The following is a 55,913-nucleotide window of genomic DNA, read 5'->3' as shown; positions in this document are numbered from 1 at the left end:
CGACGTATCATCGCAGAAACCTTCGTGGTTTGCCTTTTCAGCGTATTTGAAGAGACAAGAATTTACGTCTTCAAGAAGGAAGAAGGGAAGACCTATGAAGGCCTATATTTGGGCAATTCTGAGTGCCGCTTTGATCGCTGTGACTGCGGCTCCGTCGTGGGCGCAGCACCTACAACAGACTGTCACCACCTGGGAAAACCGTCTTGATGCGCGCATCGGGGTTGTGCTGCGCGACGCCTCTTCAGATTGGGAAATTTCCATGCGTGCAAAAGAGCGGTTTCCGATGTCGAGCACGTTCAAGTCCCTCCTGTGCGGCGCGGTTCTGGCGCGTGTGGATGCGGGGCAGGAAGATCTGAGCCGTCGCGTGACCTATTCGGCAGATGATCTGGTGACCTATTCCCCGGTGACCGAAAACCACCTGCAAAATGGGCTGACAGTTGGCGAACTCTGTGAGGCAACAGTGGCGCTGAGCGACAACACGGCAGGCAACTTATTGCTTGATACCGTGGGCGGTCCGGAGGGGCTGACCGCCTTCCTTCGCTATATCGGCGATCAGACCACACGTTTGGACCGCTGGGAAACAACTTTGAATGAGGCGGTCCCCGGAGATCCTCGGGACACCTCTACTCCTTCGGCGATCCTAACCACATTGGAAGCGTTGCTTTTGGGCGATGTTCTGGAACCTTCGTCTGCGGCGCAGCTACGCCAGTGGATGATTGAAGATCAGGTAGCCGATGCGTTGATCCGAGCTCATCTTCCCGAAGGCTGGGTGATTGGCGATAAGACCGGGGCAGGTGGCAACGGCTCCCGCGCGATCATTGCATTCATCGAGCCGGAGGAGGATGTTCACTACTTTGCAGCGATCTATCTCACCGAAAGTGATGCTGATTTCGCGCTTCGCAATCAGGTGGTTTCGGCGATTGGTCAGGCTATGATTGCCGAGATAAACGCCCGATAAATACATGCATTGCGCTCTTGCGGCAAATAGTGCGAAGCCAAACGTCCCATGGCAGCAAGTCCGCCATCTCCCAGAAAATTGCGGGGGCAGCATTTATCGGCGGGGGCCACTGGATCGCTTTCCGCGAAAGCTGACATTCATCCGCCGAGCATTTTTAGAACTGGGCTGGTAATCGACGGTCGCTGCGGCAAACATAGACAGGTAGGCTCACGCCAAGAACAGAGCAGGACAACTGTTCGATAAGACAAGTGCTGCAACAAACGCCACAATCGGATTTAGATCATGTTTTGCAGAACCCAAACGCCACGGTGGAAACGTTCAAATGCAAAAGCTTACTATGCAACTTCGAACTGAATTGAAACCGTGAATCCAGGTGAATTGTTTGAAGCCGATAAGAGCGCTGAATGATGATCTGCAATAGCTTTCACCAGCGCCAAACCCAAACCGTTCCCAATACTGTTCCGTTCAGTGTCAAGCTTATAGAAAGGAACAAAAAGCTTACTCAGTGAGTTTTCGGGAACGCCAGGGCCATTGTCAATTACCGAGAGCGTAATGGTACTTTCTTCTTGCTCAACAGTCAGTAGAATCCTGGAATGCTCCGGGCAATGATCAATTGAGTTCTGCAAGAGGTTTGCACAGAGCTGTTTCAACATACCCTCATCGCCTTCGATTAGTGTACGCCCCGATTGGTTATCCACAAAAGCGAGACTTTGGCTCTTCACTTCCGCAAGCGGGACCATATTCTCAACAGCTTCTCGACCCAATCTACTCAAATCCAGATAGCTGAACGCCTTGGAATTGTTTCCTTCTTCAATGCGGTTGATCCGCAAAACTGTTTCGAATGTCCATTTTAGACGATCAAGTTCAGATTGAATTTGGTTGATCGGTTCTATGGATTGACCATCCGAACGCAATGAATCCTTCGCTTCCTGAAGCGCGATATAAGCGTGGGTGAGCGGGTTTTTCAGATCATGTGCGATGGCGGCAGCGGCCGATCGCGTCGTGGACATCAAAACTGTCAGGTTGTCCAGGTGGCCGTTCATTAGCCGAGCAATCCGGTCTATCTGATCATTGTTCTTCCCGACTGGGAGTCTCGCTTTGACTTCCCCTCTTGACACCTTATTGAGCGTTTTCGCCATTTGATCGAGTTTACGATATGTTCTTATGCTGGAGATATAGCCGACCAACAGCGTGCACAAAGTCGCTCCCAACCCGATCGCTACCAAAGACCAGGCCAACGATCGAAGTGTGCTTTTTACAAATGCAAGATCGCGACCAACCACAATCACAAAGCCGCGGTAGGTTTGCACATTTACCCTATGGATACGTTTTTTACCTCCCAGAATAATCCCATCATCTTCGATTTCACCCCAACCCCGAAAGGACGGGTATTCATCGATGTTTCCAGCCAAACGCTTCCCTTGACTGTCGAAAAGGCCAATCAAACTGGTGTCAAACGGCAACCAGAGAGTCGCGTCATCAATCGCTTGCACGACATCGGAATCGTTGTCGTTATCGTCCAGAATCTCCTGAATGAAGCGCATTTCATCAATCAACAACGAGTCCATTTCCCGCTGCAAATCGCCACGAATTCTCTCAAATGTTAAAAATGCCAGTGCAGTTACTGATAGGAGGATTACCACCGCTGCATACAAAGCCGTAGTAAAGGCAGATCCAGATACAATATTTGAGCGTATCATTAGTCTTTCATCCGGTTTATGTGGCGACCCCATATGGTTTGGCTAACGGTAAACCTGTTCTGGCCGGTCAAGTGTGTGATCCGAAGGTTTTAGCCGCTATTTTTGTGGAAAAATGGGGAATTTGGCTGGATGTGTTGCAACACTGGTGATGCAGTCCGGGCCAAGTTTGAAAAGTTCAACGCCCTAGCATTCGCGTAAGATGCACTTGTTGGCGCACATCGGTCCACTTTTGACAACCAACATACAAGATGTTCTTCGCCCATTTCATGAAGCAAAGGAAAGTGGGTTTCGATGAGTTTGCAACGCGCCCCTCCGAGGGGGAGGAAGGGCGCGCTGTTTTGACTGAGGGAAGCTTGTTTACGAGTGAGTGGCCGTGCCCACACGGCACCGGTAACACCCTTCAGGAGGGTTACGAGTGCTTCCTCAGTCGAGTATTCGGTTTCGAACCTGATGGCATCTTCTGTAACTTGAACTTGCCAACGAGTTTTCATCAACCTTACTATTTTGAAAGGCTTTTGCGGTATGCACTGATGAACATCGAGCGATTTAACTTGATCATCCACCCTTTGTGCAATGCCCGTGATCTTCGAACGATTTGGCACCATGCGTGGACAACTCATAAGTCATAGTTGGAAAGTGCAGCACCAACGTCCAGACTTCGTCAGGCTTTATGTGGATGAATGTAACACCGTCCAGGCCGTGCGCGACGGAAGCCATACCTTCTATATTCTGTACTATCAGTCGCGCCTCTGAGAGATCGGTATCTTGAAAGACCTGAATTACTTCTCCGTTTGTTTCTGACTTGCATTGGAATTCCGTCTCGTCCGCCAACGCCGCGCTCGCAGGTAAAAGTGCAATTAGGAATATTGTATTTTTCATCATTGTGTTTCCGATCAAAAGGTTAAGCTTTCAGGTTTGAGTGGTCCGGGTGATGGTTAGAATTCTAGGCTGTACAATTTTTCGGCCTGTTTCATGCTGCAATCGGAGACCTCCCAAAGCTCACACAAATTCGCAGTCCTGGCCTTTTGTTTTCTGCGGTGATTGTTGCCCCGTGTCGCATTGCGACGGCCTTCACAAGCGATAGGCCAAGCCCATTTCCGGCGTCGTTTCTTGGATGGTCAGATCGAAAAAACGCGTCAAAAATCTTGTCGATTTGTGGTTCCGGGACCCCAGGTCCGTTGTCTTCAACGACCAGCTGTATCGCCTCAGACGTGGCCACTAGGGAAATCCTGATCCAAGATCCAGCAGGGCAATATCGGAGGGAATTGTTTACAAGATTGACGAGCAGCTGTTTCAGCAGGTTTTCGTCGCCTCGTACCAAAATCGTATCGGCGTTGTAGTCAGCCGTAATGTGTTTTCCAACGTCGACCGCAACGGGATAGAGCGCCTCTGCAACACTCTCAACGAGCGCACTCAGATTGACTGTTTTGAAGTTATTCTCATGCGTACCTGCCTCAATTTGAGATACTTTGAGCACTGTATCGAAGACAGTTCCAATGCGTTTAAGGTGGAACTCTAAATCGTTGAGGCTTGGTCTCGGATCGCCACCATACTCAATTTCGCTATGTACCTGCTGCAAAGCAATGAACCCGTTCGTCAAAGGCACCTTCAAATCACGGGCAATTTTGACCGCGTTGGATTGAGTGCTGTTGAGCAAACTCAAAACCCAGTCGAGACGTCTGTTAACAAGTTGGAAAATACGATCGAAATGGTCGCCCTTATCTGTGACGGGAAGACGAACAACGGCGCTTTCCTCAATAGTCTGGTTGAGAGTTTTCTCAATCCAAGCGAGTCTCTGGAAACTCTGAAAACTGAAGTAATAACCGAGGCCCAGAACAGAGGCGGTTGTCGCAAGCGTCAGCAAGAGCAACCCTTCCCACAGCGTTGTCAATGCCTGATTGAGTGATGTTAGACTTCGGGCAACCACCGTGCGATAGCCAAGAAATTCAGACGTGTGGAGCATATAAACAGGGGGTGCTCCGCCGATTTTGACGAAATCCGGATCAACTTCGTGCCAACCAATCTCGTCGGGCGGTTTCGCGATTGATCCTGCTAAAGCGGAACCGCTCTGGTCGAACAGCGCGATCATGTGAAGCCCAGTTCGATTGGGATTATTTAAGTGTTCAATTGCTCGCTGAACTGCTTCAGAGCCTCCATCCAGCAAAATCTCATGAAACAGGAGTTCTTCGTCGAGGATTTGTTGCTGGAGATCAACGCGGAGCCTGTCTGCAAGGGCTAAGTAGGCAGCGTATCCAAAGACAGCAGTTATAATCCAGACTATTAATGCCGCGAAACAAGCCGTCCGGAACGGGGCGCCAGAGAGAATGCTAGAGCGGCCCATGAATGCTGTACCCAACGTTTCGAGACGTGTGCAAAAGTGGCATCCCGAAAGGTTTGTCGATCTTCGATCGTAAGCGACTGATATACGTTTCGATTACTGTAGAGCTTGGATCAAAATTGTAATCCCATACTTGTTCCAACAGCATGTTACGTGTCACAATCCGCCCTGCATTTCTCATCAAAACTTCCAAAAGTGCAAATTCACGGGGCAGCAAGTCAATTGTAACATCTTGCCTTTTCACCACTCTGCTGAGCAGATCCATCGAAAGATCGTGGACTTGAAGCTTAGTTGTAGCAATGCTGGACGGTTGTCGTCGGATAATGCTGTTTAAGCGCGCCAGGAGTTCCGAAAAATGAAAAGGCTTAACCAGGTAGTCATCTGCACCTTCGGTCAAGCCCTCAACTCTGTCCTGAACGTCTCCTATTGATGTGAGGAACAGAACCGGGGTCTGTTTTTTCGCGGCCCTCAGGGCCTTGAGAACAGAAAGGCCGTCCATTCCCGGCAACATGCGATCTAAGACTATGGCGTCACATTCATTGTACAAACAATATGAGAGCGCATCCCGACCATCATCGTACCACTCCACACTGAAACCGTTCGACCTCAACCCCGAATTTACAAAGTCGGCGGTCTTTTTGTCGTCTTCTGCAACGAGTATTTTCATTAGAAGACCTCTGATTGAGCCGCTGGATCCGCTTGTCCCATTAACAAATACGAAGTTAAGTAAACTCAGCCATAACGGGATGGCTAAGTCCATTTGGCAAATCGTTGCAGACTAGAGGCTCAAGGTTTCTTCAACAGCTTTCACTTGTAACCGGGCCAGACCCAGATTGGCGGTCTTCTTGTCTAACGCGACATACACAAAAATGTTTGGGTTTTTGTCCAGTGGGCGGACCAGATGAAACTGCTTGCCAAGCGTGATCAGAATGTCCTCGATGGTATCGTTAAGCTTTAAAGCTTCGATCGCATGAAGTTTGGCGCGGACGACTTCAACATTCGCTGCGCCCGCAGTATCAAGGTCAAACTTGGAACCACCTTCTGCGCCTAGAGTAAGGCCTGTATCACAGTCGACGAGACAGGCCCCCAAAAGTCCCTTGATTTCACTTAGTTTAGAAATGTCCAATGACATGTTTGGCTCCTTTTTGGCCTTGAGATCGTTGGTTTGAACCACACCGGACGCGTGATTGGCGGGACGAGCTCTGTTGTTTGCAGGTGGAATAGTAATGACGAGCCTCTGAACTAAGCCAAATCTCTCGTTAAATCTGGCCAGCACAGAGGTGGGCTCACCTTTGGGTTTCGACATTTGCTATCCAATTCTCGCTGAGTTCGCGGAATTCGAATGTCGAATTAGGGGCCTGTCACTTCGCACCAATTGGGCATGAAGAAACAGTTCATCAACCAATCTGTCATCCAAACGAGGGAGGTCAGCTGTCCTCCGAAGGGCGGAACATTTGAGATCTGAAGTCACTTTCACAGCTTTTGCGCTTGTGTCAGGAGAATGATTGTCGCCTCTATGCAAGAAATTCAGTGCGGCAACACAGGCGAGGGCCAAGTATTGGGCAGTGTTCGTTGAAATGGCCCATACACTCTCCGAACCCAGAAAGAATGCGGGCCACAAGTGTCCTAGTTCGAAAAGAACGCCAGCCAAAACGGGTAAAACAGAACTTAGCATAGAACTCTCGCCTCGTTACCAAACGACTAAGTGGCCCGTAAAATGCTAAGAGTTTTAACCGTCCTTTCAGACAGCTTAAAAATATGAAAGGTTTTGGTTGTTTATGTTGATGTTAGATGGAAGCCTGGGCGCAAACGGCTCATTTAATGTAACTACCAATGTTGAATGCATCACTAGGCGCGTGCGGGATGCGGCCTTCCCTTCATCTTAGGCGTACTAGGTGGTGTGCATGGACTGGCGGTAAGAGCCCCAAGCTGCCGTTGATCCCCTTTCCGCCTTTCGCACATGCAGCGGATCGCAAACGCGCGAAAGCGGACGTTCAAAACCAGATTGCTAATAGCGCGTGAGCGGACAAAGCCGTCGTTCGGTCTGACTTCTTCAAGGTCTGGGATTGCGCGATTGCTGCCATTCGGTGAGCGACGTTGCTGAGCAGCCTCATCTGACTGGTCCAAGTTGATTGTTAGTGCGTGATTTGCCTCTGGTCCATCCGGACGATGGTTTCCGGGGCTGGTGTCGCTCACCAAAGGTCAGCAGAGCGATCACAAAGGCGCGGCAACCCTCCTGCCTGATCTGCCAGACGCCTCAGAACTGATCGGTGACAAAGGATTCGACAGTGATGCCTATCGCTCGGCCCTGAAAGAGTGAGGGATCATCCCGTACATTCCTCCAAGAGCAAAGCGGAAGCATCCCGCAAGCTACTGTAAAACACTATACAAACAACGTCACAAGGTAGAGAACCTGTTCGCCAAGATCAAAGATTGGCGCAGGGTCGCAACCCGCTATGACCGCTGCGCCCGCACCTCCTTCTCAGCTATCTGCATTGCCGCAATAATCATATTCTGGATCAATCAATGAGTCCTGAGCCTAGAAACCAGTCCCGCACGGAACGCTAGGGCCGGACGGTTCGACAAGGCGAATAACACCCGCATTTTTGCACTTGAAGTCTACAGTTGTTGCCAATGTTCCGCCGAGGCCAGCGGGACCATCTTCGCGGGTTGAGCCGAGTTCCGATTGAGAGCCGGATGCGGAGGTTCCCACGCTCTGCGGCGCACCACGCGGCGAGAAGTCTGCAATTCGGTCGGAGTGGCTGATTGCTTGCGAAATCGTTGAGCGAGCATCATGTACAGTCCCGCGTTGGCCGTGGTCACGCAATGGGCCGGCCATGGACATTCCAGCACTCAGAACAATGGCGAAAGCGGTGGCGGATGTGATCAGTGTCTTTTTCATAACTTGGTCCCTTTCGGTTGAGCGTGTTGTTACGCTGTGTGTGAGACCAAGTTGGCAATCTGCGGTTCAGATTTATTGCGCTGGCACGTCAAGGTTTTGAGAAATGCCATCAGATTGGTGCCCGTTCGCGGCACCTGCCGTAGTACGGCGGCCCAAGTTAGGTAAACATTGGTTTTGCTACATCAGTCCGCGAAACTGAATAGGTGGAAATCAACACTGAGCAGATAGCTGCCATTTGAGCAAAGTGCAGCGTCGGTCCAAATGGGCTCTTAGTCGACATTCGCCGCGGCAAGCTTAGACAGGCAGGATGAGCCCTAAGACTCACAGTTAGATGTAACATCAACGGTGGTCGATGCATGTCATGAGAAAATGAGAACAAACCTCTACAGTTCAATCAGAACCGAACGCTAAGGTTTGCACCCAAGCCATGCTCTTGGCCGTTGGAACGTACCGAGTAGCCGTACCCTGCTGTTAGTCTTGCTTGCTCGGAAATTTGATACCCTAGCCCCAGACCAAGAACGAACCCGTTAGCGCCTCGGTTCTGCCCGACTTGCGTGAATGTCCCAAATATCGGGCTGGTAACATTGATTTCATGCTCACTATCCTTGTTGGCAAAGAAGTCGTATTCGTAACGGGCAAAAGCTATAGGGGTGAGTAGTCCATTGTCAGTCAAAAAGTCCTGTTGATAATCGAAGCCAATGGAAGCGACTAGGGACTCTGCATCCGCCTTATCAATTGAATAGTTGAAGTCGCCACCTCCGGTCTCTGTTCCAGACCCTTGTTGAATGCGTCCGTAGTTCAATCCAAAAACTGCAGAAACTCTTGCGCCGCTGTCCAGGTTAAACAACCTGCGTGCTTGGAGGCCGGCGTGAATACCTTCTTGGTCCAAATCTGACTTTGCCTCGCCTCCAGTAAAGCCATCAACGGAAGGGTTGTTCCGCTTGGCGTCGGTGTCACCGAACATGTAACCGATCAGCCCGGAAAACTCCCAGGTTCCGGTTGTTGTACGCCCATAGACGCCCACGTGATAGCTGTCGGTCGAAAAGTCCTGATCGACTTGATCGTGCTCATCCATGGAGGATGTCCCGAAGCCTGCGTACAAGCCGACCACACCTCTATCGGTACTTGCGACATCCGCTCCGACCAAAATGGTCCCGAGCGAATAGTCAAATGTCCCAAGACCGTTATTTCCATCAACGTCACCGCTCACATAGGCTGTGTCGATCCACCAGCGTCGATCAGAGCAGTCTATCGCGCCACTAGGACTCTGGACCGGGTCGATGCCACCTGAGGCAACGGGTCTGTCCTGATTGTTGAAACCTACCGATTGATACTTGCGGCAGTCAGCGTGGCTCAGCACAGTGTTGGTTATAAGGTCTAGTTGCTCGAGCCCAATGGTCAGGTTGGAGGAGTAAGGTTCAGCGTGCACACGATTAAACCCAGCTAAGCCTGAATTGGTGAGAGTATTGACAGCGGTACCTATTGTTGAGCCATTAGTAAGCCCCGTACCAGGCGACGTGTTTGTGGTGTTGGCAACCGCACCAGCAAGGTTGCTGGCATTTGGCGAACTGGTAACTACCGGGTTCTGCGGTAAGCTTGAGACTGGCAACGCGGTAAAAGCAATATCAATCTGACCATCTGCAGAGGGCGTATTCGCTATCGTCAGATGGGACAAAGCCGGAAGAGAGCCACCTGCAACAAGTGTTGGCGAATCTCCATCAAAACTCGAGGCTTGAAAAACCGTGTAGTTGTTGCCAGCAGCATAGTCCTGCGCAGTCAGACCGGGACGAGCGGCTTCGACTTGTATGGTAGCGCGGTTAATTCCTGTCACCGGCCCACTGGATGACACCAAGTCAGCTTTCTGACCGGCCGTCGGATCGACTTCACTTAAAAGCCTTGACCCAGTTTCAAAAGCGATTCCGCCACTATTGTTGAGCGTACCAATTGAAAAGCCCGGCGAAAGCACCCCTCCGTTCTTAACTGTGAAGTTGAATGCATTCACGGTTCCAGTTCCGGCCAGCGTGCCAAAATTCTCAAAATTTACGGTGTTCAAACTGCTTGACGCATCAAGCCGAACAGTCGTGCCTGCCGCTATCGCAATATCGCTGGTTGAAGAAATCGAACTATTCGTAAGTGTGAAATCGGAGGCCTCAGCGACCCGAGTTTGGATATAGTACGCCCCGAAAACTACTTCGGTAGCTCCAATAACGGTCAGGTTGTCATAGGTTAACGGTCGGTCTGACTGGAAGTAGACTTCAGTGGGGTCGATATTCGCGCCATTGAACGGAGCGAACGTCATTGATCTGCCGGAACCAATCGAAGTTCCAATGAGGTTCACTCTGAGCTTCCCGTTGATGTTTGTTGCCAGGGCTTCCCGGGAAATAAAGTCTCCGCTTCCCGCCGCGACATCAATATTCAGAAGGGTTAAAACCGAAGCATTACTCGGAACGGTATTTTGGCCAGGAACATACAACTCTATTTCACCAGAGGACGTGATGGTGGAGTTTCCAATTGTTAATCCTGTTATGGGTCCATTTGGGATTGGAAGGCAGGTTCGCTCGGTCGTCGAGATTGTTTGGTTAACTAGAGTGCTTTCAGAACCTGATGAATACTCAATCCGGGGAGAACCTAACTCCACGCACGCCTGTGAGCTTTGAGCGTGTGCGCTGACTGGCACAAAAAAACAAACCAAGTTGCCCAATATGAACTTAATGAAAAAACCGTTCTGTTTGCTTCGTATTACACTTGCCTGGCCGCTGGCCTCCATCAGTCATCTCCTCTAGTGCTACAACGAGGCTATACCTTTGATAGTATACAGAGGTTTTGCGGGGATAGTTCATAAAAATCGAAGGTTTGAATGTTTATTCACCCACGACCTTTGTCGATATATGCAAGAATTTCCACCTAGGGTGCTCGCTAAGAACGGGAAAGCATAATTTTTCGCATTTCTGCCATTCATGATGCTCGATACTGCCAACGCAGCGAACTGCACATTCCAGACATTCAATTCTAGGCGGCAAATGGCGGGAGAAAGGCCTCTCGCTGCATCTACTTAAAAAGTCGCTACTGCTTAGTCAGACAAGACCAAGTGCCATTGACCCAAATCAAGAAACCAACCGGTTGAATGGTGTAGTGCTAAGCAATGCCCGCAGCAACGAACAAGACCGATTTGCTTGCCGCCTTCGACAAGGAGTTGGCAAATCTACGCAAGACGCTCGATGGCGTCGATGAAGCGCATTCCTGTTTGTCGACCCCCGAAGACGAAACCACGATCAAAGGTGTCATCGCTCACCGAACCCATTGGATGAGCATGTTCCACGGTTGGTACGAAGATGGCGTTGCGGGGCGCGAGGTTCATGTGCCAGCCAGGGGCTACAAATGGAACCAACTCAAAGAATACAACGCGTCACTGTATGCGAGAGGCAACGAGACACCTTGGGCTGGTCTGCTCTCGGAATTCGAGTCCGCCTGCACTAAATTGCGTCGTTTTATCGAAGCTCAAGACGATGTCACGCTTTACTCAAGTGGTGTGCACGCATGGACCGGTAAATGGTCCTTAGGTCGGTTTGCCGAGGCATCTGGTCCATCACATTTTCGGTCCGCCAACACCTACATCCGTAAGGCGCTGCGTAGCGCCAGCACAGGCTAGTTCAGCTGTTCGCAAAGCTGACTATCAAGATTTCAAGACAAACGTGTGCTCACTCCAGTCATTGTCTAAGACATGGCCCAACTGCTCGTTTGAGCCCGTTCCTGTCGTTTAGCAAGGATCGATCTTTCGCATGTGAAGCACGTCGAAAAACGCATATTTCGGACGTTCAGAGTCCGGTGTCGGATGGCAGATAAGCGGACTTTGCCGACTTTGACAAAGTTGTAATTTTATCGTTAGCAGAACCGAAACAACGCTCAGCAAAAGAGGGCTTGGCCTATTCTATGGCGCAATTCGAAGTTCGACTAATGTTTGAGTGGGGAGGGCCGTGTTTGTGGGGCATGAATGAAGCGACTCAATCCGCATTTGGGGGTTATTCAGACTTGGAGAGTTCCTTGCCTTTATCAAACGGGACAAAGGCGAAGCTAATTGAACTCAAAACTGCTCACGATACAGCTCTAGATTGGGCAGATCCGGGTGGGCCTAGTCCTTGGTCAAAGAATGACTTTGACAAGTTCGAGGTCGAAGCGCACGCTATTCTCAAAACAATTCAAACCGAACTCGGTGACCAGTTCTTAGTTTGGTACGATCCGGTTGGAACAGCAGACCAAGGGTAACTTTGGGCTCACTGCCGCCTTTCTATGCGGTGGGCATCGATGGGAGATAAGAACCCCAACCTGCCGTTGATCCCTTTTCCGTGTTTCGCACATGCAGCAGACCGCAAACCGGACGTTCCGGACGTTCAAAACCAAATTTCTGATGGCCGCTATGCGGACGAAACTTCCTTTCGCTGCGGCTGGTTCAAAGTCTGCTTTTGGAAATCCTTCCTAGAAGTACTGGTCAACTCCGCATGCGTTCGAAATTGGGATCATAAGGTGAGTTATCGATCACATGCGCTGCAATGTCTTCTCCGCATAGGTCAAGCAGTAGTGTTGATCCGGAGGTGGCGCAATCGGGTTTTACGAACGCGTATGCGAGGTTCATTCCGACACGGTGGCCGTATTCGCCGGACGTGATGGTGCCAACCACCGCGTTGTCTTGCATCAGTGATGAGCCCGGATGTGCTGGGGCTTGAGTGGTGTCGATCTTCAGCGTGACTAGCTTTCTTTTCGGTCCAGCGGACTGCCGTTCCAGCAGGGCTTCTTTGCCGACAAAGTCATGTTTTTCCAGCTTCACGAACCGTGAAAGACCCGTCTCGAACGGGTCAAATTCGGTAATCAGGTCGGCTTTCCAATGTAGGAACCCCTTCTCCATGCGCATGGATTCAATGGCGCGCGCGCCGAAGAGTTCCAAACCATGCGCCCGCCCGGCCTCGCGCAAAGCGAGGTAGGCTGCATAAAGCGATGCATTCGGCACATGGATTTCATATGCCAGTTCCCCTGAAAAGCTCACCCCCATCACCACTGCAGGTGCGAACCCGATGCAGCATTCACGGACCGACAACCACGGGAATGCGTCCGAAGACCAGTTCCCGCGCGCGCAGTCAGACAGGACCGCCCGTGCCTTTGGCCCGGCGAGGACCAGTATTGTATGATCGTTGGTCAGGCTGCGCAGCTGCACGTCCTCGTCTTGCCTTAAATGCAAAGTGAGCCAATCCATGTCGTGGTATTCAGACGCGGCAGCTGAGCCATACCAGACCCTGTCTGGTCCGCGCTCTGAGGCAGGTAGATTGGCAACCGTAGCCTCGCCCTTGATGCACCCGTGTTCGTTCAACAGATACCCTAGCCCAACGCGGCCATCTCGTTTAGTGACGTTCCCGCAGATCATGCGGTCAAGGAAAGCGTGACGATCCTTTCCGGTGATCTCGATACGGTTGAAACCATTCACTTCTGCCAAGCCTACATTCGTTGCAACATTGGCGACCTCGGCAGCAATGACATCGAACGTCTCGTCAAAATTGAAGCTTAGCGATGGGTGAAACGCAGGCGAAGGCTTGATGTAGTCCACACGCTCCCAGCCATTCACAACCGTGAATTCCGCGCCTTCGGCTGCTAGCACAGGCGTCAGGGGTGTTGTTTTCGCATTACGTCCTGCGGGGCGATGCTCGTGCGGGAGATGGAAACGAAACTCGTTCTGGTAATCCTCTATCGCTTTGAGCGCAGTCAATTCGACGGTTGCATGGCCGGTGAAGCGACGCGGATCGATAACCCACGTGTCATAGCACGCCTCGCCGTGCACAATCTGCTGCGCTAGAAGCCAGCCGTGGCCGCCCCCTTCGCCCAGCCCAGCACGCAGTCCGATGATACAGTAGGCGTTGCGCTTTCCAGGGATCGGCCCAACCAAGGGCGCACCATCGATTGTGTAGGTGATCGGGCCATTCACGATCCGCTTGATCCCGACTTCAGCCAAGGCAGGCATGCGTTTGAACGCGCCTTCCAGCACATCCATCACACGATCCAGATCATCGGGACATAGATCGTTCGAAAAGCTTGGGCTGATCCCGTCCATCCCCCAGGTTTTGCAATCCTGTTCGTAGAACCCGACCAGCAAACCGTCCTTTTCCTGGCGGGAATAATAGTCTGAGATCGGGCAGCGTAGGAGCGGCATACGGTGCCCGGCCTCTGCAATCGCTGGGATATCCTCGGTTATGAAATACTGATGTTCCATCGACGCTACGGGATGCTCCACCCCCATCATCCGGCCAATCTCGTTCACGCGGTATCCGCCTGCATTGACCACGATGTCGCAATCGATGTCACCATGCTCGGTGTGGACGGTCCACGTATCATCCCTTTGCTGGGTCAGCGCGGTGACCGGTGTATTGCGATAGACTTCTGCACCGGCTTTGCGCGCATGAAACGCGAGCGCTTGGCATAGCTGGGCAGGGTCAATGTCACCGTCCTCGCCATCCCAAAGGCCGCCCAAAAGGTTTTCAGTCGAAATGAGCGGGTGGCGGCGGGCGCATTCCTCGGCATCGATAACTTCATACTCAATACCCATCCCGCGCGCCATTGACGCAAAGTGGCGATACCCCTGCATCTGTTCTTCTGTATTAGCCAGGCGAATGCCGCCATCACCGTGGTGATAACCAACCGGATAGTCGGGATCGTCCCGTAGTTTCTTGTAAAGGGCAATGGAGTGGGACTTGAGACCAACCATCGTCTGGGTCAAGCCGAAATTCGTGACCTGAGCCGCCGAATGCCAGGTGGTGCCCGACGTCAGCTCATCACGTTCAACCAGGACCACATCAGACCATCCCTCTTGCGTGAGATGATACAAGGTCGAGCAGCCCGCAATGCCGCCACCAATGACGACAACTTTGGTCCGGGTTTTCATGTCAGACTCCTTTGTGTTTCTGGCTGGCACTCTGCCAAATGTTCTAATCTCCGAAAAATAGTTTTATGCTAGGAATATCCTCAAAAAGCGTGAGGTATTGGTATGACACTCTCAATCCGTGCGATGCGCTACGTGCAGGCCGCATTGAAGCATTGCAGCATCACGGGAGCGGCCCAGGCCACCAACGTGACACCCTCGGCAATCGCCGCTGCGTTGGATCAGGCCGAAGCCGTTTTCGGCATGGCCCTTGTCACGCGAGCGCGGGCCAAGGGCGTCTTTCCGACCGCCGCGGGCCGCGATGTCGGACGGCATATTGATGATTTACTGGAACGGTACGATACTTTGCTCACAAGCATTTCCGATCTCCAATCAAACCTTTCTGGAAATCTCAGCATCGGATACAACGCACCGATTGCTCCAGCATTTTTACCCATGCTTGCAGCACAAATGCAGCAGTCCAATCCTGGCGTGACATTCACGCTGACTGAGGGCGACAACAACTTTGTCCAGACCGGTTTGGCGGACGGACAGTTCGATGTGATCCTGTTCGTTGAAGAACTGCCCAATCCGCAAATCGCAACGCAACCGATTTTCCATGCCCCTACGTATTGCCTGTGCCCAACGGACCATGCGCTCGCTCAGCAAAACACAGTGAGCGTGCCCCAAATCGTGGCCGAGCCCTTGATCCTTTTGGACCGACCCGCTGCACGTGGGTATTATCTGGATCTTCTTGAACAAGGCGGAGGAGCCCCTCGCGTCGTGGCAACCGCCAATTCGACTGAAATGGTCCGATCGCTTGTCGCCTCAAAGATTGGGATTTCCTTGTTGAACATGAAACCACGTGACGTGCCGACCTATGCAGGGAACGACGTACGCTGCCTGCCAATCCGGGACAGCAACAGCGGTGTCACCCTCTCGCTCGGGTTTGCACCAGGACCGAAACGAAAACTGGTTCAGACCTTCGTTGAAAGCTGCGTCGTATTTTGTGGCGGACCGTCGGGCGCGAATTTGACAGTATCCATAGCCTAGAGCGCCGGAAAAGAGCAGGACCGCACTTGCAAAAAGATGTCATCGCAGACATTCGTTCATCGCTCGGCACGAGGTAGATTGAGCTCGAACCAGACCTTCGATGCGGCTGGCGCAAATGGCCGCTTTGGGCCATGTGCTGAGGCAGGGTATTCTGCCGATCAACCAAGTCCCAGCAAGACACACAGCGCCTGTTTCCAGATCGTGAAGAGGCTCATTAGTTTTCTGTTTAACGTCGATTTGAAGCGCTTGAACCGTCGAAACACTCAAAAAGCGCAAAAATCTCTAGGTGTTGAATTCGTTGGGAAGCGAGTCTCAATAATTCGGTCCCATTATTTACGTACTCCGACAATGGTTGTCGGATCACCTTAATGGTGAGACTGCGGTTAGAATAAAATTGATTGCTTAGAGGTTTGAATTTTTGAGACTCTAGAATCCTCGATTTTCTAACCGAACAATTAGGAAGCAGCCTTTCACTTAACGCCCAGAGAATGGCTGGAAACAGCCCTTACCTGGTCAACTCCGAAAACTAGAGCAGGCAAGTTGATCACAAACCTAGCCTTTCGGCTGGATCGGCTTGTGGTCAACTTGGCAAGTTTTTTTGCGCTCTCGTTCAGATGATCTCAAGCCGCACTTATTAGTAATTATTGTAGTCATGACTCCATTGATAGCTGCCGCTAGGTGGCGTTGACGAAAGAGAAATTGACTGTTCTCTGGTGGCTGCATCAGTAGACATTTTTGTGGTTTGGTTGTTGTCAGAATTTACGTCGGTGTGGTCGCGTGTTTGCGATGCGGCTGAGTTGAGATCCTGAGCATGCTCGTGGTGGCCGTGACCACCCGACGGGTGCGCCATCGCCATCCCAGCACTCAAAACAATTGCGAAGGCGGTGACGGATGAGATCAGTGTCTTTTTCATTTCTTGGTCCCTTTCAGTTGAGCGTGTTTGATACGCTGTGTGTGAAACCAACTTGGCAATCTGCGCCTCAGAATTATTGCGCTAGCACGTCAACGTTTTGCGGAAAGCCATCAAGTTAATGGCTGCTTGCGATGCCGGTCGCGACCCTCCCTAATCCCTGCGACGAGGTTTGACGTCTTTTATGCGAGTCAAAGAGGAAGGTCGGCCAGGGCAAACGCCACTTAAGCTAAATTCCATGAAGCGTTTCTTAACGGTTTAACCAGCACCGGTATGAGTGGCAGCGTCACAATGGTTGCTATGGTCGATACGAACGCTTCTACCTAAGCACATGCAGCAGACCGCAAACAGCACATTCCGGACATTCGGTGCCAGCTGACGAATAGTGGATGAGCGGACATAGCAGTCCGTAGTAGGTTGGTCTCAATATTTGAAGCCTTGTGCTAGACGGTTTTTTAACGTTTTGTTTGGACTGATGATGTCAACGGTGCAGCTTGGCGTTGAAAGGCCTTCACACCTCCAAATCGATTGGACACGAATTGTCAGCTATGGGCGTGAATTAAGCGATGAGGGTATTTCGATTTCTCGTGATCCTTTTTGCATTCATCGGAGTGTGGAATCTGGGAGCTGCGGTCGTTGCCTATCGGAGCTACGAGCCTCCATCGAACAAAGCGTATTTGAGAAACGATTCCGAACCAGTACCATTGGAAAATTTGTTCTGCGGTTCAGGTCAACGTAAAGGTCAAGCGCTAGTAGATCGTGCAATCATGGCAGCCCTGGCCTATGCGAGCGAAGGACTAACGCTCAGGGCGTATTTGTCGCCGCAATGGCAGAAAGTTGAACTATCCGAAGCCGTTCACAAGAATATCCTCGGTGTCCATAGCTCTCGCGGGTTAGCTTTTGACATCTGGTATCATGGTGATGACCAGATTGCGGTAATCTCTTTTCGCGGAACTGATACCGGCAATCTCCAGGAAAGCCTGAAAGACTGGACGTCGAATTTGCACTGGCTGGTGGGCCGTACCCCGATTGTTACCCAATATGACGTTTTGTACGATGCGTTGCCGCGAATAATGGAGTTCATGGATCAGGCGATAGGTAACGTTTCCGAAGTCCACACAGTTGGTCATTCGCTTGGAGGTGGCCTGGCGCAGTATTCCTTGTACAGGGATGCAGACCTTAACAATCGAAGAGTGAAACATGCTTTCGTTTTTAACTCTTCTCCTGTGACAGGATGGTCAGATTTCGAATTGCAGCAAGGCGACCTGCCCGGAACAACCGTGACACGCATCAACGAATACAAGGAAATTCTTGAATTCCCGCGCCTGCTAATGAAGCCGGGCTATACTTTGAACCCGCGTTTAAACATAGACCCACGTTTCGACGAATACCGACTGGACCTCAATTCGGAAACGGGCACGGCCGCACATGAAATGACGGGGCTTGCTAAGAAGATCGTTTCTCTCACCGAGAGTTTGTGTGCTGAGCGCTCAGAATAACCGCATCGTCACGGTTTTTCCCAATCGGAGTTGATCCACTTTGGTATCCAATTTTTGCATCGAAAGGGTACCAAACCGGCCGTCCTATAGCCGGAAATTCGCCACACCACATCTTAGGGTGAGAATGGGCTCGACGCTGTCTTTTTCTGCTGGGGGTGTCGATAGAAGGTTTAGCCCCAACCTGCCATTGACCCCTTTTCCGCCTTTTGCGTATGCAGTGGACCGCCAACGGTACGTTCCGGACGTTCAAAACCAGATTGCTAGTAGCGCGAGAGCGGACAGAGTCAGCACACAGACCGACAATCCCAATGTCCGGTCTCAATTCAGCGCTGCTGTCAGGCCCGTGTTATGAAACGGCTCGCATAGGGGCCCTTCCCAGTTTTTCTACCAGAAAGTCGGCCGCGAAGGACACGTGCGCTTCACAGGAGTTCGATTGGTGAACGGATATCACCACCTCGTGCAGCGAGGGCAAACCGGCCTGTCCGTCAATGATCCTGAGACCAGGTGGTATGACAGAGGCCTCCATCACGGACACCGACGATCCGTCAAGAAGGGCTTTCTCGATCAACCCTATGCTGCGCGTGGAATATGCAACGCGCCATCGGCGGTCGATGTGCTTTAATACATCCAAGGCAATTTCCCTGCACACACAACCAGATGGGAACAGAGCGAGCGAAAGAGGTTGATCGTGGTCGTCGATGAAATCGGGCGAGGCAACCCAATGAAGCGGCTCATGCCTCGCGACCTGTCCCGCGACAGAATCTGGACGGTGCGTTGCAACGACCACATCCAGTTGGCCCTGCTTCAACATGGGCAGCAGATCGCTGGCGTTGTCGCATGTCACTTCGAACTGCAATCTGGGATGCGCTTTCACCAGGGCGGACAGAATTGGAGGCAGCAGGAAAGTCGCGTAGTCATCAGGCGCTCCGACCCGGATCAATCCTTCCGCCTCTGGGCGTTGCAGATGTGACAGCGCAGCATCGTTTGCAGCCAGAATGCGGTTTGCATAGACCAACAACGCTTCGCCGGCCTGTGTGATCGACACGGACTGACGGCTCCGCTCAAAGAGGCGTTTCTCCACGATCGTTTCAAGCCGTTTGATCTGAAGACTGACAGCTGATTGCGTGCGCCCAATGGCCTGTGCAGCATGCGTGAAGTTTCGATGCGCCGCGACGGCGACGAAGGACCGCAGCAGGTCGATTTCGAGATCACGTTTCATAAAGTAAGATTTCCATATCTCATCACAGTTAGCAATATTATTCGTTTCAGAAATAACCTGCTCAAGCCTAGTGTCGCCGAAGGAGGCCCGTTCAATGCTTGGTTTGATCGCACAATCGATCTTCGTGGCGACACGCATATCATCACCGCGCAGGTCGGCTTCAGGTTGTGACTGGAGCTCAGCAACAGGCCCAAGGGGCCATGGCACAAAGAAGGGAACGGACAAGGAAAATGCAAAGCATCGACATCAGCAAACTCAAGACACGAACTGGCACAGTGGAACGCGTCTGGCAAATCGAGATTCAGGCGACACCTGAAGACGCGGACAAGATCATAGACAATGTGATGGAGGTCGATCCACTGATCTATGGCCGGTACAGGCGCAACGCATTTGTCAGTGCTGTAGGCAGCGAGACTTACTTGCCGGAAGACAACTCAACCAGTGCTGTGCATCTGGGGGCCGCCAACAAGGTTCAGACCTTCCCAAGCGTCCTTATAGTCATTTCGGTCTCGCAAGACTCTGAAACGCTGGGGCGCGTTCTGGATGCGATACGCGATGTACATCATTACGAAGAACCTTTGATCTTCATCAAGGATTGTTGGGCCAGCCGCGCCGACTACGACCCGCACAATTCCAATCCCAATCGTTGGTGGAACCGCGACAAGGCAAACGCGGAAAACTGATCTCGCAACGATTGCGGTGGGTTGTCACAACCGATGACTATCCGTCCTTGGCAGCCGGTGCGCAGCCATTCGTGCCCATGCATCATTCGGCGGAGTGAGCTCGGAGCAGCCATTCTCTGCAGTGGATTCAAATAGTGGTTTAGGCCCTTAGCGGTCATTGCCTCGCAACTGAGCTGCTGCAGTTGCATTGGGCAGTTCGCAGCTCAAACCAGACATTGACGATCTTGCTTTGCAAATCCGGAAAGTGGACAAAGCACCATTTCGCTGCGGCCGCACTTGGGTCAGGTTTTGCAACGTTTTGTCCCCAGATTTCGTCGCACACACAATCAGATAATCATTTCAAGAGAACTTACGCGTGCCAGTTTTCAAGTCCTGGCTTGTCCAGCTCCCACAAGTATTTGTCCAAGTGTCAAAAGAAACCCGCCCCCTGTCCGCCCAATTCCTAAGGACAGTCGACCCGCTGGGTCGTCTCTTCGTTAACAACAATCGGGGGCTCTTGTGCTTTCTCGTCCAAACAACCTGTCAGTGCACTGGATTCAGATTGTTCCTGAAACGCTCTCGGCGCTCAATGAACAAAACCAGAGACACAACCGTTCGCCAGGCCGATTACTAAGGTTATCTGCCGGGCTCCTGTCCGCCGGACTTGTGACCTTGGTTCTGTTGCCCTTCACGTCGGCCTTGCCTGGTGCCTTTACGAATGACCTCACGCCACTTTTGGATGTGTGTTTAGTGTTTTTCACGGCGCTTGTCGTATTCTCCGCCGCAGCGGCAATTATACTGAGAGGATCGACTTGGAGGGCCGTTATTGGGCGAGGATTGGCCTGTCTTAGCACCGCGCTCATTGTGTCACCCGTAGGCCTGTCTGTCCTGTTCGCATTGTATCTTCAAGACTGGGTATCACTCGCTGACGGAATGGTCATTGAACAGGTCGGAAGCACAGCTGCGACTTTAGTTGGCGGTATCTTTTTCGCCAATGCTGTCGCTTTGGGGTTGGCCCTTGGCTGCGTGTTCTTGCTGGTTCGATGGCGGCTTTTGCAAGCCCGTCCGAAACCTTCAATCTCGCCCTATGCAATTCAAACAGCAGTCCAGTTTCGGGAAGGACCGACACTTGGAGTGTCTTGGGAGCAACTAAAATGAACATGCCCGTCACCGACATCTCGCACAGCGTTGAAAGAAAACTCGAACCCATGACCCCAATTCGTGCCGTAATTGTTGCACCGGATGAGGCGCGAACAACCATTCAAGAACTTGCGTCGCAGCTCAAAGGAATTGAAATCGTTGGCGTCGCGTACAATTTGAGAACAGCCAAGCAGATCCTTGACCGCACACAGCCCGACTTACTTCTGGTGGATGTCATGCTTCAAGGACTTCGGAGTATCGACGCGATTTCTTACGCCTCCACAACGCTGCCAGATCTCAAGATACTCGCGCTTAGTCCGGCTGATCCACCTCATGATCGTGTCATATTAGCCATTCAAGCAGGTGCTCTTGGGTATGTGTGTAGGAATGCTGAAGCCGATGAAATTCAAAAGGCCGTGGCTGAAGTGCTCAAAGGCGAGCCTTATCTTCCCACCGATACCACAATAGATGTTTTTAAGGACGTTGCTCCCGAGCTCGCGGCTTCCGCCAAAGAGCGATTGAACTTCATGTTCCAGGCGTTGCTCGGGTTCATTCCCGCCGCAGGGCTTATCGCGGCAGTTACCGGTTTCCTGTGGCGCGAGTATTGGGGGCAGATCGGTGTTCGTGTGGTGGACATCGGTGTGGATGCCAGCACCCGCGTAACCGAGTTTGTACTCACATTTCTCGTACTACTGGGAATCCTCGGGCCGCTCCATTTTGTCAACAACTGGAAAGATGCATTAAGTTCATGGGCAAACCGTCGCGCTCGACTTCGTAAGTTGGGCAAAGATCTGAAGCCCATAAAGATTGGTCGAACGACGATCGGAAGCATCGCTGCGAACGAAAGAGTCCAGTGGTTGGCGATTGCTGCCGTGGTTGTTGCAATCACAATTCCACTGGATTTTTCTGGCGGTAGAATCCTGACCATCATCATTGGTGCAGTCGTTGCGCTGGTGTTGCTCGCAAATCTATTCTCGCTGGACGACTATCTACCTGATTGGCTGCGCCCATCCAAACAACATATCGGTAAGGCACTGTTTATCGACGGTATGTTATTCCTAGTTTTGTTGCTCATATTGAGCGCCGAAGTCTTTCTTTTGGGCCCAGATCTGCGGCAGGATGGATTGCACGGGTTTCTTGCTCCGAAAGTGCTTGATCTTTCCGCACGACCGGTCGTTTTGACGGACTTGAATGGGACATTTGACCCGATGGAGGCGCTATATCTTGACGGCAACGCGGATTTGTATGTTTTGTATGACCCCTGTGACGAGGTCGTGCGAATGGTTCCCGTTGGCTCTTCACGGGTGGAACATATTCCGCAAGTTCAGTGCAGCCCCAAATGAAACTGAGCATTAGGTCTGAATACCGTTCGCAAGTGACTCATTGTAGGTTGTCTACGGTGCTGAGAAAGACGAAAAGTTCTCGAAAAATCTTGGTGAACAAGGGGCTGCTAGGGGCTCTATCCTTCTATCGACACCTCCAATGGCAGCGCCGAGCCCTTACCTGACCTTTGACAGCACCCAAAGTCTCGCTCGTGCAGCAAGTCGCCAACCGCTCATTCCGGATGTTCAAACCAAGTTTCAGATGGCTGGTGAGCGGACGAAGTGCCAATTGGCTGGGGATGCGCCGAGGTCTACTATTCCCGCTTAGTCGTCCATACCGAGGGTAAAATCGCAGAATTGCGTATATTGCAGGGTCACATTGCCGTTCGATATTTCAAGCACTCCGTATTGTGGTGCTTCTTTGGGAGGCTTGAAGCTATCCCAATCCCAAGGAGGACGCGGTGCTGGCGCTTGAAACGACAACGCACCCAACGTCGCAAAAGGAATACCACGAACTGTCCCACAGGTAGGCCTATGAACATGCCCCATGAATAAGTGCTTCACGTTTGTATGGCGGCAAACGACGTTCAAAAAAGCTTCTTCGTCCTCAAGTCTGATTTCATCTTGTTTAGGCAATCCAAGCGCGAACGGCGGGTGATGCATGAAGATGTAAGCGGGGCGATCGTCATTCCTGCTCAACAGGCTATCCAACCAGTCTCGCCGCACTTCGCAAAATTGGCCTGCGTGGGAGCCAACTTTATGGGTGTCCAAACAAACCACTGTACCGTCAGTGGTCTTTAGGGCGAATTGGATAAAATCCGGCATCGTGTCTTCGGGCAAAGGAAGACGGGATCGAAGTCCGCCCCTGTCATCGTTGTTTCCCATCATCGGATAGATATGCAACACAGACTTGGCGAGGTATCCCGCCAATGCAGTATAGTCACCCTCGATATCATCCCCAACCAAATCTCCGGACAGTATCGCGAAATCAGCGTCAGCGTGATGGGTGTTTGCATGATTGATGGCAGTAGCGAGCCGCACTCGTGGGTCTAGCCCGTCGATTGTACCTTCATTCTGGAAATGAGGATCGGACATCCAAATGATTTTGGTCATTCTAATCCCTTCAAATTGGGTCAAATAATTGTCGCCAGCTTCGGGTACGCTAACCGCAATAGCGAAGAGCTGCCAGTCTTGTATGGAGATTCCAGCCAGTCCGCCGCGACGGCAGCTTAGCGCGGAATTGGTGCTGTTTGCTCAGTATGCAGCATCGGTGACTTTAGGCTCACGGCGGGCATTAGCTGCGACGTGCATCAATTGGAGATAAGAGCCCCGATCTGCCGTTTTTTTCGGGCATTGGCCGTCGTGGCCCAAGCTTCGCCCTTTACGTCAAGTACGACGGCCGGACCCTGCCAGGCGAGAAGAGCTGGTATGAGGTGACTAGCCCCCTTGCCGGATCCGGTTGGAGCCACTGAGATGATATGGCCTTCACAGTCAGGCGTGACCCATTCTGGGGGATCCGGCGCATCCTTGTCTCCGGGGTAAAGAAATCCAGCGGGTTTGCCGGGTGTTTTGAGTACCATCCGACCCATGGGAAGCTCTGGTAGGCCCGGCGGAGAGTTTCCTTCATGTAGTGATTTGGAGACACGCATCACAGTTGTTTTCCCTTCATTGAAGAAGCTTTTATGTATTCATGCGTGGCAGGGAATGCTTTCAAATTTGGAGGCAGGATTTTGAAGGTTGCCCATATTGGCCGTGATTAATTCAAGCAGCGTCTAAGCGGGCCTGGGTTTTCGTTTGAATGTGGCAAGAGTGCTTTACCGGGGTCACAAAGTCAAAAGCCGATCCCGTTCAACTATTTAAGGCTGAACGAGTTTTTGAGGGCTGAAAAAATCTCTTTCTGTAATGACTTCTGCTGACTACAGTATCTGACAAAGGCCTTTTCTTCGCCTGATGACCTGTGTGATTTTGTGTGGTGTGATTGTGAGTTATTCCCAGCTGTTTGCGTTAATCTTTAGTTCTTTTCTTTTAGCAAAACCGGCATCTGCAAACCTCTTCAAGTGGCACCAACCTGAAACGGATCCCGGCGGCCTTGCTGCTGAAATTTGCACGAATGGTGCAGAGAAACGGATCTGCCTGCGGGTTGAATGCGTTTCTTTCGAAAGTGTCGAAGTAGTACTGAGCAGTGCTGATTTAAGCCCGGTGGATATGAGCGGAAGCCACCTTGAAGTGGATGTGACTGGCAACAGCCCATATGCGGCTCGGGTGGATGACGAAACGGGTCGCCTCAGTTATGCCACCAAAACGTCCGGACCCCTGTTGGATGGTTTGAAATCTGGTCGATACGCATGGGTCACGTTTCAAAAGCCGTCCGTTCAAGACGCGCCACTCGTCTTTACGCTGAATGGGTCACGACAGGAAATCGACCGTGTCCAACAGATCTGTTCGGTTCCTGAAAACTGGACTGGCGAGGGGAATAACATCTGGGTTGGAGACCAGGCGCAAGCTTCTGGCAAAACGGGGCCAAGTTTAAATCCTCGCTATGATAACGAGGTCGATCTGGCGCTTGAGCCAGCGTTGCATCAGGTGGAACGCTTAGAAAACACTGACTACTGGGGAGGTGATATTCGCGACGGCTTATCCGACCCGGAACTTCAGGACCTATCATTAAATCAGTGCGAAGCCCTATGCATCGCGACCCTGGGTTGCTCTCACTTCACCCATAACGGACGAACTGACACGTGCTTTCTGAAAGGAATTCCGGACGAGTCCAAGCCCTTTCAGGGAGCAACGAGCGGCGTCATCAACGGTAAGGCGGGGCGGTTTTTACCCGCGCCTACGAGCGGCGCGGACATCGCTGTCCAAAGTGATCTTTCGGCGAATATCGAAGACTCTTTGGAGTGGATTGCCGGTTTGAAGAATACTTCGAGACCACTCGCAGATACATGCGAAGCAGAACGGGCCGCATTCGACGCGTTGGCAAGAGATTTTCGTGTCGGTTTAACAGGCAGCCGCGATATCTCGTTCGGTCAACATCTCAATATCGAATGGGAAGGCAACACACTTCAAAAACGCGCCCCGATCTGGTTGATGGTAAGTTCTTGGAGACCGGTTAGATTTGAAGGGAAAGGGTTTGTCGCCCTTGGGCCAATGGCGCCGAACCCATTTGGCCTGGCACAAGGCGTAGGAAGAACAAGAGCCCTTGTTGCATTGCACGCCCGGGGGGCAGGGCCGCAAGGTGATTTGTCTGTTATTCCTTTGCATCTTGAATCTGATGATCTGGAATATCACCTGGTGGGCTATAACCGGGCTTGCGAAGAAGAAATGGTTGCCAAAGTCGCTGCAGGGCTTTTGTCCCTATTCGGCGGCGCAGGAACAGCATCTGCAGGACATTCGCTATATAATGTCAGGCCTGGACCAGCGCAGCTTGTTCTGAATTCAGAACTTGGGCGTCGTGCTTTCACACACCGGATTGATCTGAAATCCGATCACTATGTCTTGCTCAATGACCGCCGCATTCTCCTTATGAAGAAAACGCCGGTTATGGGGCTGAACGGTGCGAAAGGCCCAAGAGAAACCGAAATCGTCCAAAAAGCAGGCACCAATCTGCAGATATCTCCTACGCATCGATTTCTGGCCCTTGATCACGATGGCAGAACCGAGATTGTCGACGTTACAGACGGACGTACTGTGACGACAATAGACAGCGGGCATACCTATTGGATGTTGGGCGACAGCTACGTGATGACAACCAAAGCCCCATGGGCCGAGGTCAATTTGCATTCACTGTTCTCGGACGGACTTCGGATTAACCAGCAAGTGACTGGCCCGGCCTGTTGCACAGCCACGGTCGATCAAACCCATATCGGCGTCAGTCTGGAAAACAGTTTGGTTACAATATGGGGCATGTTCGGACACTTCGTGGGTTCATTGCAAAACCCGGCCTACGCCAGCACTGAATCCCCTCGCAGTGGCTACTCGTCCGATAAGCGGGGCAGCGCCGCTTTGTTCAAGCTGATGATGTCTTCGATTGGTCCGGTTGCGCCGGCTACACTGGATAATGGGTTTCATGTGGTCGGGGGAATGGACGCGACCCGTACGGAGGCTGATGAATTTAAGGTCACTGACGGGGTCTGGCAAAAACTGGACAGCGTTTCGGCTTTGTCGCGGCGACTGGCTCATGTTGGGATTTCTCTGACCCCATTGGATCAGCCGCAGTACAAATCTGAATTCACCGTAAGAACCGCAGAAAACCAGCTGGAACGTTTGGGAGTTCGTCTTGCGGATATGCAGGAAGGAGAAGTTGTCCTCAAGCCAATGAGCGAGGATGAAAGGGAGGCCGCCTCATATTCAAAAACGGGTGCCTATGTCAAACCATACCGGGTTCGCATGAATTGGTCCGAAGACGCTGCTAAGCGCTTGGAGGCTGATGCGCGGGCCAGCGGTTTGCAACTGGAATGGAAGATACCAGCAGATGAAGCAATGGAATCCGAGTGCGACCACACCGTTTTGGATATGGACCGTGGTTTTGACCCGTCAAACGGCTTGCCTACAGTAAGAGACTTTGTTTCGGCGTCGCGTCTTGAAACCGAGACCGGACCCGTCTGGATTACACGTGCATCATGCGTTGCGGGTGCGACTTTAGGCTCGCTCCGCAGCTTTTCGTCAGCCTATATTCTGGACTTGGCAACAGCCAAGCCAGAGAATCCAGGCACCACAATTCTGGGTGAAGTGTTCTTTTTTGAGAATGATCCAGCACCGCTGTGGTTTGACCATGATCTCCATCTACGGAATGCTGGTCAGAAGCTGGTTTTGTTTTCACCGGGAAATGGCGTGGCGGCAGTCTACGATCGAACGCAACAAAAAATGGTGTTTTTGGAAGAGGGCCTGCCGGACGGAGACCTTCTGATTGACGCTGGATTAACCGAAGACCACAAGCATCTTGTGCAAGTCAACTCTGATGGCGGGCTACACATCTACCAGATCCAAAATGGCAAGAAAGTAATCTCTGGCCGTATCGTCGAAGATGAAATTGTCACATGGCTGGACGATTTTCGGTTTGATGCGACTGCAGAAGCTGCCGCCCAGATCGACTTGCGCTTTGACGGTCTGGATGGCCAGTACAGTCTGGATCGCTTTGGTGAGGCGCAACGCGTTCAGGGCCTGACGAAACTGGTATTGGAGCAAGAGCCGATCCCAACGGCGACAATTGCAGGAATTCCTCCGCAATTCATGGCTGGCGAGGTTCGCTTGACGAACAATGGCGATGTTGGTTTGTTCCTTATGCCAGATGACACTGATGCAATTGAATATCTGGTTTTTCAGGATGGCGTGATCACGGAACGTGTGGAAGCAAACCCGCGGATGACTGCAAACTCGATCCCACCTGAAATGAAAGAACAGTTGGGTGCCGGGTCCACCATGGCCTTGAAAATGCTTATGGCGATGGACAGAGGTGGCGATGGGTACGGTATGGATATACTTGTGCCGCAACAGTTTAGTGTGTCTCGATTGAAAGGCGCGCGGTGGGCCAGCGTTGTTGCTGTCAACAAAGCAGGTTTGGCCAGTCTTCCGATTAGCGGGGATCTTGGGCCGCAGCCGCAGGCAGAGGTTAAAAACCGTGCTCTCATCATAGGTATCAACACATATGACGACCCGTCGATCCCATCGTTGAACTACGCGCTAAGAGACGGCGGTAGATTTTCGGAAACTCTTGCAGGCGGGCTGGAGGACGCTCCTGACTTTGATGAGATCAATTATCTGAAGGATACTCGGGCAACGCCGGAGGCTATTCTGGCGGGTGTCGAAACATTGCTGATGGATATGGAAAAAGGAGATCACGCGGTTCTCTATTTCGCGGGACATGGGCTGCGTTCTGAAAGCGGCGATTTCTATTTTGGTACGTCGGGAACTCGACTGGAGGATGTGAGCGCGACCGCCCTGGCATTTGGGCGCTTGTCAAAATTGCTGGAGGGCACAGAGGCTAGAATTACGATCATCTTGGATGCATGCCATTCTGGTGCAACTGGAACGGGTCCTTTTGCGACGAATGATGATGCGGTTGCCGACTTGTTCCAGCTAAACACAAACATCACTATCCTCGCGGCATCCAAAGGACGAGAATATAGTGAGGAAACGCCTGAGCTAGGCGGAGGCGTGTTCACGTGGGCGCTTCAACAGGTCTTGCAGACCGACCGGAAGTCGTATGATCTGGATGCTAACGGACGAATTGAAGCATCAGAATTGTATCTAGGCGTAAAGTCCCTTGTTGTTCAAAAACAGCAGGGTCGTCAGACACCCTGGATGGTAAGACATCGAATGGTGGGTGACTATGCACTGTTTTAAAGAATTTTTGGCTCGCCGTGCTTTGTTCGCTACGTTGTTGTTTTTTCCGCTAAGCGCACAGGCTTGTTTCGTTTGTGATGAGATTGTCGAATTGGACAACGTCAGGGCGGCCTGTTTTCTGGAACAATACCCAGAATTCGAAAAACGGATTTCCGAAACAGGCGATGGGCGCGGAGAAGTTGATCTCACGGAATGTGCCAATGATGTTGCTGATGGAACGCGCGGTATTGATTGGTTCACAAAGCTTCCTAATCCAACCGGGTCCACCGATCCAAACCTCGAACCTATTCAAGAGTTAAGGTCGGTTTTCATTTTGGATGCGACCGATGCAAGGTGTTTGAAAGCGTTTCTTGAGGGGCTTGATCGCCCTATTGATCCGACCGTCCGCGTGGATCTTACCGAAATGTGTGACAGCAAATGAAGAATAACCCCAGTAGCACATTTTTGTGGAAAACCTCAGAGTGGTGGGACAGTTTCGGCCAATTCATGATGGCAATTGGGGCCCTGATCGCCTCTATCGGTGTGCTTATCGGGGTGATTCAGTACACACAGCAAGTTGAGGCAGCTCGGGCTAAAGAAACGCTTGCATTGATCGAAAAATGGGAATCCGGAGGATACAGAGACAGCTTCGCCGTTTTGCGAGACGCGACAGACAGATTTCAGGAAACGGTGCCCAGAAATGAACTGGAACTTGTACGATCAAGCACAACTGCGCGTGAGAACTTCCAGAGGAAACTTTACGATAGCGTTTTTGCGGACGGAGACCATTTCGAAGATTTTGACCACATCGTTTCCTTCTTTGATCGCTTAGGCCTTTGTATTCAGGCCAAACTTTGTTCCGAAAAAACTGCTGAAGTATATTTCAGAACAACACTTGGTGCATTTTTGTTTTATTATGACGGCTTAGTTCTCGAGCGCGGATTACAATATGCGGGCTATGTTGAAGGCCTTCAATTTTTGAAGAATGAGTTCTCCATAAACGCAAACTGATGTTTGTGGCGGGTCTGTTGGTTCAATCATCTCTGGATCTTGCCCCTATAGTTAATGTCCGGAATGCAGGCCGCAACTGCAGCAAGCAACGGCAATGCAATGGGTCGGTTTTGGGCCCTCTTCAACCCAACCGTTTCTTGAATCTTAGAGTGGCCGCCAACAATCCGAATACCGCAAACCCGGTCATCCATAGAATCCCCCAGCGTACCTCGTAGAGAGAAGCATCGCGCAAAACCACGCCGCGGATCATGTCCATAAAATGGGTTGCCGGCAGGACCTGAGCAATCACCTGGACGGGTTTTGGCATACCGTCAAAAGGGAACATGAATCCCGACATCAGGATCGAGGGGAGTAGGACGAAGATGGTCATCTGCATCGACTGCAATTGATTTTGCGCAAGTGTAGAGATCACCAGCCCAAGTGACAGGCTGGCAATGATGAACAGCAATGTCACCACCAGCAAAACGCCCAGCCCGCCATTGATCGGAACATCGAACAGGAAGTGACCAAGGCCAAGGATAATTGCGACCTGTATCAAACCCATAAAGATGTAAGGGATGATTTTGCCGACCATCAGCTCGATCGATTTGATCGGGGTGTTGATCAGCATCTCCATATTACCGCGCTCGCGCTCGCGGACAATGGCGGCCGAGGTGAATAGGATCATCGTCATAGTCAGTATGACTCCGACAAGGCCCGGCACGATATTCACCGCCGATCGCTGTTCAGGGTTGAAGTAGAGCGTGACTTCGAACGTGGGTACTTGCCGGTTTGGAGGCTGTTTCAGCAATTCGGTCAAAGGCATCGTTCGCAGAGATTTAATTGCGCTGGCGACCATCGTGTCTGAACCATCTACGATCCAATGGGCAACAGGCCGGCTGCTGGTCTGATCCGTTGCGTTGGGCAGACTCAGCCCTACGGACGGGCTGCGGGCAAGGCGTTGGCTGACGTCTTGAGGTATGATCAGCGCGGCACGCACGCGGGATTCGGTGATCGCGCGCTCGGCTTCTTGCGGGGTTGTTAGCTGTTCGGTGATGGTCACGACCTGCGTGGCCTGAATGATCTGCGCCAGCGTACGCGACAGCTCGGTTCTGGACTGATCCACCAGCGCGACGGGGACGTGTCGCAGATTTGTGTTGATCGCGTAGCCAAACAGCAGCAGCTGGATCAGCGGGATCATTATGACCATGGCAAAGGTCATCCTGTCCCGCCGCAGTTGGAGCAGCTCTTTCTTCAGGACAGCGGCGATGCGGCGTGGCGAGATCACTGTTCTGGCCCCCGTGTGGCGCTGACGAATACATCTTCCAGATTTGGTCGCTGCGGGGTCAGGGACAGGTCGGGAAACGCAGCAATTAGGCCGCGCAACATGTCCACCGGCTGAGGTTCGGATTTATCCACCAGTACACGCAGCCGCGACCCGACTTGCGCGGTCGACAGGATCTTGGGCTGGCCGTCCAACGCGTGTTTGACCTTACGCAGGTCCGGCCCTTCAACCTCGACAACATCGGCCTGCAGATCATCCATCAACTGGCGCGGAGAGCCATCGGCCTTTTTCACCCCATGCTGCAGGATCGCCAGCCGGTGGCAACGCTCGGCCTCGTCCATGAAATGGGTCGACACGATCATCGTCGCGCCCTGATCGACCAGATCGAACAGTTGTTCCCAGAAGGTGCGGCGGGTTTCGGGATCAACAGCCGAGGTCGGCTCGTCCAGAAACAGCAGTTTTGGCCGGTGCATGACGGTCGCGGCAAGGGCCAGTTTCTGTCGTTGCCCACCGCTCATGCTGCCACTGAGCTGATGGATGTTTGATGTCAGGTCATAGGTGTGCAGCAATTCGTCAATCCGGTCCTTGGCCGACTTCACCGGGATGCCATAAATTTCCGCTGCGAACCGAAGGTTCTCCAGTACTGTCAGATCGCGGTAATATGAGAAGATCTGGGTCATATACCCGATCTCATTCTTTAGCGGTTCCGCGGCCTCAGGCATGGATTGACCCAAAACCGAGATCGCCCCGCTGCTGGGGGTGAGCAGCCCGGTCAGCATCCGCATAGTCGTGGTCTTGCCACAGCCATTTGGGCCGAGAAATCCGTAAATCTGGCCGGTTCGGATCTCAAGGTCCAGATTGTTGACTGCGGTGTTTTCCCCAAACCGACGGGTCAGACCTTTCGTCGAGACGACGACATCACTCATGGCATGGGGACCTGCACTGGCACACCGGCGGGCAGGTCCGGTGTTGCAGTGGGCAGGTCAATCTCGGCCAGATAGACAAGTCGGGTTCGGTCATCCTGGTTCAACCCGTAATAAGGCGTGAACGACGCGTCGTCGCTGATCCAGCGGATCACGCCGCCCAACGGATCGGCCAGCCCGTCAACGCGCACTTCCAGCGTATCGCCGGGTTTCAGATTGACGCGATGTGGCTCGGGAACGTAGACGCGCGCATAGGGGATTTGGCCCGTGACCATCACGGCCACCGGGCTACCGGATGTTACTCGTTCACCCAAATTCCACGGCAGGGAATCCAGCACGCCGTCTCGGGTGGCTGTAACCGTCAAGTCGTCCAGAACGGTTTGTTCGGCGGAAACCAACGCTTCGGCGGCTCGTACGTTGGCTTCGGCAACCGCCAGGTCTTCGGGCCTGGTGCCGTTCTGCAGCTCTTTCAGCGATTCTTGAGCGCTGGCGAGTTCAGCCCGCGCGGAGTCGCGCAGTGCCAGATCATTTGCTACCTGCGCTTCGGTAACGACCAAGTTTTCGACCAGTCTGGCGTTTCGGTCATAGATGGCTTCGGCGTCAGCCAGCCGGGCAACAGCACCTGCGACTTTGGCTTCGGCAATCGCAATCTCTTCCTCGCGCGGCCCCACCTGCAGTTTCAAAAGCGTGGCCTGCGCCTTTTCGAGTTCAGCCTGCGCCAGTGCTAACTTTGCGCTTTGCAATGTTGGATCAAGCTGAACCAGCGTGTCGCCTGCCTTGACCACAGCACCCTCTGCAACCGGTAAATCGACGACGATTTCGCTGGCCGTCGCGGTCAAGGCCACCCGGTCGCGCGCCAACACGCCCAAAGCAACGCTGGTATCGGACCCGGAGCACCGGTCCAGAAAGGCGGGCAGTACAGCCGCCAGTATCAAGGGTATCGGGATCATCAGATTCAACAGTGTTTCCCTCCGGTGATTGGCCTTTGAACGCGTTGGATAATAGTCAAAGCATACAATCAGAAAATCTGATTTATGTATACGGCTCAACCGCTACACGTGGCAGCACTGGTTTATGCGGGCAGTCGTGCCAACCACTCCTCCAGTTTTTCTCCGATCAGATGGGGGTTATCCTCCTGCAGGAAATGAATACCTTTCCCGATATCCACCACGTCTAGATTCTGGATGGTCTGACGGCACCATTCGACTTCTTTAGGCCCGATGGTGCCTCCGGGCGTGGCGTGGAACATCAGCATCGGGGTTCGCGTTTCTCCCAGCCAATGGCTGTAGGCGCAGACGACCTCATGAACGTCCGAAGGTGCGTCGCCTATCGGTATTTCACAAGGCCACACCCGAACTGGCTTGCGACTTCGTGCTGTGGGAAAAGGCGCACGATATTGCGACATTTCTTGCGGGGTCAAATCACGCACGATGGCGTTTGGCAGAATTTTTTCGACGAACATATTCAGCCCCGAGATCATCATCCAGACCGGGCGTCCGCATCATGCGAAACCCGGCGCGGAAATCTGGCGGAAATCCGGCCCAGGTCATTGGACGCACGACGCCTTCCATGAAGGCGATGCCGCGTATGTTCTCAGGATGCCGGTGCGCATGGTGGAACCCCAAATGCGGAGCCCCAATCATGAATGACGAGCGTCACGCCCTTCAGTCCCAACGCCTTGATGAATCCGTCAACATAGGGAACGTGGTCGACAAAGCGGTAGGGAATATCCGGCTTATCCGACTTGCCCATACCGATCAGATCCATTGCGATAGCACGGTTCTGCCGGGCGGAATAGGGGATGATGTTGCGCCAAAGATAGGATGAGGTCGGATTGCCGTGCAGAAATAGAACCGGCGCGCCGTCGCCTTCGTCGACATAGTGGATGCGCTGCCCATCCACCTCGACATGCTTCGGTTCAAACGGGAAGTCGGGTGAGATCTCTTGTTCGGTACTCATTGAGTCGCCCTTTCAGCATTGTGCGTTTCTTCGATCAAACCCAGCGCCTCATCATACCATGCGGGGTGGGACGCCCAGCCGACAATCGCGTTAACGGGTTGGGACGGCGGGCGTGATAGGCTGCCAACGAGGACAACCAGAAACTTGCCGTTCCGTATCTCGAATGGCAGCGTCGTCCCGCCGTTTCGGCAAAACACCCGACGAACTTGGGAATTGGGCACGTCAAAGGTGGTCAGCATGTCTTTCCCTTCCAGCCACTCGATCTGATCGGACGTGGTGAACGCATTCGCAACATGGGCCGAGCCCGAGGCCCCTTGCCAAAAGCTGCAATAGCAGAGTTTGAAAGCGGCCATATTGTCCTGCACTCGATAGCGCACTGCGCCGCAGATACATTGCCCCTCGATCTTGCTCGGGTGAATTATCGGAGCGCTCGTCTTAGCTGCGATGCGCAAAATACGCGCGAGAAGATGCGGTGAAGGTCAGGCCCATGCTGATGATCGTGATGGCAAAGCCGATGACCGCAGTGGCCGGGATCGACACCAGAAAATCAATGGCAATCGCAGCGCGGATACCGATCAGGCTGCGTTTGAGGATGGACGCAACGATGCAGAAAAATGTCACCATGTACCCCAGCATCGTATAGAACATCAGGTTGGCGGCTTGGGGGCCAGCCAGCTCTCCAACCTGTAGCCCGTAGAACTTGAACGCGGCGAAGAAGCCAAAGGCCAGCAGGATTTTCAACGCGTTCAGAATGAAGATCACGCGCAGAGTGATGGGCTTTGAGGCCCCGGTTGTTGGGTCTATGGCGGTCATATCAGGTCTCCGTTTCAGTTGGGCCAAACGGCGTTTGCAGCCGCGCGCCGACAATGCTATCCATGTGGATAGGAATGAATTACTATCCACATGGATAGAAAATGTAAGGAGAAATCTGTGGCGCGAAAACGCAAGACGGATCACGACAGTGTCGTGGCAGGTGCGCGGGACCTGTTCTGGCGGCGCGGATACCACGGTGCCAGCACGCGGGAGCTTGAGCAGGAGACGGGGCTGACCCGGTTTACATTACAAACCACCTATGGCGGGAAAGAAAAGTTTTTCCTAAAGACTTTGGATACTTATCTGGACAATGCCGAGGCCCGACACTTTCCCGACCCCGACACCTATTCGCTGGATGATCTGGCTGGTTGGTTCCGGGGCATCGCGTCAACGGAGCGGATGCCAAAGATTGAGGATGCCGGGTGTCTTGCCTTTAATTCGATTAGTTCATTCGACCGCTCTGATCCCGAGGTTAACGCGCGTATCGAGCGGTACCTGACCGCACTGGAGGGGCGGTTTGTGGCGATACTGAGCCGGGCAAAGGCTGACGGGGCCATCCGTTCCGAGGTCAATCCAGACGAGGCCACACGGGTGCTGATCGGTCTTTTGCTGGGCCTTCATACGATCATGAAAGCCCGTACCTCGGATCAGTTTCCGCAGAGCTACGCCGATGCGGCGGTAGGGCTGATTGAAGCATGGAAAAATCAGTAAGTTATCAATCATCCAGGCGCGACTGTCGTCTTGCGGCGTAAGAACTGCGCGCCTGCAGCGAATGTCTGGATTGTGGACTGCCACTGCAGCATTTCGGTTGACTATTGGGTGACTGCTTTGGGCCGTGTGCTGGGGCAGGGCATTTTTGCTGATCAACCAAATTCAAGTAAGATACACTGTGCCGGTTTCCAGGTTGCGAAGAGGCTCATTAGCTTTCTGTTAAACGTCGACTTGAAGCGCTTGAACCGTCGAAACATCAATTAAGCGCAAGAATCTTAAAGTGTTGAATTCAATGGGAGACGAGTCTCAAAAATTCGGTCCCATTATTTACGTACTCCGACAATGGTTGTCGGAGCACCTTAATGATGGAACTGCGGTTATAATAAAATCAACCACTTAGAGGTTTGAATTTTTGAGACTCTAAAATCCACGATTTTCTAACCAAATAGTTAGCAGCAGCCTTTCACTTAACGCGCAGAGAGTAGCTGGAAAGAGCCCTTAGCTGGTCAACCCCGAAAACTAGAGCAGGCAAGTTGATCACAAACCTAGCCTTTCGGCTGGATCGGCTTGTGGTCAACTTGGCTAGTTTTTTGCGCTCTCGTTCAGATGATCTCAAGCCGCACTTATTAATAATTATTGTAGTCATGGCTCCATTGATAGCTGCCGCTAGGTGGCGTTGACGAAAGAGAAATTGACTGTTCTCTGGTGGCTGCATCAGTAGACATTTTTGTGGTTTGGTTGTTGTCAGATTTTACGTCGGTGTGGTCGCGTGTTTGCGATGCGGCTGAGTTGAGATCCTGAGCATGCTCGTAGTGGCCGTGACCACCCGACGGGTGCGCCATCGCCATTCCAGCACTCAAAACAATTGCGAAGGCGGTGACGGATGAGATCAGTGTCTTTTTCATTTCTTGGTCCCTTTCAGTTGAGCGTGTTTGATACGCTGTGTGTGAAACCAACTTGGCAATCTGCGCCTCAGAATTATTGCGCTAGCACGTCAACGTTTTGCGGAAAGCCATCAAGTTAATGGCTGCTTGCGATGCCGGTCGCGACCCTCACTAATCCCTGCGACGAGGTTTGACGTCTTTTATGCGAGTCAAAGAGGAAGGTCGGCCGGGGCAAACGCCATTTAAGCTAAATTCCATGAAGCGTTTCTTAACGGTTCAGCTAGCACCGGTATGAGTGACATCGCCGTAAAGGTGGCTCTGATCGACACGAACGCTTCTAACTAAGCACATGCACTCTTGGTCGAAAGTAGTACAACACGACCATCCGAAACGACTAGCGCCGTTACAAACGTCTAAACCGCATTGAAATCATGATCGGGCGGCTCAAAGACTTCTCGCCTGGAAAGAGAAGGCTAGATCGGAAAAAGTCTGCGCAATAGTGCTAATTTTAGGTATAATAGCGCAATTTAAGCCATTTTATTGATTGAGATAATCGACATGACACAGAACGATAAGAACTCTCCCGACAACATCGGCATATCCGTTGCGGACCTCAGATCACACACTGAAAGCGTTGTTACTCAAATTTCGCATCACACCGAAGTAATGAAGGATGCATTGAACAGCGAAAAACAACTTCTGGCCGACGGTTTGCAAAAACAAATCGACAATGCGAGCAAAGTGATAGACGGACAGAGATGGACGGTTACCACGGTACTCAGTATTTTTGCGGCATTGGCTATTGGTGCAGGGTATCTATTCGGATCAGAGTTTTCTCAGTTAGAGGAATCGATTAACGAAGACATTGCAAACCGAGCCGCGTCATTTGAAAACCAGCTCAAAGACGCAATCGACAATCTCGAAAATAGCCAGCAGGAAATTGACTCTCAGCTCTCAAAATTTGAGGGTATTCAGCAACAGAAATTGTCCGAGCTAGCCAGTCGACTAGATACGGAACTGCTCAAATTTGAAGGCCTGCTGGATGTTCAGTTGAAGCTTGTTCCGTCAGTTGTCCGAGACATTGTCCTCCAAGATAGGGAGACAGCAAATCGTGCCGCTGAAATATGGAGTTCAATGGAACCCCGTTTGCAGAATCTGGAAGAACACAACAAGAAGTATGCCAGAGTTCTCAGAAATGCTGGAATTGTGATTGAGAACATTGAAGAGCTCCCCTACAGCATCGATGCAGCCTACGCTCAGTTAAAGAAAATTGAGACGGACTTTGTCAACCAGGAGGAAGAATTCACCGAAGATAGCCGAGTTCTCGCGGCGTCCCTACTGTCGACAATGGTTAGTGAGAGCCTGGAGGGAGCGGTAGATCCCACGACGCTTTTTAACTCATCAGTTTCTGCAAACATCCTCGGCTTTATGGACGAGGCCCTGAAACTAGCAATTCTCGCGGAGTGGTTTCAGACCAGCCTTGAACACTCGATAATACGCATGGAACGTGAAGCCATCACCGGTGTTTCCTACACTATGGCGGATAATAAACTTGTTAAGGTGAAATTATCCCCGGCCGAGGTCAGGCAAAATGCTTGGGCTGAAATGCTCGAAGTCATTCGCCAGCTACCTCGTCAGGAATCGCAACAGGTTTTTTTTCGCGCTAAGGAAATTGCCAATCGGAATGCTAGTTTAAGCTATTATGATGATCTAATAGACGCGATCACAGAAAGTATTGAACAGTCCTCGAACCAGCCAACGTCTTATGTATACGTTTCGCTCGCAGACCTACATGCGTTTCGTGCGGCGCCGGATTGGCGAGTTGAGTACTTTAAATCTGTTGATTCCGCAGCTCGGCTTCTTAGTAGTGAGCCGGAGACGGCCAGTTGGTATGAAGACTCAGTTACAGAAATGTATGAAACCGCCGTCGATTTAGATTTGGTGGATGAGGTTCGCCAAGTATTGATCAATTATGGCCTCGAACCTGGAAGTGATGATGGCCGTTAACTAGGCCAGTTCTTACGAGCGCTTTCTGCCTGTAGCCTGACGGCCAAAGTGCAGGTTGCATGGCAAAGTGCTCTGATTCACTCGCCCGGCCCAAGTGGCCGGGCTTTTTTGTTTGTAGATACGGGGAAACCCCAAGTTGTTCTCGTGAAACGGTGAAGTAGATAAGCGGGGCAGTCAGTTTTGTTGACTAGCATCCCCTACGAAGGGCTGGCCACTTCCCCCTCGGCCAGCCCTTTCTTCAAACGTTTGTGTACATTGACGTGATTCTTGAAGAACTGTTCAAGATGGTTACATGGATGGGCAGAACGGCTAGTTTCTGAAGCGCCATCCGCGATGGCGAGTTTCAGATTGAACCGACTAATCAACATAGCGACCACTGCTCGTTTGAGCCCCTACCGGCCATTGGTAGCCCTTCGGTCTTTTGCTCATGCATCAGGTCGCAAACGGGACAGAGCGGAATGTCTGCAGGCATGTAATGGACCGCTTTCTGTTTTTCGAGAAGATTGCGCTGCCCATGAACAGACAGTCATCAGAGTCCAAGTTCTTCTCTCAAGCGCGACAGGCGCTGCATTGCGTTGTACTGCCAACCTGGTCGATAATCTTGGCGGTAGGCGCTCCCACCCGACAACTCAAGAAACGGACGCTCCTCCAGGATCGCAAAGTGCTCACGAGACCCATCAAGCGCGTGGCTGTTGTGAAGATTCAACCAGACCAAACTTTTGATCTGTGTAACAGGCCGCAGCGTGTCAATTTGTGTCGTGCCAATGTCAAGACGCTCAAGTGACGGTATTGCTGCGACGGGCGACACATCGGACACCCAGGTGTCATGAAGATAAACCAACTTCAGGTTCGGCAAGCCCTGAAGCGGTTTGAGATCGGAAACTCGTGTCATGTTCACGTCAAGGTGTTCGAGAGTCGCATTACCTTCCAGCCCGGTCAGATCGCTTAAGCTGGTTCCCCGTGCGTTCAGGTACTTTAAGTTTGGAACCTCACCGATGTTGGCTGGCAGCTTCCGAAGATCGACAAGGTCGCTGAAATTTAGGTTATTAGTTCCGGCAGAAATTGCATCTGCAACCCGCTGCTCGGCTACAATAAGCTGTTGGTTTGCAGTTCTCATCAATTTGAACTGCCACGCCGCAAATGCGGCTAAGGCAATAATAAATAGTAAGATAATTTTCCTCATACAATTGGTGGTTACCGATCGAATGTGTTCAATCTGTGACTGCTGCGCTTGGGGCGAAAAGCAGGCATTTATTCAATCCGCGGTCTCTGCACTACAGGCTCTTTGCCGCCTGTTTCTGCAGTAAGCTTGAACAAGCCGTTTGAGCCCATTCCTGCCGTTTAGCGAGCTTCCGTCTTTCGCTCATGCAGCAGGTCTCGAACCGCACAAAGCGGTCGTTCACAGTCTAGGATCAGATGACTGGTGAGTGGGACGACTTTGTCATCCGCAACAACTATCGCCATTCTGGATCGGCGGGCAAGGCACCGTCGCATAGGAGCAGTAGACACAACAGTCCCCTTCCAACGGCTTCAAGACCGCTGCGCAAGACTTGCATTCATAGAACCACTGGCAAGCATCCGTCGGCATTATTTCGGTTTCGCTGTGTCCGCATTTCGGACACGTCAGGGTGCTTTCAAGCACTACAGTTTGCTCTGTCATTGTTTCACATCTGCATTATCAGGTAATCGTTGATCCGGGCCTCGTTAAAGACGACGACCCAAGCTAACGCAGTGATTGCGGTCGCCCCCGAAAGCCACCATTTTAGCTTTGTTAGGGAACCGCGCTGATAAGATACAAGCCACGATATGGCGACAAGCGCCGTCGAAATCGCCAATACGTAGTAGCTTGCCGCCGCGATCTTTCCAAAAATGGCCAGCCAACTGCCTCCTAGTCCCAGCAACATCATTGTCATGGGCAATACACAGCAAGTCGCGACGCCAAGCGCTGACAGTGATCCCAGATAGCTAACGCTAAGGTACTTCTGCATTTCTTTCCCTTGACTGGTTGGAGTTGTCGAAGTGTCAGCCTCTCGTATAACTTCTGTAGTCGCTACAGGATCAAGACAGGGAAAACTCACATGTTTTCGATTGGGGAAGCATCCCGGCAAAGCGGTGTCGGCATTGAAACGATCCGCTATTACGAACGGGAAGGGATTGTGCCCAAACCGGAACGGGCACCTAATAACCGGCGGATGTACTCCACGCACGATGTTGGAAGACTACGTTTTCTGAAAAAATGCCGTGATTTGGGCTTTCCACTAGCCGATACTAAGACGCTTCTCGACCTGTCCGAAGGCGACGGAGAAGATTGCCGATCCGTAAAAGAGCTGGCTGAGCTTCATATCTTCAATGTGCGTGAAAAGATAAACGAGCTGAAGCGATTGGAAGCGGCGCTGAATGAACTCACAGCCAACTGCGACAGCGGGAATGTCTCTTGCCCGATGCTCTCAAAACTACGTTCCGACTAGTGAAACTTTGGGCTCGCACTGGTCTTTCTCTGCGACAGGCCCGAATAGATTGAAAGAACCCTTAGCCGCAGTCAGTCGGCCAAGCTTCGGCCTTTCGCATTTATAGGAAGTCACGAACCGCATACTCCAGACATTCAAATCTAGATTTAGAAAGGCTGATGAGCGGGCTTTGCGACCGATGACACTTTAAAGCGCAGGGTTGAAGACGCCGGGAGACTTCATGGGTTTGAATTAGCTGACTTCGTTATCGAATACGACAAATAGCAACTTACTCCGCCAGCAATAAGCAAACAGTACCGGAAATTCTTTTGGGTATTCTATCTGTCGACTGCGGCGGCAACAGTCTGTTTGCATGGCCATGTCAGCGTTGAGCACTGACTTCAGTGAGTGCAAACGGGAGGGAATGACAGCAAATCGTGATAAGTCTAACTAACGGCGATGATACTTAATTCAGTACATCGGCTATTGCCCCTATCAGGTTCAACACCTCGTGCGTCTCACGGTTCACTTCGTACACATAGTCGCCGGCGCGCACGTAGTAGCCGTTTCGTCTAAGACCGTATCTGTTAGGGTTGTCGATACGCACATACCCATCATAGATGTAATCCCCGACCCGATATCGCTTGGCTTGGCCGGGCGGCACACATGGCACTGCTTTCTTCGCCAAGCCAGGCGGGCAATGTCCTGACTTGGATTTCACCGGAGTAGGCTGTGTGGTTGTATAGGCTTCAGCGATTGGTTTGAGCTTAGGAGTTTGTGGTCTATTCATCGCAGTGGCAACCGACGAAGTTTGGAATGCCACCAGGGTTGCTACAATTCCCAATATTGTTTTCATTGCTGGTGCCTTTCTAACTTTAGTTGCCAAGTTACGCTCGAGGACGAGCATTGCTGAGCGCATAAGCAGTGACTCCCGACCTCCATGTTCTTCCTCTGGAGCACGGTGGGCCCCTCAATACGATATGCTCAACAAACGACCTCCCAAACCGCAAAAGTTGAAAGCACTTCAACAGTATTGTGCGGCCAACAGCTCCTTTGTTCTTATTTCGCGAACAACATTAACTGAACGTGAACAATGTATTCTCGATGTGTTCAACCAAGCTTGGGCATAGTGACCAAGTTGGATCAAACGAAATGTATGTAGTTTGGTCAAAAACAAGGGGAACAGCATGATCAAGCCTGCCTTTGTAACTGAAGACCGTTGCACAACAGCTGCAATGCAGACCTCCGAAAAGAGCGCCGGAAAGCGTCTGCTAACTGGGATGAAATCGAGCAATGGTCGCTTCCCTCCTATAGAAAATGCACTTAACGAGATCATAAAAAACGACCGGCTGTCCGAGGCTCATAACAACGTCTGAAGGCAAATCAGTTGCCCCCCAACAATTCTCGATATTCGTCCTAACCATCGGAATTGTAATGTGAATCCCGCCCCACATTGGGGCGGGATCTCTCTTTTGTCGCGCCTAGTGGTAACCGATTTTCTATGTCGGCATTTCAAACAATGTGGTCCAGCCTCTTCAATCTTCGTGAAGCAATAGGCTGGACCAACTTTCAGAACATCCGCGAGTAGATAGTTCTGTCTGAAGACCAAGATTGGTCTGAAACGCCCACGGCTACAAACCCAGAAGCGATTTGACTTGTTCCTCAACTGCGTCAGTGACTGGCTTGTTGGCTGCGGCTTCCAGAGCTTCACGCTCGGCTAAGTCTTGTTCTTCAACACGATCTGCCAGTTCTTCCACCTCTGCAACGGCTTCATTGTAGTCGATGGCAGCCTGCCTCTCGTCATTCAGTTCCTGAGCCTGATCGATTGAGCCGTCCAAAGCGGCTCGGGCTTCTTCGAGCTGCGCTTCGATCTCTGGATCTGTGCCGCCAGCGTCTTCCAAAGCCTGCTCAAGCTCTTGGACTTTGTCCCGGTTGTCTTGAACATCTCCCAGAGCGGCCTCCAAATCATTCTCGATTTCCTGCACCGTCCGGTCCGGCGGCTCCAATCCTGCGAGGACCTCCAAATGCTCCTCCAGATCCTCACGCAAAGGTTCTCCGGCCAGCACTGTATCTCGATAATTGGCAATTCTGCCTACGCGCGAATTTGGAGCAGCGTTTGCTAAAGCGGTTGGGCTGGCATTGGCTGCGTTCAGCGCACCCAATTCAGACGGGTGCGCTCCAAGCAGCGCCGCGATACGATTGCCTGTGGTGCGGGCAACAGGGCGTATGGACGCGTCCACAACTGCAGTCCGGCGAACAGTGGTTTGCGCATTGGCTTTGGGCTTGCTTCTCGTTGTCGTGGTGCCCTTTGCGGAGGAGGTCGTTTTGCGCACTTTCCCTTTTCCACTAAACAGATCCTTCAGAGAAAATCCGCCGCCTTTTCCTTGACCGGACCGCGCAGATTGCGATCTTGAATTGTCTTGTCTGGTTCCTCCGGCTTTGGTGCCGCTAGGGCCTCTGACGGCTCCTTTTCCACGGCCACCATTTCCTACCGAGTTCTGATCTCCGGAAGCTCCATTGGCGCCGTTTCCGCCACCATTGCCGTTTCCGCCGCCATTGCCGTTTCCGCCACCATTGCCGTTTCCACCACCGTTGCCGTTTCCGCCACCGTTGCCGTTTCCGCCGCCATTGCCGTTGCCTCCCTTAGCATAGGCAAAATCAGGAGTTGCCACTGTGGCAACAATGGCCACCGAACCCAACAAAGCGACAGTAAGAGTAGAGGCCTTTAGCAGTCCGCAAACGGTGTCTTTCATCTGATGTCTCCTCATGACACACGCCGACTGCGCTCAACGCGCTGAAGATAGCCGGGGTGTTTGGCGGTTCTATTCGCATTCGAATCGCTGATGATTTCTGTTATTTGACGTGAGGGTGCTTGAACGCAGCGCTAACTGCTTGTTCATCAGCGGTTCACGTACGGCCCTATACTCTTTGCCAAAGGTATGAGGGTTTAATGCAGACCAAAGCGTTTTTGTTGCTTGCAGCTTTGCTGACTGTCTTGTCCGCAGGACAAGCGGCAGCGGATGCGCGTGAACTCAAACAGGCCGAGCTGCGTATGGCAACACTGTCAGGAAGCGCGATCCGGTTGAAACGTGTCATAAACGGTGTGGAAAAAGCCTATGGCGGTACTCCGGTCGACGCGCGCGCCTTCAAAACGGACAAGATATACTACCGAATTCTGATCAAGAAGCCGGGGGGTAAGATCGTCAGTGTGATTGTGAATGCCGAGACCGGCACTGTTGTTTCAAATCGCTCGAGTGTCGGGCGCGAGATTTCCGAAGCTGCACGTTCCAATTCAACGAGAGCCAAAAGCAGTAATGGTCAGGGCAATTCTACCAACCGTGGGAACAGTGGAAGCCAAAGCAGTGCAGGTGGCAATGGTAACAGTGGCGGCAACGGTAACGGTGGTGGCAACGGTAACGGTGGTGGCAATGGTAACAGTGGCGGCAACGGCAACGGTGGTGGAAACGGCAACGGTAACGGCGGCGGTAACGGCAACGGTAACGGCGGCGGCAACAGTGGTGGAAACGGCGGCGGGAATGGAAATGGGAATGGTAGAAATTAATGTGAAGCTGAGGTCGATTTAGCTGTAGTCTCTGGATATGCGAATACTTCTTGCCGAAGATGAACCCCAGCTATGCGAGCAAGTCAAAAGGCTGCTGGGTGCCGAAGGCCGCGTGGTGGACGTCGCCCACAACGGTACGGATGCATTGCATTTGGGGGCAACCGAGCCCTACGACATGATCATTCTCGACATTGGCTTGCCTGAACGTGATGGTATTTCAGTGCTGCGTGAATGGCGTAGTTCAGGTGTCAAAACACCTGTGTTGATCCTGACTGCCCGAGATGGTTGGAGCGAACGTGTCGACGGTCTGGATGCGGGTGCGGATGACTACATGACCAAGCCATTCCACATGCCGGAATTGGCCGCGCGAGTCCGTGCAATCCTGCGACGACAAAGCGGCCAGATGAACCCGGTGATAGAAATGGGTGATGTCTCGCTGGATACGCGAAACGGCCGGGTCAGCGTCGATGGAATCCCCGTCGATCTTACCGCACAAGAAATCGCGGTTCTGACTTATCTTGCGCACAACATTGGTCGTATGGTCTCACGTACTGAATTGTCCGAACACATCTACGAATATGACGGTGATCGAGATTCCAACACTATAGCCGTATTCGTGACACGCCTGCGCAAGAAGCTGGGTCCCGATCTGATCAAAACTGTTCGAGGGCGCGGCTACATGATTGATCCGTCCTGATGCTCTCGTTGCGCCAACGTGCCTTGCTTGGAGGTCTTGCCTCTGGTGCGTTGTCCGTTGGCGTTGGTACCCTTGTGGTTTTCTCGTATATCAATACACGAGTCCTCGAACAGTTCGACGGAGCGTTGATAGACCGTCACACCCAGCTTGTCGTTGGGCTTAGTTCTACGACAGATGAACCCGAAATCCTGCGCGAATTGATGTTCGATCCTGCTTACAGCACACCCTATTCAGGGAGGTATTGGCAAGTAACAGACAACAACGGATTCACCTTTACCTCTGCCTCGCTATTCGATGAGACGATTGCAGCGCCTTCGCAGAACGATAATGAAGCGATTGTCTGGAATACCACAGGTCCGGATGGCGAGGCTGTTCGTAGCGTCTTTCAAAAGATCGCGTTTGAAGACGGAGCAGAATGGGGTGTGACTGTTGCTGAAAGCAGACACTTACTGATCAGTGAGCGTAGAGATGCGCAAAGCAATTTGCTTCCGGTTTTTGGGCTGGTCGGATTGATCGGGGTGGCCAGTTCCCTTTTGCTGATGTCAGCTATTGTTGGCCCACTCAGAAAGTTGCGCGCTGATGTGGCCCATCGCTGGGATCAGGGCGACGATCTGAAGCCACAAGATTACCCGGAAGAGGTTTCTCCGCTCGTAGAAGATCTCAATCAATTGTTACATCGAAATCGGGAGATTGTCTCAAGTTCACGAAGGCAGGCCGCGGATCTGGCGCATGCGCTCAAAACACCGGCGGCCATTCTGCGAAACGAACTGGCGGACTTGTCGGATTCCGGAATAAATACCGAACCTGCAGAAGAGGCCCTCAGCCGAATTGACGCCCAACTTGGTCGTTCACTCGCTCGCATGCGGGCGTCCAACACCGGAGAACTCACGCATTCCCGAACAGATCTGACGAATTCGATCGAACGATTATCCAGGTTGTTTTTCGACATGGCTGAACGCGAAGGAAAAACGCTTACTTCATATTGTCAGACCGGTCTGCGTGTTAGGATGGATCCTCAGGATATTGAAGAAGTGATCGGAAACCTTCTCGACAATGCACTCAAGTGGTGCCGAACGACGTTTCACATCTCGGCAATTCGCGTTGGATCTGGCATCGAGATTTGCGTTGAAGATGATGGGCCAGGGATTCCAGAATATGCACGACGAGAGGTCCTTCGGTCCGGTGGGCGCCTTGATACCGCGGTCGATGGAACCGGATTGGGGCTGGCAATTTCTGTTGATTTGTTGAACGCCTACGGTGGCAAGCTGGAACTGGGGGCGTCAGAACGCTTTGGCGGTTTGAAATGCGATGTATTGATTGGCACATGAGAAAGAAAACGAGTTGATCAAGTAAAGGCAGTCATAAACGAGACTGCGCTTGCCGCTTGTAGCGCACTTAAGGCGATGGCTTATTCAGATCGACTACACTGAGTTGAAAGCTTCTATGCTAGTTTTTGTGTCTTCACATAAAAACAAGGGCTACGAGAAAACCAATGACAATTCCCATCGAGGCAACGGCAAAAGTTAGGGAGTAGTTTAGCATTTGGATCTTCCAATCTGATCGAATGAGCCTGAGCAGGACGCCCCCGACAAGACAACGGAACGCTATAATGCAGGACTAACATTGAATGTAGAAGGAACGCGCCGTTAACGTTCAGTTAACAATATCCTCCTGCGCCATGATTTGTCGTTGTCTCGCTAAACTTCAAGGTTTGAGGGAGTCAGTTTTCTGCACATTGCTGTCGTTCGCTGTAATCGGTGTTGCAACCGCAGCGAACGTCAGCTTGGTGGCCCTTTCCTCAGTCTTGCTCCAAAAGTTGCAACTGCAGAGAGCGGCAGCAAAATCCCGCATGGCGGCCCTTCTAATAAACCCTGACGTACGGCCGGATCACGCTACCGAACAACGTTGCTGAAGGCACTAAACTATGCTAGCTCAAATCATGTCTTGATTGTTTTCCAGTTAGTCGCACCCAACACGGATTTCTCCGTGTCTGTTGTCGTGCGAATTGAAAGGAAACCGAATGAGACGACCAGATTTACCACCAATCCAAGGCAGACGATTTGACGTCGAGATGCTCCAAGATGCAGCGCTTAGTCTGACCGAGCATGCTTCCAAGGGACCGACCTGGCTTAGACATAGAGGACGTGTTTCCTTCGTTGTTCTGACCGAGGAACTGTTCGAACAAATTTGGCCTGATCCACGGCGAGTATGGAGCGTTGATGACATGCCAATTCGCCACGAGCAAATGTTGCTTGAAGCGCTTGAAGCTTCGCTTTCTTACGACAATGAAGAATAGAGCATCGAACGAAGAAGCATGAGTGCGGGGTGGTCGGGAAATCCAAAAGCCCTGACCACCCAATCAAGTCAGAAAAAGCCTACCTCGGCTGCAATAAATCGTTATCGGCTGAACCAAACACCCTCCAAAGCAGAAATGCACAACCAATTATGTTATCTATTCTGAACAGACAGTTGGCAGGGAACGATGACAGAAATTGGCGATAGCCTCACTAGGGGTGCAAAAGAAGCACTAGATATTGCAAAGGGCAAAATGGAGCCTGCTAGCGTATTCCCACCTGGTATTGAAAACGAGAGCGGCATACATACTTCCGATAGGGCAACTATTCGCTGCACATCTTCGCGGGACAAAAATCCACAAGATCGATCCAAGATTTGAATCCCAGAGCTAGCAAGGCCGAACTGCCAGGAAACAGCTCTTTACTTTTCCTCGCGTGAATACTTTTCAAGATTGTTTTCCGCGTCTTTCAGGCTGTCCGTATTCTGTTGTCCGGTCGGCGCGCCGAGCGCGCGATAGATAGTCATCCGTGACACGCCCAGATCGCGTGCAATTTGGGCTTTTGATAAACCAGTGGCCACAAGAGATCGAATATGTTGGTCATCTACTTGTTTACGTCTGCCACGATAGACACCTCTTTCCTTGGCGGCATCAATACCCGCTCTCTGTCTGTCTCGGATGAATTTCAGCTCCATATCAGCGACTATGCCGAGCACCGTTACCACAATTCGACCAATATCACCGGCTGTACTCACTTCCGGTTCAAGAACCCGCAGGGAAGCGCCCTTGGCATCCAGTTCATGTACTAGGTTCAGAACATCCCGGGTAGAACGACCTAGGCGATCAAGTCGATGCACAACCAGTTCATCGCCTTCGCGTAAGAATTCGAAGATGGTTTCCAGTTCCGTGCGCCCATCACGCGATGCGCCTGATCCTGTCTCAGACCGTACGATCTCGCACCCAGCTTTCTTCAGTGCTGCAGTTTGAATGTCGAGATCTTGGCTCGTGGCGCTGATTCTGGCGTATCCGATGCGGGGCATTTGGTATCTATCACATTAGAGTAGGGGTGATGTTCAATCTGTCACATAGTTGAATTGACCACCCTAACGGGGCGGTGGATCGCGTCACATCTAAGCGTCTCTTTGTGGTGTACCCAATTGTTACATGGAGATGTGCAACCCATCGAAATTGAACGCAGCGTTCTGACACAGCAGGATGTTTGATTTTTCATGGTCGCCAACTCCTCGCTGATCGTGCATAGACGTCAGGAAGTTCTGTTGGTGACAGTTTGTTCAGGTGGCTCTCGTCAAACACAACCACATTGTTGGATAGAAATTGGTCAGTGTTCATCCGTTCCCTAGCTTCGAGGATGAACGGATGTTCAACCGCCAGTGCTGCCAGCAAGCCTCCTGTTTCGATATGCGCGGCTAATTCTCGCTGTAACGCCTGAAAGCTCAACGTATTGCCGCCATTGTCGGTACCAATGACAATAACGGGGGTGGTGAAACCCATGTTGCAAAGGTCATTTGCCCCATGGATGTCGACACATCCGTGGAGTTCGAGATTTACTAATGCCAAGCCTCGTTGTGGGGTGATGTATTCTGGGAAAGCCTTGTCCTTTTTTCTGGTTCGGCAATTTGTAGTTTGTACTGGCACACGGATTCCGCGAGTCACTTGCCTTTGGTTTATTTGCCCAACGACAATTCGAAGATGACATGTGACGTTGTTATGGCGCGGACCACGATGTTATAGTATTGTCGTCAAAACCGTTTAATAACAAATGGTTGACTCGAATCCACTGGCAGCTTTCACTCTGCACAGAAGCTTCGAGATTTCAAGATGAACAACGCATATTCCAAATTGAAGACCGACCTGGCTGCCGCTGGTGTGACACTCAGATCTATAGCAAGGGATCTCGAAGTTTCCCACACGGCAGTCACAGACGTAGCTAGGGGTGCTAGACGCTCCAAACGTATCGAGCAGGCAATAGCAATCCGCCTGAAAACGACTCCTGCCTCACTTTGGCCTGATCGATATGGGCAAAAGGGAGGTGCGACATGACCTGACGTAGAAAAGCAAAAGCCTATGTGCTCCAACACATAGGCTTTCACAAAGATTGAATGGCTGTTCGCAACCGTCATCTCGATCTTCTCCAATCCAATCTCAAAGTCAAGGCTGCCACTCGAAGTTTTCGAGCCTTCAAGTATGCCTTGCCTACAAGGAGCCGATCATGTCGAAAAACGACACTGCTCGCGATGAGCGCGAGTGGGCGCGGGCGTTTGCACTTCGCAGAGACCTTACCCCATATATTCAAACTGGTTTTCAGACCAAAGCAGCTGTGCAAGACTTTTGCAGGGCGCACAGTCTTTCGAGATCTGCTGCTTATAGGCTGCTTAAGCGAGCGCAACTTGATGATCGGGCATCTGCGTTGCGACGTTCGAAACCTGGCCCCAAAAGGATGAGTATCAAGCTCTGCGACGAGGCTGAGAAAGTTGTCAACGACTACCTTTGCAAGGAATTTCTTTCTCGAAACAAGATCTTGGTCGCAAAAGCTCTGAATGACATCAACCGAAAACTATCAGAATTGGGCCTCCCAGAAATCTCAAAGACAGCTTTGATCAACAGGATCAATGCGATCCCAGATCGAGTGATCAAGCTGAAACGCCACGGGAGCAGGGCGGCGCGACAAGCTTACCAAATCGTCCGTGGCAAGTATTTTGTAGAAGGTCCGCTTTCGGTTGTTCAGATTGATCATACGAAGCTGGACTTGATGGTCATCGATCCCATCACAGGAGAATGTCTGGGACGGCCGTATTTGACAGTCCTGTTAGATGTGGCGACGGCAATGCCAACAGGCATTTACCTGTCGATGGAAGCACCCTCCGCAATCAACCTATTGAAGGCCTTTCATCGATCCGTTTTTCCAAAGGCAGAATACCTTACAGAAATGGGTATTCCATATGAGTGGCCAGTGTATGGGTTGCCCCTCGTGATCAGCAGCGACAACGGGACCGACCTCAAATCTAAAGCCTTCAATTGGGGGCTGGAACAATACGGCGTCGAGCACATATTTCGCCCCGTGGCGCAGCCGCATCTCGGTGGGCACGTCGAGCGTTTCATAGGAACAATCCAGGCCTTCGTTCAGACCCTTCCTGGAACCACTTTTTCAAACACCAAAAAGAAGGGAACCTATCAACCCGAAAAGCAGGCGAGGCTTGCCTTGTTTGACGTTGAGAGACTCCTGCTCGAGTTCATACTTCGCGACTACGTCCATGATAAGAAGCGCCGGCTGCTGACGTCTCCTATGAATGCTTGGAATGTTAGCTGGCGCGAGAGTGTGTCCAGCCCACGACTGCCAAAAGATCCGGATCGGTTTCGCCTTGATTTTCTGCCGTTTGAGAGGCGCAAAATCCAGCGGGAGGGCCTTGAACTGTTCGGGATGTTCTATCGTTCGGAACAGCTACAAAAGATGAAAAACTGCGGCGTGAAGAGCGTTGTACTCAAGTATGATCCCACTGACATTCGAACAGTATACATCAGTGCCGACGACGATGTCTTTCACGAAGCCCGGAGTGAGTATTTTCCGCGCGATCCAATGTCCCTCAATGAATGGAAAAAACACAACAAGCGCAAGGAAAAAAGGCTGCAAGCGGCAATGAACGCACCTGACCCTACCGTAGTTCACGATCACCGCAAACAGATCCTGGCGGAAGCAAATCGGCGCAAAAGGGAGATCAGTCGCTTCGACGGTCACCCTCAAACGCATGGTTGCGACATTCGCGATCTTCGTGACCCACGAGGCTTATCGGTGCCGGGTAAGTCGTCATGAACCATACTCCATCTCAACGCTTTCCAGATATGTCACAGGCATCGGTTCCAGAACGTATTCGCTACATTCGCAACGGCGCTTTTTTTGAGACATCAGCCATTCGCGCCTTTCGAAATCGATTGAATGAGTTGATCCATGAGCCCTTAGACTGCGAGAACAAGCTTGTTTTCTTGACCGCCCCGGCTGGAATGGGGCTGACCCGCATTATCAAGCAGTTTGCGGCCCAACACCCACCCGCGACTAAGGGACGAAGTGGTCAGCAAACAGTCCCGGTCGTAAACCAACTCATCCATCCAAGTGGCGACTTCGTTGATTATTGTGATGCACTTCGCGCGAACCTTGCCATCCCTGGCTACGGGGCTATGCCGCGCTATTCTTCCTACCGCAAAACTCTTGAACTTCTGGGACATCTAAAAACCAGACTCGTCATCTTGGAGGACTTTCACCGTACCTATAGCTTTCAGAAACGCCAGCAGATTTCTTATCAGAACTACGTCCACTACTTGATTTCCGAATACGATATCAGGGTCGTTCTCACAGGTGCTCCACGTATCTGGCGATGGGCATTGGAAGATGAACAAACACAGGGGCGATCTGTACACTATAAGTATCGCGCCTGGACGTATCGGGAAGATGATTTCATCGAGTTTCTTGACGGGTTTGAACGATGGTGCCCGGTGCAGGTAAAGGGGGTACTTTCCCGCGACCCAAAGCTCCGCAAGGCCATCATCAGGAAGTCGAATGGTATCTGCAAAAATGTGATGCAGGTGCTCACTGGTTTCGCGATCTATGCGATTGTGTCTGGCAGTGAGCGCTTGGATTTCGACACCTGGGTAAGCCATCGCAGTTAGGAACGGCCGTTATGAACGTCACACCCTATTCGATGGAAAGCTTGAATTCGTTCGTAGGTCGCGCGGCTTCGATGAATTCGACAGATCCCTTATCCTACCTTCGAGAGCTGTTTCCTTCAGCGAGATATCAGAGTTTCACGAGACTTCCCGAGGATCTGGATAAACTGGATCATGGTGTCATTTTGGCTGGCTTGAACGATGCTCTGGACCCGGAAAAACGCAGGCTGGAACTGCTGACCTTACCAGGCACCAACCCTGGCGTTCACACAAAGTGGCTGAGGCGGGCAGGGGGGAAACACTTGGGCTCGGACCGCTTCAGCAAGGCGCCTTCGTTTGCGTGGTGTCCGCGTTGCCTGCTCCGCGACCAGCTCAACGGCCATGACCAATTCTTGCGGTTGGCTTGGAGGATGACCACCCGGACATTCTGTTTGGCGCACCGGAGGCCGCTTACCACCCATTGCATGGCATGTCATGATCGCGAAGCTGAGCCGGCCTTCGTATTTGATGGCAGCAATGTCGTTCTCGCATGTAGTGCTTGCGGCTCACTCTATTCGACGCAGCTTGGATTACCCGACATGTCTTCTTCGACCGTCTTGGAACTGCGCGACAACCGTAATGTGCAGATAGCCTGGAATGAAGTAATCCACTTGGAATTGGCGCTTGAAAAGAGCCTATCAGTGCGATCAAGTACCAAGAACAAAAGCGAATTCCGAGACTTCACCTTGGCATTCGCCAATGTTCTGATGAGATCAATCCGGCTCGGCCGCGCGCCTATCGACCTCTTTTCTAGCGTCGCGTTTCCGGCGCAACCAAACCCCCGCAGCATCACCTCAATGGAACGGCCTTACCGCGCTTCTTCGATCGCCGTGCGCCGAAAAACTCATGGTCTGATCGCAACAATTCTAAAACGCCGAACGAACTTGTTTTCTATCAAAGGCGTATACGAAAAGCGTTGGGGCAGGGCACCTTTGATGCAAGAACTAAGATCCGAGCTGGAACCTGAGCAGAACAATGAACTTGATCGGCTATTGCTGCGGTTCCCGGCAAAGTGGTTTTGAAAACAGGGCAGGAAGGCCGATTTCTACCGCCCATTCTAAAAGTACGACAAGCCAACACGAAAGATGTCGTTAGTAGGTGCATACTTAACTTGCTTCATGTCATGTTCTCCTGGGAAGGCGAGATCCGTTCCCGCCTGCTGCGAGCGCGCAAACTCAGAAACCGTCCGCTCAACCACTTTATCAAGCGTTTGAGTCCGATGCCGTTTCGGAATTCAAACTCTTCATAGTGAAAACGTCGCGAAGTTATGCCGTAAGGCCTCAACCCCGCCCGGAGTGACGCCCGGAGGGAGGCTGGTCCGCAGAACGAAACCTTGGCTCGAGACAGACTTGGCCCAATCGCATCGGCAATCTTTTCTGCGCTGATCCGTTTTCCCTCACCCGAGACCATGAGATGCAGATGCAGATTTGGTTTCACTTTCGACAATTCTTCGATTTCATCTAGATGCGGAGCGTCCGTTCGCGACCTGACACAATAGAATAGATGTACAGGCTCGTTACTCGCCTCCAATGCATCGGACCAGGCAAGAAAGGGCGTGATGCCGATACCTGCCGCAACCCAGACTTCCGCCCCTTTGCCGGCGTAGCGGAACCTGCCAAATGGCCCTTGAACACGCACCAACTGTCCAGTTTTCAATGTTCTGTTCAGGGTAGCAGTGTAATCCCCAAGAGATTTTACAGTCACGCGCAGTTCGCCGCCGAGTCCGATCTTTGAAAAACTGAACGGATGGGGTTCATTTTTTCCAGCACCTGTAAAACGCAGAACGCCAAACTGTCCGGGCAGCGGGCTGAGGCCTCTCTCCTCCGGCTCCAGTGTAATGGCCAATGCTCCGCCGGTGGTTTCAAGCTTTGAGATCTCGTAGCAATATGACGGGCGCAACCTGTCCGGGAGCAGCATCCACAGGTAGGCGGCCATACCAGACACACAGAACGAACCTGTGTACAGCCCCGCAGGATCGGTCATCGCAAAGGGTTTCATGATAAGAAAGAAATGCAGAGCCCCAATTGCAAACAGGGCACCCATCGCTTTGTGCGACCACTTCCACAGGTGGTAGGGAATGAATGTTGCCACTGAGATGAGAACCAACAGCAAAAGGCCATACAGGCTTATTTCACCGAGTGACTCAGCAAAGTCGTTTAGTGCGGTTTCGCGGCCCAAAGCGGGTATTTCAGCGCCAATCGTATCGTGCATAAGGAGTGCCACCATAGCCACGATACCTGCCCATTTATGCAGGACGTAAACTCGATCCAGCCCACCGAACAAATGCTCGACACCCCTCAGACGCGTGGACAGAACCTGACCCCACGCCATAAGGATAAGAGCGGCAAGACCCAAATACTGCGAGAACAATGCAGTATGGTCAGAGATACCTTTCAGCGACCACAGCTGGTATGCTGGGACAAGTGTCGTTGCACCAATCAGAATGAGGCCTACCGGATTCATGACAGCTCCTCTTTTTGAGAATTGGGGGTATTGCCCAGCAAGCTGTCCGCAAGCAGGTCATCGATAAATACGCTGAGAAGTTGCAGGCGCCCCGTTACGCCTGCCTTTCGATAAACCGACGCGCATTGGGCTTTGATTGTGCCCTGTTTGGTATTCCTAAGCGCGGCAATTTCGGCGATCGAGTAACCTTTGATTGCAAAGATTGCCACTTCGCGCTCAGCGCTTGTCAAAGACCACAATCGAAAACGGGCTTCCAGAACTTCTCCGAAGGCACCGGTGGCTATTCTTACCTGATCTTCCAACTCGTTTTGGCGGCTGAGGATGTTTCGCAACTCGTAAGTCGTGAATGCCAATCCGCTGACAAGCGTAATTGCCACCATGGTCTCGACAAGATCGCTTTCCGCCATCGGGAAACTGGATGTAGGCCACAGAGTGTCCACAAAAATGTCCATGAGAAAATAAGCGCTGCAGACTGCTTGCACAGCGAAGAGAGACCAAAGGATGGAAACGCGCGTCATGGGTCGGTTCTCGGTATGTAGTTGGCACGCTCCCGAACAGAGCGTGCCAAGGTTTCATCAGCTGTCGTCAGAGGGTTCTTCCCGTTCGATCTCCAAAATCTCGCCGGATTCAGCGGAAACTTCGATCTCGTAAGCTTTGCCATCCATCGCAGCCTGCACTTCGATCTCGTCATCCTCAGTTTCTATCTTAGATATGACGTACCCTTTCGCTTCCAGCGCGGAGCGAATGGCGGTCTCTGAAGACCCCAGAACATCTCCGACGTTGACCTGTGCCCAAACCATCCCGGGTGTGGCGATAGCTGCCAGCAATGCCAGTTTGCCAAGCTTGTTCATTTGCATTCCTTTCAATGATGATTGCCACCGCAAGAATGCGGTCGGTCATATTTGAGAAGCTGTTGCGCACGACAAAATTGGCCTTTCGGCAGAATTCAAGCGGCATAGGCCAAAGGTTTATGCCTGCTACGACGCGTTATTCGGCCTAAACTGACAGAGCCTCTGCCAATTTTGCTACTTTGCCTGGCTCTGAAGCACTTGGAGAGAGTTTGTGGACCACCCTTGTGAGTGATTTGCGGTGGTCCACAGAGATAGCAGTCTTGGTAAGTTGCTATCTCGGGGCCACGAACAAGAAGGTGGTAGCGGCCCTTGAGAGTTTTCTTCCTAGAACTTCCACTCATAGGATGCCCAGAGGGCCTGAGTTGAAACGTCGGCCCCGAGGGTCGACCT

Annotated in this window: 54 protein-coding genes; 24 read left to right on the top strand and 30 right to left on the bottom strand. The window is 51.9% G+C overall.

All coding sequences use genetic code 11. From position 1 onward, the window contains the following. Positions 1–94: 94 nt before the first annotated feature. Positions 95–958 carry a class A beta-lactamase gene (gene bla, locus ACR0IO_RS21335; RefSeq protein WP_480744570.1) on the top strand — a complete coding sequence of 288 codons (864 nt, stop codon included), beginning with the start codon at positions 95–97 and terminating at the stop codon, positions 956–958. 335 nt (positions 959–1,293) lie between these two features. Here bla and ACR0IO_RS21330 read toward each other — a convergent pair whose 3' ends face one another. The 5 genes from ACR0IO_RS21330 to ACR0IO_RS21310 all read right to left on the bottom strand — a co-directional run bounded on the left by ACR0IO_RS21330 (position 1,294) and on the right by ACR0IO_RS21310 (position 6,302). After that, complete coding sequence (locus ACR0IO_RS21330; RefSeq protein ID WP_480744568.1) at positions 1,294–2,658, bottom strand: sensor histidine kinase; 1,365 nt, start codon at positions 2,656–2,658, stop codon at positions 1,294–1,296. A gap of 555 nt (positions 2,659–3,213) precedes the next feature. Continuing rightward, positions 3,214–3,537 (bottom strand): hypothetical protein, encoded by a 324-nt coding sequence (locus tag ACR0IO_RS21325; RefSeq protein ID WP_480744566.1) that lies wholly within the window; start codon positions 3,535–3,537, stop codon positions 3,214–3,216. A 91-nt stretch (positions 3,538–3,628) separates the two neighbouring features. Further along, the gene (locus ACR0IO_RS21320) at positions 3,629–4,999 is read right to left on the bottom strand and encodes a sensor histidine kinase (RefSeq protein ID WP_480744564.1); all 1,371 of its coding nucleotides are present in this window, start codon (positions 4,997–4,999) and stop codon (positions 3,629–3,631) included. Beyond that, positions 4,986–5,663, bottom strand: coding sequence for a response regulator transcription factor (locus ACR0IO_RS21315; RefSeq protein ID WP_480744560.1), 678 nt, complete (start codon positions 5,661–5,663; stop codon positions 4,986–4,988). Before ACR0IO_RS21315 ends, ACR0IO_RS21320 begins: the two co-directional genes overlap by 14 nt. Positions 5,664–5,774: 111 nt before the next feature. Beyond that, a complete protein-coding gene (locus ACR0IO_RS21310; protein WP_480744558.1) occupies positions 5,775–6,302 on the bottom strand; it encodes a roadblock/LC7 domain-containing protein in 528 nt (175 codons plus the stop codon). An 879-nt stretch (positions 6,303–7,181) separates the two neighbouring features. On the opposite strand from ACR0IO_RS21310, the gene ACR0IO_RS21305 reads away from it, so the two are divergent. Both ACR0IO_RS21305 and ACR0IO_RS21300 read left to right on the top strand, forming a co-directional pair. Beyond that, on the top strand, positions 7,182–7,316 hold the full coding sequence (locus ACR0IO_RS21305; RefSeq protein ID WP_480744556.1) for a hypothetical protein: 135 nt from the start codon (positions 7,182–7,184) through the stop codon (positions 7,314–7,316). A 3-nt stretch (positions 7,317–7,319) separates the two neighbouring features. Beyond that, positions 7,320–7,526 carry a transposase gene (locus ACR0IO_RS21300; protein ID WP_480744605.1) on the top strand — a complete coding sequence of 69 codons (207 nt, stop codon included), beginning with the start codon at positions 7,320–7,322 and terminating at the stop codon, positions 7,524–7,526. Positions 7,527–7,535: 9 nt separating this feature from the next. Here the strand turns inward: ACR0IO_RS21300 and ACR0IO_RS21295 are convergent, their stop codons facing one another. Together ACR0IO_RS21295 and ACR0IO_RS21290 are read right to left on the bottom strand one after the other, a co-directional pair. Continuing rightward, positions 7,536–7,898, bottom strand: a complete 363-nt coding sequence (locus ACR0IO_RS21295; protein ID WP_480744555.1) for a hypothetical protein — start codon at positions 7,896–7,898, stop codon at positions 7,536–7,538. A 394-nt stretch (positions 7,899–8,292) separates the two neighbouring features. Further along, a complete protein-coding gene (locus ACR0IO_RS21290; RefSeq protein WP_480744553.1) occupies positions 8,293–10,665 on the bottom strand; it encodes an autotransporter family protein in 2,373 nt (790 codons plus the stop codon). A 375-nt stretch (positions 10,666–11,040) separates the two neighbouring features. Between ACR0IO_RS21290 and ACR0IO_RS21285 the strand changes: the two genes are divergently transcribed. Both ACR0IO_RS21285 and ACR0IO_RS21280 read left to right on the top strand, forming a co-directional pair. Then, entirely contained in the window at positions 11,041–11,547 is a 507-nt protein-coding gene (locus ACR0IO_RS21285; protein ID WP_480744551.1) for a ClbS/DfsB family four-helix bundle protein, read from the top strand. 338 nt (positions 11,548–11,885) lie between these two features. After that, the gene (locus tag ACR0IO_RS21280; protein ID WP_480744549.1) at positions 11,886–12,161 is read left to right on the top strand and encodes a hypothetical protein; all 276 of its coding nucleotides are present in this window, start codon (positions 11,886–11,888) and stop codon (positions 12,159–12,161) included. 223 nt (positions 12,162–12,384) lie between these two features. Here the strand turns inward: ACR0IO_RS21280 and ACR0IO_RS21275 are convergent, their stop codons facing one another. Then, a complete protein-coding gene (locus ACR0IO_RS21275) occupies positions 12,385–14,820 on the bottom strand; it encodes a GcvT family protein (RefSeq protein WP_480744547.1) in 2,436 nt (811 codons plus the stop codon). A 102-nt stretch (positions 14,821–14,922) separates the two neighbouring features. On the opposite strand from ACR0IO_RS21275, the gene ACR0IO_RS21270 reads away from it, so the two are divergent. Continuing rightward, the gene (locus ACR0IO_RS21270) at positions 14,923–15,849 is read left to right on the top strand and encodes a LysR family transcriptional regulator (protein ID WP_480744545.1); all 927 of its coding nucleotides are present in this window, start codon (positions 14,923–14,925) and stop codon (positions 15,847–15,849) included. A gap of 634 nt (positions 15,850–16,483) precedes the next feature. On the opposite strand, the gene ACR0IO_RS21265 is transcribed toward ACR0IO_RS21270, so the two are convergent. After that, positions 16,484–16,762, bottom strand: a complete 279-nt coding sequence (locus ACR0IO_RS21265) for a hypothetical protein (protein ID WP_480744543.1) — start codon at positions 16,760–16,762, stop codon at positions 16,484–16,486. Between the two features lie 701 nt (positions 16,763–17,463). Here ACR0IO_RS21265 and ACR0IO_RS21260 point away from each other — a divergent pair. Further along, positions 17,464–18,258, top strand: coding sequence for a Tle-like phospholipase domain-containing protein (locus tag ACR0IO_RS21260; RefSeq protein WP_480744541.1), 795 nt, complete (start codon positions 17,464–17,466; stop codon positions 18,256–18,258). Between the two features lie 346 nt (positions 18,259–18,604). Here the strand turns inward: ACR0IO_RS21260 and ACR0IO_RS21255 are convergent, their stop codons facing one another. Further along, the gene (locus tag ACR0IO_RS21255) at positions 18,605–19,477 is read right to left on the bottom strand and encodes a LysR substrate-binding domain-containing protein (protein ID WP_480744539.1); all 873 of its coding nucleotides are present in this window, start codon (positions 19,475–19,477) and stop codon (positions 18,605–18,607) included. Positions 19,478–19,707: 230 nt separating this feature from the next. Between ACR0IO_RS21255 and ACR0IO_RS21250 the strand changes: the two genes are divergently transcribed. Beyond that, positions 19,708–20,160: a hypothetical protein gene (locus ACR0IO_RS21250; protein WP_480744537.1), complete on the top strand. Its 453-nt coding sequence runs from the start codon at positions 19,708–19,710 to the stop codon at positions 20,158–20,160. A gap of 1,133 nt (positions 20,161–21,293) precedes the next feature. Further along, entirely contained in the window at positions 21,294–22,622 is a 1,329-nt protein-coding gene (locus ACR0IO_RS21245) for a response regulator (protein ID WP_480744535.1), read from the top strand. A 303-nt stretch (positions 22,623–22,925) separates the two neighbouring features. Here ACR0IO_RS21245 and ACR0IO_RS21240 read toward each other — a convergent pair whose 3' ends face one another. Together ACR0IO_RS21240 and ACR0IO_RS21235 are read right to left on the bottom strand one after the other, a co-directional pair. Then, positions 22,926–23,714, bottom strand: coding sequence for a metallophosphoesterase (locus ACR0IO_RS21240; protein ID WP_480744533.1), 789 nt, complete (start codon positions 23,712–23,714; stop codon positions 22,926–22,928). A gap of 197 nt (positions 23,715–23,911) precedes the next feature. Beyond that, positions 23,912–24,250 carry a type IV secretory system conjugative DNA transfer family protein gene (locus tag ACR0IO_RS21235; protein ID WP_480744530.1) on the bottom strand — a complete coding sequence of 113 codons (339 nt, stop codon included), beginning with the start codon at positions 24,248–24,250 and terminating at the stop codon, positions 23,912–23,914. Positions 24,251–24,806: 556 nt separating this feature from the next. Here ACR0IO_RS21235 and ACR0IO_RS21230 point away from each other — a divergent pair. From ACR0IO_RS21230 to ACR0IO_RS21220, 3 genes are read left to right on the top strand one after another with little or no spacing between them, the layout of a single operon-like run. Beyond that, positions 24,807–28,943: a caspase family protein gene (locus ACR0IO_RS21230; protein WP_480744528.1), complete on the top strand. Its 4,137-nt coding sequence runs from the start codon at positions 24,807–24,809 to the stop codon at positions 28,941–28,943. After that, entirely contained in the window at positions 28,930–29,364 is a 435-nt protein-coding gene (locus ACR0IO_RS21225; protein ID WP_480744526.1) for a hypothetical protein, read from the top strand. The genes ACR0IO_RS21230 and ACR0IO_RS21225 overlap by 14 nt, the downstream gene beginning before the upstream one ends. Further along, a complete protein-coding gene (locus ACR0IO_RS21220) occupies positions 29,361–29,933 on the top strand; it encodes a DUF4760 domain-containing protein (protein ID WP_480744524.1) in 573 nt (190 codons plus the stop codon). The genes ACR0IO_RS21225 and ACR0IO_RS21220 overlap by 4 nt, the downstream gene beginning before the upstream one ends. A 121-nt stretch (positions 29,934–30,054) precedes the next feature. Here the strand turns inward: ACR0IO_RS21220 and ACR0IO_RS21215 are convergent, their stop codons facing one another. The 7 genes from ACR0IO_RS21215 to ACR0IO_RS21185 form a co-directional block, all read right to left on the bottom strand. Beyond that, positions 30,055–31,200 carry an ABC transporter permease gene (locus tag ACR0IO_RS21215; protein ID WP_480744522.1) on the bottom strand — a complete coding sequence of 382 codons (1,146 nt, stop codon included), beginning with the start codon at positions 31,198–31,200 and terminating at the stop codon, positions 30,055–30,057. Further along, positions 31,197–32,123: an ABC transporter ATP-binding protein gene (locus tag ACR0IO_RS21210; RefSeq protein WP_480744520.1), complete on the bottom strand. Its 927-nt coding sequence runs from the start codon at positions 32,121–32,123 to the stop codon at positions 31,197–31,199. Before ACR0IO_RS21210 ends, ACR0IO_RS21215 begins: the two co-directional genes overlap by 4 nt. Then, on the bottom strand, positions 32,120–33,070 hold the full coding sequence (locus ACR0IO_RS21205) for an HlyD family secretion protein (protein ID WP_480744603.1): 951 nt from the start codon (positions 33,068–33,070) through the stop codon (positions 32,120–32,122). The genes ACR0IO_RS21210 and ACR0IO_RS21205 overlap by 4 nt, the downstream gene beginning before the upstream one ends. 122 nt (positions 33,071–33,192) lie before the next feature. Beyond that, a complete protein-coding gene (locus tag ACR0IO_RS21200) occupies positions 33,193–33,582 on the bottom strand; it encodes a hypothetical protein (RefSeq protein ID WP_480744518.1) in 390 nt (129 codons plus the stop codon). Between the two features lie 131 nt (positions 33,583–33,713). Next, positions 33,714–34,079, bottom strand: coding sequence for an alpha/beta fold hydrolase (locus tag ACR0IO_RS21195; RefSeq protein WP_480744516.1), 366 nt, complete (start codon positions 34,077–34,079; stop codon positions 33,714–33,716). Continuing rightward, positions 34,076–34,531, bottom strand: a complete 456-nt coding sequence (locus ACR0IO_RS21190) for a GFA family protein (RefSeq protein ID WP_480744514.1) — start codon at positions 34,529–34,531, stop codon at positions 34,076–34,078. The genes ACR0IO_RS21195 and ACR0IO_RS21190 overlap by 4 nt, the downstream gene beginning before the upstream one ends. Beyond that, positions 34,515–34,892 (bottom strand): hypothetical protein, encoded by a 378-nt coding sequence (locus ACR0IO_RS21185; RefSeq protein WP_480744512.1) that lies wholly within the window; start codon positions 34,890–34,892, stop codon positions 34,515–34,517. Before ACR0IO_RS21185 ends, ACR0IO_RS21190 begins: the two co-directional genes overlap by 17 nt. A 117-nt stretch (positions 34,893–35,009) precedes the next feature. On the opposite strand from ACR0IO_RS21185, the gene ACR0IO_RS21180 reads away from it, so the two are divergent. Beyond that, complete coding sequence (locus ACR0IO_RS21180) at positions 35,010–35,603, top strand: TetR/AcrR family transcriptional regulator (RefSeq protein ID WP_480744510.1); 594 nt, start codon at positions 35,010–35,012, stop codon at positions 35,601–35,603. Positions 35,604–36,229: 626 nt separating this feature from the next. Here ACR0IO_RS21180 and ACR0IO_RS21175 read toward each other — a convergent pair. Next, on the bottom strand, positions 36,230–36,508 hold the full coding sequence (locus ACR0IO_RS21175) for a hypothetical protein (RefSeq protein WP_480744508.1): 279 nt from the start codon (positions 36,506–36,508) through the stop codon (positions 36,230–36,232). A gap of 537 nt (positions 36,509–37,045) precedes the next feature. On the opposite strand from ACR0IO_RS21175, the gene ACR0IO_RS21170 reads away from it, so the two are divergent. Further along, on the top strand, positions 37,046–38,494 hold the full coding sequence (locus ACR0IO_RS21170; RefSeq protein WP_480744506.1) for a hypothetical protein: 1,449 nt from the start codon (positions 37,046–37,048) through the stop codon (positions 38,492–38,494). 529 nt (positions 38,495–39,023) lie between these two features. On the opposite strand, the gene ACR0IO_RS21165 is transcribed toward ACR0IO_RS21170, so the two are convergent. The 3 genes from ACR0IO_RS21165 to ACR0IO_RS21155 all read right to left on the bottom strand — a co-directional run bounded on the left by ACR0IO_RS21165 (position 39,024) and on the right by ACR0IO_RS21155 (position 40,482). Next, a complete protein-coding gene (locus ACR0IO_RS21165; RefSeq protein WP_480744502.1) occupies positions 39,024–39,677 on the bottom strand; it encodes a leucine-rich repeat domain-containing protein in 654 nt (217 codons plus the stop codon). Between the two features lie 258 nt (positions 39,678–39,935). Then, complete coding sequence (locus ACR0IO_RS21160; RefSeq protein WP_083828990.1) at positions 39,936–40,154, bottom strand: GDCCVxC domain-containing (seleno)protein; 219 nt, start codon at positions 40,152–40,154, stop codon at positions 39,936–39,938. 4 nt (positions 40,155–40,158) lie between these two features. After that, complete coding sequence (locus tag ACR0IO_RS21155) at positions 40,159–40,482, bottom strand: hypothetical protein (protein ID WP_480744500.1); 324 nt, start codon at positions 40,480–40,482, stop codon at positions 40,159–40,161. Positions 40,483–40,572: 90 nt separating this feature from the next. On the opposite strand from ACR0IO_RS21155, the gene ACR0IO_RS21150 reads away from it, so the two are divergent. Next, a complete protein-coding gene (locus ACR0IO_RS21150; RefSeq protein ID WP_480744497.1) occupies positions 40,573–40,962 on the top strand; it encodes a MerR family transcriptional regulator in 390 nt (129 codons plus the stop codon). Positions 40,963–41,407: 445 nt separating this feature from the next. Here ACR0IO_RS21150 and ACR0IO_RS21145 read toward each other — a convergent pair whose 3' ends face one another. Continuing rightward, positions 41,408–41,629 carry an excinuclease ABC subunit A gene (locus ACR0IO_RS21145; protein WP_480744494.1) on the bottom strand — a complete coding sequence of 74 codons (222 nt, stop codon included), beginning with the start codon at positions 41,627–41,629 and terminating at the stop codon, positions 41,408–41,410. A gap of 499 nt (positions 41,630–42,128) precedes the next feature. On the opposite strand from ACR0IO_RS21145, the gene ACR0IO_RS21140 reads away from it, so the two are divergent. Then, entirely contained in the window at positions 42,129–42,317 is a 189-nt protein-coding gene (locus ACR0IO_RS21140; RefSeq protein WP_480744492.1) for a hypothetical protein, read from the top strand. 255 nt (positions 42,318–42,572) lie between these two features. Here the strand turns inward: ACR0IO_RS21140 and ACR0IO_RS21135 are convergent, their stop codons facing one another. Further along, a complete protein-coding gene (locus tag ACR0IO_RS21135; RefSeq protein WP_480744488.1) occupies positions 42,573–43,694 on the bottom strand; it encodes a hypothetical protein in 1,122 nt (373 codons plus the stop codon). A 197-nt stretch (positions 43,695–43,891) separates the two neighbouring features. Between ACR0IO_RS21135 and ACR0IO_RS21130 the strand changes: the two genes are divergently transcribed. From ACR0IO_RS21130 to ACR0IO_RS21115, 4 genes are all read left to right on the top strand, one after another. Then, complete coding sequence (locus ACR0IO_RS21130; RefSeq protein ID WP_480744486.1) at positions 43,892–44,503, top strand: PepSY domain-containing protein; 612 nt, start codon at positions 43,892–43,894, stop codon at positions 44,501–44,503. Positions 44,504–44,540: 37 nt separating this feature from the next. Further along, entirely contained in the window at positions 44,541–45,200 is a 660-nt protein-coding gene (locus tag ACR0IO_RS21125; RefSeq protein ID WP_480744484.1) for a response regulator transcription factor, read from the top strand. Beyond that, entirely contained in the window at positions 45,200–46,528 is a 1,329-nt protein-coding gene (locus tag ACR0IO_RS21120) for an ATP-binding protein (protein ID WP_480744482.1), read from the top strand. Before ACR0IO_RS21125 ends, ACR0IO_RS21120 begins: the two co-directional genes overlap by 1 nt. A gap of 692 nt (positions 46,529–47,220) precedes the next feature. Beyond that, positions 47,221–47,496 (top strand): hypothetical protein, encoded by a 276-nt coding sequence (locus tag ACR0IO_RS21115; RefSeq protein ID WP_480744480.1) that lies wholly within the window; start codon positions 47,221–47,223, stop codon positions 47,494–47,496. 419 nt (positions 47,497–47,915) lie between these two features. On the opposite strand, the gene ACR0IO_RS21110 is transcribed toward ACR0IO_RS21115, so the two are convergent. Together ACR0IO_RS21110 and ACR0IO_RS21105 are read right to left on the bottom strand one after the other, a co-directional pair. Further along, positions 47,916–48,533 carry a recombinase family protein gene (locus tag ACR0IO_RS21110; RefSeq protein ID WP_480744477.1) on the bottom strand — a complete coding sequence of 206 codons (618 nt, stop codon included), beginning with the start codon at positions 48,531–48,533 and terminating at the stop codon, positions 47,916–47,918. Positions 48,534–48,720: 187 nt separating this feature from the next. Further along, the gene (locus ACR0IO_RS21105; RefSeq protein WP_480744475.1) at positions 48,721–49,005 is read right to left on the bottom strand and encodes a hypothetical protein; all 285 of its coding nucleotides are present in this window, start codon (positions 49,003–49,005) and stop codon (positions 48,721–48,723) included. 327 nt (positions 49,006–49,332) lie between these two features. Here ACR0IO_RS21105 and ACR0IO_RS21100 point away from each other — a divergent pair, with 327 nt between their 5' ends. The 4 genes from ACR0IO_RS21100 (at position 49,333) to ACR0IO_RS21085 (ending at position 53,231) form a co-directional block, all read left to right on the top strand. Next, positions 49,333–49,554: a helix-turn-helix domain-containing protein gene (locus ACR0IO_RS21100; protein ID WP_480744473.1), complete on the top strand. Its 222-nt coding sequence runs from the start codon at positions 49,333–49,335 to the stop codon at positions 49,552–49,554. A gap of 169 nt (positions 49,555–49,723) precedes the next feature. Beyond that, positions 49,724–51,322: a transposase gene (locus ACR0IO_RS21095; RefSeq protein WP_480744470.1), complete on the top strand. Its 1,599-nt coding sequence runs from the start codon at positions 49,724–49,726 to the stop codon at positions 51,320–51,322. Then, positions 51,319–52,173, top strand: a complete 855-nt coding sequence (locus ACR0IO_RS21090) for a TniB family NTP-binding protein (protein ID WP_480744468.1) — start codon at positions 51,319–51,321, stop codon at positions 52,171–52,173. The genes ACR0IO_RS21095 and ACR0IO_RS21090 overlap by 4 nt, the downstream gene beginning before the upstream one ends. 11 nt (positions 52,174–52,184) lie before the next feature. Further along, on the top strand, positions 52,185–53,231 hold the full coding sequence (locus tag ACR0IO_RS21085) for a TniQ family protein (protein WP_480744466.1): 1,047 nt from the start codon (positions 52,185–52,187) through the stop codon (positions 53,229–53,231). Positions 53,232–53,325: 94 nt separating this feature from the next. Here ACR0IO_RS21085 and ACR0IO_RS21080 read toward each other — a convergent pair whose 3' ends face one another. The 3 genes from ACR0IO_RS21080 to ACR0IO_RS21070 all read right to left on the bottom strand — a co-directional run bounded on the left by ACR0IO_RS21080 (position 53,326) and on the right by ACR0IO_RS21070 (position 55,523). Further along, positions 53,326–54,672, bottom strand: coding sequence for a ferredoxin reductase family protein (locus ACR0IO_RS21080; protein ID WP_480744464.1), 1,347 nt, complete (start codon positions 54,670–54,672; stop codon positions 53,326–53,328). Further along, entirely contained in the window at positions 54,669–55,124 is a 456-nt protein-coding gene (locus tag ACR0IO_RS21075) for a helix-turn-helix transcriptional regulator (protein ID WP_480744462.1), read from the bottom strand. The genes ACR0IO_RS21080 and ACR0IO_RS21075 overlap by 4 nt, the downstream gene beginning before the upstream one ends. A gap of 123 nt (positions 55,125–55,247) precedes the next feature. Then, positions 55,248–55,523: a PepSY domain-containing protein gene (locus ACR0IO_RS21070; protein WP_480744459.1), complete on the bottom strand. Its 276-nt coding sequence runs from the start codon at positions 55,521–55,523 to the stop codon at positions 55,248–55,250. Positions 55,524–55,913 lie beyond the last annotated feature (390 nt).

The organism is Ruegeria sp. CE12, from assembly GCF_056537525.1.
Note: the sequence above shows the minus strand (reverse complement) of the source record. Positions and strands in the feature narration are given on the sequence as shown.

Excerpts from the sequence above, each read along its gene's own strand:
- bla (WP_480744570.1), top strand. The coding sequence starts at position 95 with ATGAAGGCCTATATTTGGGCAATTCTGAGTGCCGCTTTGATCGCTGTG.
- ACR0IO_RS21330 (WP_480744568.1), bottom strand. The coding sequence starts at position 2,658 with ATGATACGCTCAAATATTGTATCTGGATCTGCCTTTACTACGGCTTTG.
- ACR0IO_RS21325 (WP_480744566.1), bottom strand. The coding sequence starts at position 3,537 with ATGAAAAATACAATATTCCTAATTGCACTTTTACCTGCGAGCGCGGCG.
- ACR0IO_RS21320 (WP_480744564.1), bottom strand. The coding sequence starts at position 4,999 with ATGGGCCGCTCTAGCATTCTCTCTGGCGCCCCGTTCCGGACGGCTTGT.
- ACR0IO_RS21315 (WP_480744560.1), bottom strand. The coding sequence starts at position 5,663 with ATGAAAATACTCGTTGCAGAAGACGACAAAAAGACCGCCGACTTTGTA.
- ACR0IO_RS21310 (WP_480744558.1), bottom strand. The coding sequence starts at position 6,302 with ATGTCGAAACCCAAAGGTGAGCCCACCTCTGTGCTGGCCAGATTTAAC.
- ACR0IO_RS21295 (WP_480744555.1), bottom strand. The coding sequence starts at position 7,898 with ATGAAAAAGACACTGATCACATCCGCCACCGCTTTCGCCATTGTTCTG.
- ACR0IO_RS21290 (WP_480744553.1), bottom strand. The coding sequence starts at position 10,665 with ATGGAGGCCAGCGGCCAGGCAAGTGTAATACGAAGCAAACAGAACGGT.
- ACR0IO_RS21285 (WP_480744551.1), top strand. The coding sequence starts at position 11,041 with ATGCCCGCAGCAACGAACAAGACCGATTTGCTTGCCGCCTTCGACAAG.
- ACR0IO_RS21280 (WP_480744549.1), top strand. The coding sequence starts at position 11,886 with ATGAATGAAGCGACTCAATCCGCATTTGGGGGTTATTCAGACTTGGAG.
- ACR0IO_RS21275 (WP_480744547.1), bottom strand. The coding sequence starts at position 14,820 with ATGAAAACCCGGACCAAAGTTGTCGTCATTGGTGGCGGCATTGCGGGC.
- ACR0IO_RS21270 (WP_480744545.1), top strand. The coding sequence starts at position 14,923 with ATGACACTCTCAATCCGTGCGATGCGCTACGTGCAGGCCGCATTGAAG.
- ACR0IO_RS21265 (WP_480744543.1), bottom strand. The coding sequence starts at position 16,762 with ATGAAAAAGACACTGATCTCATCCGTCACCGCCTTCGCAATTGTTTTG.
- ACR0IO_RS21255 (WP_480744539.1), bottom strand. The coding sequence starts at position 19,477 with ATGAAACGTGATCTCGAAATCGACCTGCTGCGGTCCTTCGTCGCCGTC.
- ACR0IO_RS21250 (WP_480744537.1), top strand. The coding sequence starts at position 19,708 with ATGCAAAGCATCGACATCAGCAAACTCAAGACACGAACTGGCACAGTG.
- ACR0IO_RS21245 (WP_480744535.1), top strand. The coding sequence starts at position 21,294 with ATGAACATGCCCGTCACCGACATCTCGCACAGCGTTGAAAGAAAACTC.
- ACR0IO_RS21240 (WP_480744533.1), bottom strand. The coding sequence starts at position 23,714 with ATGACCAAAATCATTTGGATGTCCGATCCTCATTTCCAGAATGAAGGT.
- ACR0IO_RS21235 (WP_480744530.1), bottom strand. The coding sequence starts at position 24,250 with ATGCGTGTCTCCAAATCACTACATGAAGGAAACTCTCCGCCGGGCCTA.
- ACR0IO_RS21230 (WP_480744528.1), top strand. The coding sequence starts at position 24,807 with ATGAGCGGAAGCCACCTTGAAGTGGATGTGACTGGCAACAGCCCATAT.
- ACR0IO_RS21225 (WP_480744526.1), top strand. The coding sequence starts at position 28,930 with ATGCACTGTTTTAAAGAATTTTTGGCTCGCCGTGCTTTGTTCGCTACG.
- ACR0IO_RS21220 (WP_480744524.1), top strand. The coding sequence starts at position 29,361 with ATGAAGAATAACCCCAGTAGCACATTTTTGTGGAAAACCTCAGAGTGG.
- ACR0IO_RS21210 (WP_480744520.1), bottom strand. The coding sequence starts at position 32,123 with ATGAGTGATGTCGTCGTCTCGACGAAAGGTCTGACCCGTCGGTTTGGG.
- ACR0IO_RS21205 (WP_480744603.1), bottom strand. The coding sequence starts at position 33,070 with ATGATCCCGATACCCTTGATACTGGCGGCTGTACTGCCCGCCTTTCTG.
- ACR0IO_RS21200 (WP_480744518.1), bottom strand. The coding sequence starts at position 33,582 with ATGTTCGTCGAAAAAATTCTGCCAAACGCCATCGTGCGTGATTTGACC.
- ACR0IO_RS21195 (WP_480744516.1), bottom strand. The coding sequence starts at position 34,079 with ATGAGTACCGAACAAGAGATCTCACCCGACTTCCCGTTTGAACCGAAG.
- ACR0IO_RS21185 (WP_480744512.1), bottom strand. The coding sequence starts at position 34,892 with ATGACCGCCATAGACCCAACAACCGGGGCCTCAAAGCCCATCACTCTG.
- ACR0IO_RS21175 (WP_480744508.1), bottom strand. The coding sequence starts at position 36,508 with ATGAAAAAGACACTGATCTCATCCGTCACCGCCTTCGCAATTGTTTTG.
- ACR0IO_RS21170 (WP_480744506.1), top strand. The coding sequence starts at position 37,046 with ATGACACAGAACGATAAGAACTCTCCCGACAACATCGGCATATCCGTT.
- ACR0IO_RS21165 (WP_480744502.1), bottom strand. The coding sequence starts at position 39,677 with ATGAGGAAAATTATCTTACTATTTATTATTGCCTTAGCCGCATTTGCG.
- ACR0IO_RS21160 (WP_083828990.1), bottom strand. The coding sequence starts at position 40,154 with ATGACAGAGCAAACTGTAGTGCTTGAAAGCACCCTGACGTGTCCGAAA.
- ACR0IO_RS21155 (WP_480744500.1), bottom strand. The coding sequence starts at position 40,482 with ATGCAGAAGTACCTTAGCGTTAGCTATCTGGGATCACTGTCAGCGCTT.
- ACR0IO_RS21150 (WP_480744497.1), top strand. The coding sequence starts at position 40,573 with ATGTTTTCGATTGGGGAAGCATCCCGGCAAAGCGGTGTCGGCATTGAA.
- ACR0IO_RS21140 (WP_480744492.1), top strand. The coding sequence starts at position 42,129 with ATGATCAAGCCTGCCTTTGTAACTGAAGACCGTTGCACAACAGCTGCA.
- ACR0IO_RS21135 (WP_480744488.1), bottom strand. The coding sequence starts at position 43,694 with ATGAAAGACACCGTTTGCGGACTGCTAAAGGCCTCTACTCTTACTGTC.
- ACR0IO_RS21130 (WP_480744486.1), top strand. The coding sequence starts at position 43,892 with ATGCAGACCAAAGCGTTTTTGTTGCTTGCAGCTTTGCTGACTGTCTTG.
- ACR0IO_RS21125 (WP_480744484.1), top strand. The coding sequence starts at position 44,541 with ATGCGAATACTTCTTGCCGAAGATGAACCCCAGCTATGCGAGCAAGTC.
- ACR0IO_RS21120 (WP_480744482.1), top strand. The coding sequence starts at position 45,200 with ATGCTCTCGTTGCGCCAACGTGCCTTGCTTGGAGGTCTTGCCTCTGGT.
- ACR0IO_RS21115 (WP_480744480.1), top strand. The coding sequence starts at position 47,221 with ATGAGACGACCAGATTTACCACCAATCCAAGGCAGACGATTTGACGTC.
- ACR0IO_RS21110 (WP_480744477.1), bottom strand. The coding sequence starts at position 48,533 with ATGCCCCGCATCGGATACGCCAGAATCAGCGCCACGAGCCAAGATCTC.
- ACR0IO_RS21105 (WP_480744475.1), bottom strand. The coding sequence starts at position 49,005 with ATGGGTTTCACCACCCCCGTTATTGTCATTGGTACCGACAATGGCGGC.
- ACR0IO_RS21100 (WP_480744473.1), top strand. The coding sequence starts at position 49,333 with ATGAACAACGCATATTCCAAATTGAAGACCGACCTGGCTGCCGCTGGT.
- ACR0IO_RS21095 (WP_480744470.1), top strand. The coding sequence starts at position 49,724 with ATGTCGAAAAACGACACTGCTCGCGATGAGCGCGAGTGGGCGCGGGCG.
- ACR0IO_RS21090 (WP_480744468.1), top strand. The coding sequence starts at position 51,319 with ATGAACCATACTCCATCTCAACGCTTTCCAGATATGTCACAGGCATCG.
- ACR0IO_RS21085 (WP_480744466.1), top strand. The coding sequence starts at position 52,185 with ATGAACGTCACACCCTATTCGATGGAAAGCTTGAATTCGTTCGTAGGT.
- ACR0IO_RS21080 (WP_480744464.1), bottom strand. The coding sequence starts at position 54,672 with ATGAATCCGGTAGGCCTCATTCTGATTGGTGCAACGACACTTGTCCCA.
- ACR0IO_RS21075 (WP_480744462.1), bottom strand. The coding sequence starts at position 55,124 with ATGGACATTTTTGTGGACACTCTGTGGCCTACATCCAGTTTCCCGATG.
- ACR0IO_RS21070 (WP_480744459.1), bottom strand. The coding sequence starts at position 55,523 with ATGAACAAGCTTGGCAAACTGGCATTGCTGGCAGCTATCGCCACACCC.